This window comes from Clostridium sp. DL1XJH146 (assembly GCF_054819755.1).
Map to the genome: position 1 here is coordinate 1 of NZ_JBTVVN010000031.1, position 45,183 is coordinate 45,183.

Here is a 45,183-nt window from a genome sequence, read left to right on the forward strand (position 1 = left end):
TGCTGATATAGCTCAATTGGTAGAGCAACTGACTTGTAATCAGTAGGTTCTGGGTTCAATTCCTAGTATCAGCACCAATAATTTTGATATTATTTTAAATAGAGACTGCTTTTGGCAGTCTCTATTTTTTTTGTTTATCCATATTTAATTTAATTCTTAGATCATCTCCATAAAATCTAAAAATAGTGAAATCACCTAGTAGTCTAGAAATAATTCTATCAGAATAATAAGAACTTAAATCATTTAATGAGTAATTAGTGGATATTAACATTTTTTTCTTTAGTAGAAGTTTTTTATTTATTAAATTAAATAAGTCTGTTCTAGTAAAATTATTTATATGTTCAGTCCCAAGATCATCTATTATTAATAAATCACAATTAATTATAAGGTCTTCAAGTTTTTTATTATTAGATAATCTAATTTCTTTTAAATTTTCAAATAAGTTTTGTGCTGTTTTATAAAGGACAAAGTGTCCATTACTAAGTAATTCTTTTGCAATACAGTTACTTAAAAAGGTTTTACCGGTTCCTGGTGTTCCATAGAAAAGTAAATTTTCGCTAGTTGAATCAAAACTTTCTACGTAATACATAGCTTTTTCAGAAACTTCTTTTATGTTTTTTTGAGGGCTAATACGAAACTTATCATTTGTAGAATTAGAGAAATAAGAATATTTAAAGTTATCAAAATTCTCTTTGCTAAGAATTTTTTCTAATTCTGAGTTTTTATAATAAACATGGACTAATTTTTTATTGTAACAAGAACATCTAGTTGGTCCAATAAAACCAGTATCTTTGCATTTTTCACAAGTGAAAATAGGTTTTAAATAGTCACTATCATAATTATTTGATACGAGCAATTCAAATTTTCTCATCTTAAGGTCAGTGATCTTTTCTTTAATTAAATCTAATGAAGTGCTGTTTTCTTTTTCTGTCTTTAAATTATTTAAAGCTAGCCTTATACATAATCTGTTTATTTCTCTTTCTAAATTCATTACAGAGGGTAACTTTTTTTCTATTTCCTCTTTTCTTCTTTTATGTTCGTGTTCATTTTCAGATCTTGTTTTTTCATAGATTTCTAATATTTCAGTTTGATATCCTTTAATCATTTTCATCCCATCCTAATAAGGTTTTCTCAATTTTATCTAAATCATATTGCTTTTGTTCTCTATTAATGAAAGGGTCATTATTATTATAATTATTTTTAATGTAGCTCTGTGATGCCTTGTTTTTTGCTCTTTTTCTATCTCGAATTTCTACGTCTTCAATTGTCTTAATATTTTCCTTATACCAACTAGTTAAGATAGCGTCAATATACTTAAATTCAGATTTATTTAACCGTTCGAAGCAAATATCACATGCTCTATAGATAATTTCTAAAGAAAAATTATAAACCGTTAGCCATTTATCTATCATTTTTTCTTGAGGTTTCATTACTTCATTACTATTCATTCCTAGATATTTCAAAACTTTTCTGATATTTATCCATTTGTCCTCGGTTTTTTTAATGAAAGATTGAACTTCGGCTACAGTAGATATTTTAGCATCATGCCATGAAATTGCAACTTTTTCAAAATATCTATAATCATTCTTGCCTTTTGATAAGCAATATTCTATTAAAACTAGAATCATTTCGGGAGAAAAAGAATAGTCACTTTTCCAACTTAAATACATAGATAATTCTTTGTTTGAAAGAGTTCTACCGAGCATCTGCTCTATTTCTTTAAACATATCTTGGGTAGAATTTTCATTTAATTCATGTAAGATATTTGAGTTAGAAGTAGATTCTACGCCATAAAGTTCTTTGAATTCTAAAGTATAGTTACCGTAGGAATCTTTTGCAGTAAATGAAATGATGTTTTTTTGGTTCCAGTAAGTCCAAGCTTTCATTATATCTGATTCTAATAAATTAAGTATATTTGCCATTTCAAGAGAACTAATGCCAAGTTCACCTGAGGTACAATGTCTTAATGCAAGTAAATATACTTTAACATATTCACCGGGTGCATCTGACATATATTTATCTATAAAAATATTACTTAAATAAGTATAACTATTAGTTTTATTTTTAAAAACAAAAGTATTCATACATTTTCCTTTCAAATAGTAGTTTGTAATTTATTATAACAGAAGAAATATCTTTACTCAATTAAGACAAAGAACACTTGATACAAAAATTATTTATCTTTATTTAGTTTCGTGTGTTTTAGTTCACGGTTGACAGTGTACAGTTCATTGAATAACGTAAAGGTTAATAAATATTTAAAACATAGTAATGTAATAAAAAAATGAGTTATAGGTTGACAGTAATAAGATATTAATATATACTTTGATTATCAAAATATTTGATTGACAAAATAAATAATTAATCGAAAAGAGTGTTAATATGGGAAAATCTATAAATTCAGTTTTAAATGAACTATTAATTGAAATATTTAATGATATATTGGTGATAGAAGAAAGAGCTATCAAAGAAGAACCTCTCAATGATATATCAATAACTGAGATGCATACAATAGAAGCTGTAGGGATGTACGAACCAAGAACAATGACGGTAGTAGCAAAAGATTTAGATATAACTGTGGGTACATTAACTACAGCTATAAACAATCTTGTAAGAAAAGAATATGTTTCTAGAGAAAGAGACGATAAAGATAGAAGAGTTGTTAAAATTAAATTGACTAAAAAGGGTAAACTAGCATATAGGATACATGAAAAGTTTCATTTAGATATGATCAAACATACTATTGAAGGTTTAACAGAAGAGGAAGAAGTAGTTTTAGCAGATGCGTTAAAAAAATTAAATAAATATTTTAAAACAAATTATAATTTAAAAAAATAGTTTAAAGGAATGAAGATATGTTTAATGCGAAGATAATAAGTACAGGAAGTTATGTACCTGAAAATATTATGACGAATAAAGACTTATCAAAAATAGTAGAAACAAGTGATGAATGGATAACAGATAGAACTGGAATAAAAGAGAGACGAATATCTATTAATGAAACTACGTCTATGTTAGCAATAAAAGCAGCCATTGATGCTTTGAATAATTCAAACATTAAAAGTAAAGAAATTGATTTAATTATCGTTGCTACGGCTACTCCAGATTATTTTTTCCCTTCTACTGCTTGCCTTGTTCAAAAAGAAATAGGAGCAATAAAAGCTACATGTTTTGACTTGAGTGCAGCTTGTACTGGTTTTATTTTTGCTCTTAATACAGCAACACAATTTCTAAAGACAGGTCAATTTGAAACTGCATTAATAATTGGTGCTGAAACATTATCAAAAGTAGTTGATTGGGAGGATAGAAAAACTTGTGTATTATTTGCAGATGGTGCAGGCGCAGTATTATTGAAGAGAAGTGAAAAACAAGGTATTATATCTGCATATACAGGTTCAGATGGCAATGGCTATAAAAACTTGACACTCCCAGCTATTGCACATAGAAATACTTTTTTGAAAGAAGTTGAAAAAAAAGAAAGTTATATTAGCATGAATGGTGGAGAAATATACAAATTTGCTGTAAGAATAATTGCTGAATGCATACAAAAGTTGCTAGAGAAAGAAAATATTTTAATAGATGAAATAAAATTTATTCTACCTCACCAAGCAAATTTAAAAATAATTGAGGCATCAGCTAAAAAATTAAAAATAGATAAGGATAGATTTTTCGTTAATTTAGATAATTACGGAAATACATCAGGGGCTAGTATTCCTTTAGCTTTAGATGAAATGGTGAGAAATAATTTATTAAATGATGGTGATTTAATCATTTTAGTAGGCTTTGGAGCTGGATTAACTTATGGAGCTCAATTAATAAGATGGTTTAATAATTAGTTTATAAAAAGGTTATATTTTAGAATATTATTGACATTTATAGAATAAATTTGTAGTTTTGTATAGAACAAATTTTCAATTATCAATTAGCAATTTTCAATAATTGCAAATTGAACATTGCAAATTGCAAATTGTCTTATAAACAGTAACTATTAACAGAAACATTACTATATAAATCAGTAATTATTCAAAAAAATAGCCAATAATTAAAATATATAGGAGGATTTTAAAATGACTTTTGATAGAATAAAAAATGTTATTGCAGAGCAAGTTGATATGGAGGTTGAGAAAATAGAGATTTCTTCTACTTTCGAAGGAGATTTAGGTATAGATTCTTTAGATATTTTCGAAATCGTTATGGAACTTGAGGAAGAGTTTGAAATTGAAATACCAACTGAAGATTTAGAGAATATGACAAAAGTTGAAGATTTGGTTAAGTACATAAATGATAAACTAAACTAAGGTATAATTTAATAAAAAATTGGAGACTGTTGGATATCCTTCAGTCTTGTTTTCTAGAGGAGATGGATATGAGTAAATTTGATTTATTTAAAAAAATAGGGGTAAAGTATCCGATTATTCAAGGCGGTATGGCGTGGATAGCAGATAGCTCATTAGCCTCTGCTGTATCAAATGCAGGAGGGTTAGGACTAATAGCAGCAGCAAACGCACCTGTAGAATATGTACGTGAAGAAATAAGAAAAGCGAAAGAACTTACGGATAAACCTTTTGGCGTTAATATAATGTTACTGAGTGATAATGCAGAGGAAATAGCACATTTAGTAGTGGAAGAGGGCGTAAAAGTTATAACTACTGGAGCAGGTAGTCCAGGTAAGTATATGAATATGTGGAAAGAAAACGGAATAACAGTTATTCCTGTAGTTGCATCAGTAGCACTCGCAAGAAGAATGGAAAAAATGGGTGCAGATGCAATAATAGCTGAAGGGGGAGAAGCTGGTGGGCATGTTGGAGAAATTACTACTATGACACTTCTACCGCAAGTAGTAGATGCCGTTAATATTCCAGTAATTGCAGCTGGTGGTATAGGTGATGGCAGAGGAATTGCAGCTACATTAATGCTTGGTGCAAGTGGGGTACAGGTAGGAACTAGATTTTTAGTTGCTAATGAATGTACAGTACATCAGAACTACAAAAATAAAATTTTGAAAGCAAAAGATATAGATTCAGTAGTAACTGCTAGATCAACGGGACATCCAGTAAGAGTTCTTAGAAATAAATTAAGCAGACAATTTAAAGAACTAGAAAAAGAAGGAGCAGACTTAGAAAAACTTGGAGAACTAGGAGCTGGGTCATTAAGACTTGCAGTAAAGGAAGGTAATGTAGATTTAGGGTCTGTTATGGCAGGTCAAATAGCTGGAATGATAAAGAAAGAACAGAGCTGCACTGAAATAATTGAAGAAATGTTCTGTGAAGCAAAACAAACAATTGAAACAATGAGTAAAATTAGTTGTGACATATAACTATAAAATATAAAATATTACTGTGAACTGTGAACTGTGAACTGTGAACTGTGAACTGTGAACTGTGAACTGTGAACTAAAAAACGGAGGCTTATACATGGGTAAAGTTGCTTTTATATTTCCTGGGCAAGGAGCTCAATACGTTGGTATGGGCAAGGAATTATATGATAATAATAATAAAGCGAAAGAAATATTTGATTTAGCAGATAAAGAATTAGGATTCTCTATAAGTGATATTTGTTTTAATGTAGAAAAGGAAGAATTAAATAAAACAGAAAACACACAACCAGCTATATTAGCTACAAGTATTGCAGCCCTTAAGGCTTTAGAAGAGAGTGGTATAAGAGCAGATGTAGTAGCAGGTTTAAGCCTTGGAGAATATACAGCACTTGTATATTCAAATGTATTAAAATTTGAAGATGCAATTGTTCTAGTCAAAAAAAGAGGTAGATATATGCAAGAGGCAGTTCCACACGGAATTGGTGGAATGGCTGCAGTGTTAGGCTTAGATGAAGAACAAATAAAAGTAGCCTGCGAATTTGGATCTCAAAAAGGAATAGTTCAGCCAGCAAATTTCAATTGTCCAGGACAAATAGTTATTGCAGGAGAAAATGAAGCTTTAAAATTAGCCTCAGAAAAATGTGAAGAGCTAGGAGCAAAAAAAGTAATTCAACTTTTAGTAAGTGGGCCATTTCATACAAAAATGTTAAAAGAAGCTGCAGATAAATTATTTGTAGAACTACAAAAGATAGAGTTGAATAGTTTAAATACACCGGTCATTACAAATTTAACTGGTGATTATATAAATGATGAAAATGAAATAAAAGATATACTAAGAAATCAAGTTATGAGCCCCGTGCAATGGGAAAGAACAATTAATACTATGATGGATGATGGAGTAGACACATTTATTGAAATAGGCCCAGGAAAAGCTTTAAGAGGATTTGTTAAAAAGATAAATAGAAAAGTAAAGTTATTAAATGTTGAAGATCTTTCTTCATTAAACAAAACAATAGAATTTTTCAACAATAAAACCAATTAAAGAACTTAAGAATAGTTTTCTTTGTATAAACAATATATAGGTAATATGTTTTTTAGGTATATACTTTGATTGTCGAAGTTTTTGACAAACAAAGTATATTATATAATAGAGAAAAAATATGTTTATAAGTTTCTAAAAGTGTAATGATAAATATATGGGTTTTTATTTTAGGCTTTGTTTTAAAGAATTGTTGATTTATAACGTATAGTTTGAATCAATAGTTTTTATTTATAAAATATTAGCAATTTGCAATTTGCAATTTGCAATTAAGGATGATTTTGCTACGCAAAATCGACTATCAAAATTAAAGATTCTCTGAGGAACGAAGAGAATTATCCTCAATTGTGCATTGTGCATTGTACATTGTGCATTGATCTTATAGGAGGTCTAGTATTGAAAAATAAAACAGCAATTATAACAGGTGCAAGTAGAGGTATTGGTAGAGCCATTGCTCTAAAACTTGCGGAGAAGGAAGCTAATATAGTAGTTAATTATAGAAGTAGCAAAGAAGAAGCAGAAAATCTTTGTGATGAATTGAAGAAGTTTGGAGTTGAAGTATTATTAGTAAAAGCTGACGTTAGTAACTTTGATGAAGCAGAATTTCTTATAAAAGAAGCTAAGGACAAATTTGGTTCTATAGATATTTTAGTCAATAATGCAGGTATTACAAAAGACGGACTATTTATGAGAATGAAAGAAAAAGATTTTGATGACGTTATAAACGTTAATTTAAAAGGGGCATATAATTGCTTAAGACATGTAGTTCCTATAATGATGAAACAAAAAAGCGGCAGAATTATAAATATATCATCTGTTGTAGGTGTTTTAGGAAATGCTGGCCAAGTAAATTATGCAGCCTCTAAAGCTGGAGTTATTGGTATGACAAAATCTCTTGCAAAGGAAATTGGTTCAAGAGGAATTACAGTAAATGCAGTGGCACCAGGATTTATAGATACGGATATGACAAAGAAATTATCAGATAAAGTAAAAGATACAATAAAACAAAATATAGCGTTAAAGAAATTAGGTACTACAGATAATGTAGCGGATACAGTATATTTTCTAGCTTCTTCAATGGGAGAATATATAACTGGGCAAGTAATAAGTGTAGATGGTGGTATGGTATTTTAAAGGAGGATATTATGGGAAATAGAGTAGTGATTACAGGAATGGGAGCTATTACTCCTATAGGAAATGATGTGGAGACAGCTTGGAATAATATAAAGAATGGTATATGTGGTGTAAATGAGATAAAAGCTTTTGATGCTACTGATTTTAAAGCTAAATTAGCAGCAGAAGTTAAGGGTTTTGATCCGTCAAAATGTATGGATAAAAAAGAAGCTAAGAGAATGGATAGATTTAGCCAATTTGGTATAGTTGCAGCAGATGAAGCTGTGAAGGATGCTGGAATTGATATTCATAATATAGATAGTGAAAGGTTTGGAGTTATTGTAGGTTCAGGAATTGGTGGAATATCTACCATAGAAGAACAACATAAAAAATTAGAAGAAAAAGGTCCAAGAAGAGTATCACCATTTTTAATTCCTATGATAATTGGAAATATGGCAGCGGGTAATATAGCTATAAGATTTAATGCAAAAGGAATCTGCACTAGTATTACTACAGCTTGTGCAACGGGTACTCATTCTATAGGTGAAGCTTTTCATAAGGTAAGAAATGGTGAAGCGGATGCAATAATTGCAGGTGGAGCAGAAGCGTCAATAACACCACTTTCTGTTGCAGGATTTTGTTCTTTGACGGCCCTTAGTGGAAGTACAGATCCAAGTAGAGCATCTATACCTTTTGATAAGGAAAGGGATGGATTTGTAATGGGAGAGGGAGCTGGGATTGTTATAGTAGAGTCTCTCCAGCACGCAAAGCAAAGAGGCGCGAAAATATATGCAGAGATAGTTGGATATGGAGCTACTTGCGATGCATATCACATGACTTCACCTTCACCAGGTGGAGAAGGTGGAGCTAGAGCAATACAAATGGCAATGAAAGATGCAAAAATAAAAGAAGAAGATATTTCTTATATAAATGCCCATGGAACAAGCACGCCATATAATGATAAATTTGAAACTGCAGCTATAAAAACTGTATTTGGTGAAAAAGCGTATGATATACCAGTTAGTTCAACAAAATCTATGACTGGTCATTTGCTTGGCGCAGCAGGAGCTGTAGAAGCAATAATTTGTGCAAAAGGACTTGAAGAAGGGTTTATACCTGCTACAGTGGGATATAAAGAAAAAGATGAAGAGTGCGATTTGGATTATGTTCCTAATATAGGAAGGAAGGTTGATATTGAATATGCCTTATCAAATTCACTTGGATTTGGTGGTCACAATGCAACGATAATTCTAAAGAAATGGAATGAGGTATAGATTATGGATTTTGATAATATAAAAGAATTAATTAAAACACTTAGCGAATCTAGTTTGACAACACTTGAGATAGAAGAAGATGGATTTAAGATAAAATTGAAAAAAGAAAAAGAAAAAGTGATTGTCAATGAAGGAGTTAGGGCAAAAGAGCCAAGTACATTAAGTGCTGAAGATACAGTTACAGTATATGATATGCACAAAAACGATAAAGAAAACAATCAGGTTCAACAATCAAAGGTTGAAGATAAATGTATAACAATTAACTCTCCTATAGTAGGTACTTTTTATGAAGCATCTTCTCCAACAACTGAAGCTTTCGTTAAAAAAGGAAGTAAAGTTAAAAAAGGGGATACTATTTGTATAGTTGAAGCTATGAAGTTAATGAACGATATAGAGGCTGAATTTGATATGGAAATATTAGAAGTGCTTGTTGAAAATGAAGGAATGGTAGAGTACAATCAGCCATTATTCAAAGTTGCTAAACTTTAATATAGAGGAGAAATGAATATGTCATTAGATATTAAACAAATCCAAGAAATAATACCTCATAGGTATCCCTTTTTACTAATAGATAAAGTTGAAGAAATAGAAGAAGGTAAAAAAGCAACAGCTTATAAAAATGTTACTATGAATGAATACTTCTTTCAGGGACATTTTCCACAAGAGCCTGTAATGCCTGGTGTTTTAATAGTAGAAGCTTTAGCCCAAACAGGTGCTGTAGCAATTCTTAGTTTAGAAAAAAACAAAGGTAAAATAGCATATTTTGGTGGAATAAATAAAGCTAGATTTAAAAAGAAGGTTGTACCTGGAGATGTACTAAGATTAGAAGTAGAAATAATAAGAATAAAAGGCCCAGCAGGCATAGGTAAAGCAATAGCATGGGTAGATGATAAAAAGGCAGTAGAAGCAGAATTAACATTTTTTATTGGAGAATAAGAGACTAATAGAGCTTGAGAGTGGGTGAATAACTTGTTTAAGAAAATACTTATTGCAAATAGAGGCGAAATTGCTGTAAGAGTAATTAGAGCATGTAGGGAAATGGGAATTCGTACCGTTGCGGTATATTCAGAAATTGATAAAGAAGCACTTCATGTCAAGTTAGCTGATGAAGCTGTTTGTATAGGGCCAAGTAAATCAAGAGATAGTTATTTGAATATGGAGAATATAATCAGTGCTACAGTTTTAACTCGTGCTGAAGGTATTCATCCTGGTTTTGGATTTTTATCGGAAAATAGTAAATTTGCTCAAATGTGTAGAGAATGTAATATTAAGTTTATAGGACCTGATTCGAAAGTTATGGATATGATGGGCAATAAAGCAAGGGCAAGACAAATTATGATAGAAGCAGGGGTACCTGTAATACCAGGTGTTGATGGAGTAATTGAAAGTTATGAGCATGCAGTAGAGGAATGTGATAGAATCGGATATCCTATTATGGTGAAAGCTTCAGCAGGTGGTGGCGGTAGAGGTATTAGGATAGTAAGAAGAAAAGAAGATCTTCAAAATGCCTACCAAACTGCAAAAACAGAAGCTAAAGTTTCTTTTAATGATGATACAATGTACATTGAAAAATTTATAGAAAATCCAAGACATATAGAATTTCAAATATTAGCGGATGAATTTGGTAATATACTTCATTTAGGAGAAAGAGATTGTTCTATTCAAAGAAGAAATCAAAAGGTAATAGAAGAAGCACCTTCAAACTTAATTTCACAAGAATTAAGAGAGAAGATGGGTGAAGTTGCAATTAAAGCAGCTAAGGCAGTGAATTATGAAAATGCTGGGACTATTGAATTTTTAGTAGATAAAAATGGTGATTTTTATTTTATGGAAATGAATACAAGAATCCAAGTTGAGCACCCTGTAACAGAGTATATTACAGAGGTTGATTTAATAAAGCAACAACTTAAAATTGCAGCTGGAGAAAAATTAGAAATTAAACAAGAAGATATAAAAATAAATGGGCATGCAATAGAATGTAGAATAAATGCAGAGAATCCTGAAAAAGGATTTAGACCATCACCAGGTAAGGTAGAAATTTATCATGTTCCAGGAGGTAATGGGGTCAGAATAGATAGTGCCTTATATAATGGATATACTATTCCACCTACATACGATTCTATGGTAGCAAAATTAATAGTACATGGAAAAAATAGAAATGAAGCTATAGTTAAAATGAAAAGAGCTTTAGAAGAGTTTGCTATAGATGGAATAGATACGAATATAGAATTTTTATTTGATATATTGTGTAATGAGAAATATTTAAAAGGTGATTTTGATACATCTTTTATAGAGAAAGAGTTTAACTTTTAGTTGTAAGTTAAATTGATTAGAAGAGGTTGGTGATAAAAATGTTTAGATTAAAAAGGGTATTTAAAAAACCACAGTATATCACCTTGCAGCAAGATGAAATGAAAAATGAGGAAATAAAAGAAGAAATAATAGAAATAGAAGATGAAAAAGACAAACCGAGTGTTCCAAATGGATTATGGGTGAAATGTAAGGTCTGTGGTGAAACAATATATAAAGAGGACCTTAATCAAAATAATAGAATATGTAGTAATTGTGGTAAACACTATAGATTATCTTCAAAAGAAAGAATAGAACTTGTAATAGATAAAGATACTTTTATAGAAACAAATGAAAATATAGCTAGTGTTAATCCTTTAGAGTTTGATGGCTATTCACAGAAAGTAGATTCTTATAAAGAAAAAACAGGAATGAGTGAAGCTGTAGTTACAGGTGTTGGTAAAATACAAGGACTTGAGACTGTAATAGCTGTTATGGATAGCAATTTTATGATGGGTAGTATGGGTTCTGTAGTAGGAGAAAAAGTTACTAGAGCAGTTGAACTTGCAACAGAAAAAAATCTTCCTATTGTAATTTTCACAGCATCAGGTGGTGCGAGAATGCAAGAGGGTATTTTATCTCTAATGCAGATGGCGAAAACTTCGGCTGCAATTGCAAAGCATAATGAGTCAGGCAATTTGTATATTACTGTATTAACAGATCCAACAACTGGAGGAGTAACAGCATCTTTTGCTATGCTTGGTGATATTATATTGTCTGAACCAGGAACATTAATAGGATTTGCTGGTAAGAGAGTAATTGAACAAACGATAAAGCAAAAATTACCTAAAGGGTTTCAGACAGCAGAATTTTTATTAGAACATGGTTTTATTGATAAAATAGTTGATAGAAAACAATTAAAAGAAACTTTAGCTAAAATTATTGATATTCATCAAAGCTGTATTGTAAGGTAGGAGGTATATTTATGCTTGATTGTGAAAAAGAGATTATAGATTTAGAAAAGAAAATAATAGAGCTGAAAGAATTTTCTCTTTTAAAAGAAGTTGATTTAACATTAGAAATTGAAAAATTAGAAAACAAATTAGATAGTTTAAAAGAAAATGTATATGATAAGCTAACTGCTATGGATAAATTAACTTTGTCTAGAATGATTGAAAGACCAACAGCTTTAGAGTTTATTGAAGAAATTTTTGATGATTTTATTGAATTGCATGGAGATAGACAATTTAGAGATGATTTATGTATTGTAGGAGGAATAGGTAAATTAAATGGGATTCCTGTAACAATTATAGGGCAACAAAAAGGTAGAAATACAAAAGAAAATGTAAAGAGAAACTTTGGTATGCCAAATCCAGAAGGATATAGGAAAGCCTTGAGGTTAATGAAACAAGCAGAAAAATTCAAGAGACCTGTTATCTGTTTTATCGATACTCCGGGAGCATATCCAGGACTTGGTGCCGAAGAAAGAGGTCAAGGAGAGGCAATTGCAAGAAATTTGATGGAAATATCAGTATTGAAAACTCCCGTTATATCAATTGTAATTGGAGAAGGTGGCAGTGGAGGAGCTCTTGCTATATCAATTGCAGATCAAATATGGATGTTGGAACATGCTGTTTACTCAATATTATCTCCAGAAGGTTTTGCTAGCATACTTTGGAAAGATGCTTCAAGGGCAAAAGAGGCTGCAAAAATAATGAAAATAACCGCACAAGATTTAAAGGAATTAAAGGTTATTGATAAAGTAGTTAAAGAACCACTAGGGGGAGCACATAAAGATTTAAAATTAATGGCAAATAGCATAAAGAATGAATTATTAAAAGTACCCTTCGCAGATATGTTAGACAATATTGATGAAGTAATAGATCAGAGATATTTAAAGTATAGAAAAATAGGTGAATTTTTAGAATAAAAGCTTCCAGCAGGAGGCTTTTTTTGTTATTCTATATTAAATATTGTAGAATGGTTATATGTCTTAATGTGCAGTTTGCAATTAGCAATTAGCAATTAGCAATTTGCAATTAGCAATTTGCAATTAGCAATTTGCAATTTGCAATTAAAGATGATTTTGCTATGCAAAATCTTTGAATTAATTTAATAACTAAAGATTCTCGACGACAGGAGAGAATCATCCATAATTGTGCATTGCACTTAAAAAAAAGGGGTCATATAATGAAATATAGAATTTTAGAAATGCTTAAAAATAGTGAACAGGGGTTTTTAAGTGGACAAAAAATCAGTGAAGAATTAGGAATTTCCAGAGCGGCCATTTGGAAACATATGAATACTTTAAAAGAAGAGGGATATACAATAGAATCTGTATCTAGAAAAGGCTATAAAATTATATCTTCACCAGATATACTAACTTTATCTGAGGTACATAATAAAGTTAAAACAGAATATATAGGTAAAGAAATAATTCATTATGATAGTATAGCATCTACAAATACAGAAGCAAAAAAAATTGCCTATGAAACAAAAGAAGGTACTATTATTGTAGCTGAAGAACAAATAGCAGGAAAGGGTAGGATGGGTAGGAGCTGGGTATCTACAAAAGGTAAAGGTATATGGATGTCGATTATATTGAAACCTGAGATATCACCTACTAAGGTACCACAGATAACACAGATAGCAGCTGCGGCAGTTGCTAAAGCATTAGAAGAGTTAGATATTGAAGTAGGAATAAAATGGCCAAATGACATAATTATTAATGGTAAAAAAATATGCGGAATACTTACTGAGATGAGTGCAGAGATTAATATGGTAAATTATGCTGTGCTGGGTATTGGAATGAATGTAAATAATAAAGAGAATGATTTCCCAGGAGAATTAAAGAGTAAAGCTAGTTCTTTGTTTATTGAAGAAAAAAAAGAATATTCTAGAAAAGACATATTTGTAGGAATTATAAATTATTTTGAATTCTTTTATGAAGAGTATGTTAAAAAAGGTAATATGCAAGAAGTATTAGAAATATGTAGAACTAAATCTTGTGTAATAGGAAGAGAAATTAGAATGATTGAAAAAGGAAAAGAAATTATAGCAAAAGCAGTAGAGTTGAATGATAATGGAGAATTAGTGGTTACATTAAAAAATGGAAATAATAGGTCGATTATGTCCGGGGAAATTTCAATAAGATCAAAGGATGGATATATATAAAACAGCTTACATATGTAAGCTGTTTTATGCTATTTAAATAGTTTTAGTTTTTGTAGTACAAGTTATAACACTTTTAACTTCTCCGTTATTATTGAATATAGGGAATAGTATCCAATTACAAACAATTATTTTCTTATTTTTTGTATAGTTTTTAGAAGTATATTCTATTGGTTTACCAGAAAAAATTGAATTTACTATTTTCATTGATTTAATAAGTTCAGATTTAAGAATCATATTTTTCATTAGATTTTTATCTAGCGCTTCATCTTCGGACCATCCGAAAATATTCTCTGCTCCTTTATTCCACATTAAAATCTTAAAGCTTTTACTCCACTGTATTATTGCTTGTGGGCTATTGTAAATTATTTCTTTGTACGATAACTCATCATTTAGACAACAAGTATCTTTAATACTTGGGATATTATTAAGTATCGACAAGAAACTAGAATGAAAAGAATACTTGTTATTAATAATTTTTTCGAAGTCATCATGAGGAAGTGGTTTGCTGACTAAATAGCCTTGTATCATATCACAATTGTTATTTCTCAAAAATTCAAATTGATGTGATGTCTCCACTCCTTCAGCTACTACAGATAAACCCATACTTTGTGCCATGGCAATAATTGTAGTTACAATTATTGTGTTATCTAAATCTTCATTGATATCTGATATAAATGACATATCAATCTTTAAAGTTTTAAGTGGTAGTTTCTTAAGTTGACTTAAGGAAGAATAGCCAGTTCCAAAATCATCCATAGAAAAAGAAATTCCTAAAGCTTCGATTTCTTTAAGAGTGCTAATTGTACCTAGTTCATTGTTAATTGCTAAACTTTCTGTTATTTCAAAATCTATATATCGTGTATCTATGTTAGTTTCTTGTATTATATTTTTAAGCATTGGAACAAAATCTTTTTGTTCAAGTTGTTTTGTTGATAAGTTAACTGAAATTTTAGGTGGTGTAATCCCAGCAGCTAACCAACTTTTAACTTGCCAGAAAGCTGTTTTTATAACCCATTCTCCAATTGTTAAAATTAAATTTGATTTCTCTGCAATTGGGATAAATACAGAGGGAGAGATAAATCCTTTTTCAGGATGTATCCAACGTAGTAAAGCTTCAGCTTTAATAGTTTTTTCTGTTTTAGTATCAATTATTGGTTGGTAGTATAATTGTAAAGAATCATTTTCTAGGGCTAAGCTTAAGTCATTTTCTAAGTGAACCTGATTTAATAATTGTTTTTCTACATTTTTATCATAAAATACAATAGAATTATTTTCTTTTAGCTTAGACATTTTCATTGCAATACTAGATTGTTTTATTAATTCTTCAATATTATCAGAATTATTAGGATATATACTTAGCCCTACATTAGTAGAAATATTAATTTTAAAATTATCAATTTCATAGGGATTAATCATTTGATTAATAAGATTTTTAGATCTAGAACTAATATTCATAGTACCTGCAGGATCAGTAAGTTGTATGATAAAATCATTTTTACTATATTGAACTATCGTATCATTTTTGTTTAAAAGTTTAGAAATTCTTTGCGATATAGTAACAGATAACTTATTTGTAAAGTCAGCACCCATAAATTCGGTCGTTTGTTCAATGTTCTTAATCGAAATAAAAAGAATACCTATAATTAAATCATTATTTTCTTCAATAAGTTTGTTTACTTTTTCTACTAAATAGTTTTTATTATACAGCCCAGTATGTAAATCAAAATAAGCTAGTTTTTTGATTTTTTCTTCAGCTACCTTATAATCAGTAACATCAATATTTATTCCGCCAATTAATGTTTCATTATTATGATTAGGGACTGAGAATTTTAATATTTTGAAGGTTCTTTTCTCACCACAATAATTTGTAAAGGATTGTTCATAAGAAATTTGACCTTTTTCTACGGCTTTTTTATCGTAAAGAAATATTGAGGATGCTTCATCAGGAATAATACAATCTTTAACATTTTTATTTGTCAAATCGCACTGACCATAGAAATCAGATATATATTTATTTGCGAAAATATAAGTACCTTTTATATTCTTAATATATATGCAAGCTTCTATATTATCAGAAAAAAGTTTGAATTTCTCTTCGGATTCAGAGAGAGCTATTTTTGATTTTATTGTGTCTGTGATATCGATAATCATAGAAAAAAGTAACTTTCCTTCATTGATAGTAATTGGTGCAGACATAACTTGAACGGTTTTAACAGTACCGTCTGAAATATTATGTTTAAAAATAAAATAATTTTTTTCTTCAGCAATAGCTTTTTTCATTTCCTTATTTATTTCTTCTTTAGTCATAGTATTAATATCATTCATCGTTAATGAACATATTTTATCAAGGGAATATTTATAAAATTTAAGAGCCCCAGCGTTAGCATCAACTATTTGTTTTGTTTCAGGGTCGATTAATAATAGAATTAAATGACTATTGTTATATAAACTATTGTAAAATGAATCTGTATTAAGGAGTACATTATGTGTAGTTACTAGTTTTGAAATAACATTATTAATAACAAAGTATAATACTATAGTTGTTATTAATAAATATAAAAAGCCTTTATAAGTTTGAATTTTTGTAATCGTGGCTGGATTGTTTGTAAGGAAAGTTATTACTCTATCTGAAGTAAAAATCCATAGAGAGCTAAAAAGTAAATATAAAGTTAGAATTTTTGTTATGATTGAATATTTATTAAAATTATTTTTATTCATAAGTTGTCTCCAATTAAAAATTTTTATAAAAATATTATACCATTATAATAGATGTTTTTGTTTTAAAATGTCAAAAAACATAAAATAGGTATAAACAAATAGTATGATTAAAACATATATTGATATAAACAGTTATTAAAAGGAGCTTTTGTAACATGGGTAAAAATCAATATAATTATACAATAAAGAGCGACTATAATCGGAGTAAAGCTAAAAAGTATGCAGAAAAACATGCTATAAAACCAAATCTAATAGATTATCCATATTTTAAGGAGGATGACTGTACTAATTTCGTATCGCAAGTGTTAGCGGCTGGAGGAATTAAATATACTGGATATAGATGGGATAAGTTAGAGTGCTGGTTTTGCAGGACAAAAAATGAAAAAGATCTAAAAAATATTTCGCTTACATGGAGAGGTGCTAGATATTTTAGAAGGTATTGGGGAAATGAAGAAGGACTAGGAAATGATAGAGCTTCAAAGTATTTGTCTTTAAGTGTAGATGAAGTAATGAAAAATTACGATGCTATTGTAAAGATGATGGATATAGGTGATGTTATTCAATATGGAGATCGTACAAATAATAATATACCATATCATTCGCAGATAATTCATTCTAAAGGATATAATAAAGAATATAAGAAGGACGATCTATACGTAGCACAACATTCAAAAAATAGAATGTTTGTGTCTTTTATAAAATATATAAATGATTTTAAAGATATAAAAATTGGTAGAGTATATTTATACAAAATATTATAATATTAATGGGGAAGTATTTGCATACGGTCAGAGTTAAGAATAAGATACGTTAGTTTCTTTTTATAAAATAGGATATTATTTAGAGAAGATATACTATCGTATCTTTACTGCTAGTATAAATATTGTTATTTAAGTTTTGATTAATTATAATAGATTTTATTAATGAAGTACAAAAGGGGAATAAGATTATGTTAGCCCAAAATATAATTAAGATATCGGTTAGAAATTTAGTGCAGTTTGTTTTAAAGTCTGGAGATTTAGTATCAACATTTAAAGGCAGTTCTAGAAATGTAGATGCAATAAGAGCTCATCAAAAGATACAGAAGGGGTATGGGGATAATTATTCATCAGAAGTGACTTTATCTATATTAATTAAACAACAAGATTTTATGATTGAAGTTAAAGGAAGAGCAGATGGAGTATTCAATGATGGAGAAAATGTATTGATCGATGAAATTAAGACTACAATGGTACCATTAGAATTTATAGATGAAAATTACAATGGAGTTCACTGGGCACAAGCTAAATGTTATGCTTATTTCTATTGTGTTGAAAATGAAGTAGAAAATATAGAAGTTCAATTGACATATTACAATTTGGATAATAAAAATATAAAAAGAATAAAAAGAGGCTTTACAAAAGAAGAATTAGGAAATTTCTTTAATAACTTATTAAGTAGCTATATCAAATGGGCTGATACACTAGATATGTGGATAAAAAAACGAAATAATTCTATTAAAGAATTAAAATTTCCTTATGGTGAATATAGAGAAGGACAAAGAAAATTAGCAGTTTATACATATAAAACAATTAAAGATAATAAAAAATTATTTGCACAAGCACCTACTGGTATTGGAAAAACCATTGCAACTATATTCCCAGCTTTAAAGGCAGTGGGAGAAGATTTAGGAGAAAAAATATTTTATTTGACTGCGAAAACAATTACTAGAACTACTGCGGAAAACACATATTTACAATTACGAGAAGCTGGATTATCATTTAAAACGTTGACACTTACAGCTAAGGAAAAGATATGTTTTAATGATGAAGTAAATTGTAATCCTGACAAATGTCCATATGCAAGAGGGCATTTTGATAGGGTGAATGAAGCTATTTTTGATATATTTAATGAAGATAATATGACTCGTGATGTTGTTGAAAAGTATGCTAGAAAATATAATATATGTCCTTTTGAATTCTCTTTAGATTTAGTATTTTGGGTTGATGGTATTATTTGTGATTATAATTATGTTTTTGATCCAAGAGCTTCTTTAAAAAGATTTTTTGATGATACAAAAAGGAATAGTATATTACTAATAGATGAGGCACATAATTTAGTTGATAGAGGTAGAGAAATGTTTTCAGCCGATTTAGTTAAAAAGGATATTTTAGAATTAAAAAAGGAAAGCAGAAATCAAATACCAGAATTATTTAAGATTTTAAATAAGCTTAATACTTATTTTATTGAATTGAGGAAGAAGTGTGAAAAAAATAATGGTTATTTTATGTTAGAAAAAAGACCAGAAGAAATATTACCACATTTAATAAAATATATAAATAAAGCGGAAAAGTGGATGTTAGAAAATAAGAATGAAAAAAGTGATTGTAAAGATAAAATTTTAGATTTTTATTTTAAAGCATTATTTTTTATAAAAATAGGTGAAATATTTGATGAATCCTATAGAGTATACGCTGAAAAAATTGATAAAAATGATGTGATATTGAAACTATATTGCGTAAATCCATCGAAATTTTTAAAAGAAAGTATTGATAATAATTTAGCTACCATAATTTTCTCTGCTACATTAAGTCCAATGGATTATTATTTTGAGGTTCTAGGAGGAGAACAAGATGATAATAAACTAAGATTAAAAAGTTCTTTTAAAAGAGAAAATTTACTCTTATTAATTGATGATAAAATTTCTACAAAATATAGAAATAGAGAAGAAACAGCTGAATTTGTGATAGAAAAAATAAAAGGACTTATTTCATCTAAAAAGGGTAACTACTTAGTATTTTTTCCTTCCTATAAATATCTAAGAATGATTCTTGAGAGAATAGATGATAACACTATTAATTTTAATATAATAAGCCAAGAAATAGGTATGGATGAAACTCAAAAGGAAGAATTTCTAGAAAATTTTAATGAGATTAGAGATAAGAGCTTAGTAGCATTTGCAGTTATGGGAGGAATGTTCGGTGAAGGCATTGATTTGGTAGGTGAAAAATTGTCTGGAGCTATTATTATAGGAGTTGGACTTCCACAGATTTGTTTTCAGAGAGATATAATTAGAGATTATTTTAATGAGAAAAAGGGTTGTGGCTTTGAATATTCTTATATATATCCAGGTATGAATAAGGTTATGCAGGCAGTAGGAAGAATAATAAGGACAGAAAAAGATAAAGGAGTAGCGTTGCTTATAGATACTAGGTTTACATCTAGTAGATATTTAAAACTATTTCCTTACGAATGGCAGCATTTGAAAAGGATACAGAATACAAATGAAATGAGTAATTATTTAGAAGAATTTTGGAAATAAAAATTGTTTTATAAAATTATTTTAAAACATTGACATAAGAACGGAAGTTCGGTATAATACGATTAGAACATAAGTTCGAGATATTAGTGACGTACTTAACGCTGGCATAAAATCTATATTTAAATAATAATAATAATAAATGGGATAGAATTGCAATGCACAATGCACAATGCACAATGCACAATGCACAATGCACAATGAACTGTGAACTGTGAACTGTGAACTGTGAACTGTGAACTGTGAACTGTGAACTGTGAACTGTAATGTAAATAGGAGATGTTAATATGGATAGAAATTTAATTGTCAGGGTTATTTATTCATTAAATGAAGAGAATAGTAATGTAATTTTAAATAAAGCACATATTATAAACTTTAATAATGAACAGACACCGAGATATTCTATAGGTGGTGGATATTTTAATAAATATGGTGGTTCTTTTACTTTTAAAGCAAGAGATATGGAAGAAGCAAAATACATTGCTAATAACAATTTATTTATTAAAAATAAGCCTTTTAAGTATGAAATGATTATAATGGATGAAAGAACATTGATAGCTTAATTAGCCCAGCATATTAGTTTTATATATAAGATATACCCACAAATTAAGTAGTAAAAAATAGAGAGCATTGCCTTAGAGGCGGTGCTTTTTGTTATACTAGAAATAGTTTTAGTACAATACATAATATATAATACATAATGCACAATGCACAATGCACAATGCACAATGCACAATGCACAATGCACAATGCACAATGCACAATGCACAATGCACAATTTAGGATGATTTTCTTCCCGGTGGTCAGAAAATCTATAATTAATAGAAATAGAAATAGAAATAGAAATAGAAATAGAAACATAAAAAATAAAACAATAAAATATAGTGTATAATAAAAATGTATATTGTTATAAATTTGAAAAATAATATTAAAGACTTATTTTTGAAAGAAGGGTGAAAATGAAAGCAGAAATAATTGCAGTTGGAACAGAAATACTTCTCGGAAATATTGTGAATACAAATGCACAGTTTATATCAGAGAAATTAGCAGATTTAGGCTTTGAAGTTTATCATCAATCAGTAATAGGTGATAATACGGAAAGATTAAAAATTGAGTTAAAAGAGGCTTTTAGTAGAGCTGATCTAGTTATTACAACAGGAGGCCTTGGACCTACAAAGGATGACTTGACAAAAGAAACAGCTTTTGAGTACTTTAATAAGAAATCTAAAGTACATAAAGAATCTTTAGATAAAATCGAAGGGTTTTTTAAAAAAATCAATAGACAGATGGTAGATAGTAATAAAAAACAAGCATATTTTCCAGAGGATGCAACAATACTTTGTAATGATGTAGGAACAGCTCCTGGATGTATTATAGAGGAACAGGGAAAAATAATAGTTTTATTACCGGGTCCACCAAGAGAGATGAAACCAATGTTTGAAAATTACGCTCTTCCATATTTATCAAAGTTTAGTGATGGTGTACTTACATCAAAAATATTAAGGGTTATGGGTATTGGAGAAAGTACAGCAGAAGAAATGATAAAGGATATTATTGAAGGTCAATCAAACCCTACAGTTGCACCTTATGCCAAAGATGGAGAAATGATATTTAGAATAACTGCAAAGGCTAATTCTGAGGAAGATGGATATAAGTTAATAGAGCCTTTAGAAGAAGAAATTAAAAAAAGGCTTGGAGTAGCAGTATATGCTGAAGGTGAGACTACTTTGGAAAATGTATTAGGACAAATGTTAGTGGATAGAAATATTACTATTGCTACTGCTGAATCTTGTACAGGTGGATTACTTGCAGGAACAATAATAAATTATCCAGGTATTTCGAAAGTATTTAAAGAAGGAGCAATAACTTATACTAATGAAGCAAAGCAAGCACGATTAGGAGTATTAAAAGAAACATTAGATGAATATGGAGCTGTGAGTAAACAAACAGCAGAAGAAATGGCAAAAGGTATAGCAGAAAAGGCCAATACAGATATAGGAATTTCAACAACAGGAATAGCAGGGCCAGGCGGTGGAACTAAAGATAAAGAAGTGGGACTTGTTTATGTTGGGTTATATATAAAAGGTAAAGTAATGTCAAAAGAATTTCACTTAACGGGCAGTAGAGAAAGAGTTAGAAATACTACTGTAAAAAGAGCTATTGAATGGGTTAGGAGAGAGATTGTTTAAGAGATAAAATACTAATGCACAATGCACAATTAAGGATGATTTTGCTGTGCAAAATCTTTAAATTAATTAAATGCTTCTAGAAACAAGGAAGATAATTATCCACGAATTTTAGAGTTTTGGACAAATAGGAAAAATATTTTCTATTCAATAAAAAAATACCATAGATAATATCTTGGTATTTTTTTATTGAGTTTGAGTATATTGAAGAAGATTTCCTTGTTAATGAAATCATATTATCAAGGTATATTAAAATTTCTTTTAATAATTTACACCTACGACCATTATTAACAAGATAAATGTAGCTAATTTTGTTAATTTAATTTTGATATCGTAGTTTCTTAAGTTACTAGATAATTTTTTGTTAAACAATAATATTTTCACCTCTAAATAATTCATTTATTAATACCATTTTACTATTTTTAAATAAAAATTTGTTACAAAGGTGTAACAAATTTTAGGGCATTAACTTTTCGAAATTTATTTTACCGGATCCTTGTATTTCTTTGGGTATATTAAGTAATTCACAGGATAGTTTAATAAGGGCTAAAATATCGCTGTGATTTAAATTTTCGTTGTTTTCTAGTAATAAAGAAACAATACCAGCTCCGAAAGCTGCTGCTATGGATGTGCCAGTATAGGAGGTATACATTTCTTCTAAGGGACGAGGATATAATTTTCTGCCGTTCCTTTCTGAAATATAAGTTGTATCTGAATTAAGAGAGCATATGTCTACACAGGCTGCTGAAAAATCAGGTTTATCACTCTTAGTAGAACTAGGTGAAGTGAATTTGTAGCCTTTAATTTCTCCTGTGGTATCTAATCCTCCTACAGTTATAACTTCCTTTAATGCAGAGATTCCTTTTAAAGTATTTACTGAAATTTCACCATTACCACTATTGCCACTAGGAACTACAACAATCATATTTTTACTAATCATTTTGTTAAATAATTTTTGAAAAAGAGACAATATAAATTTATTATAATTTGTTATTTCAAAGGGAAGGCATAATATTCTAATATTATGTTTTTCACTAACTTCTAAAATATGTTGTATAGCTAATAAAATATCTGAGCAATAACCTCTACCTAATTGGTTAAAAGCTTTTACCATATAGATATTACTATTTTCTGCAATTCCCTTATAAAATCCTTTTGATGAATAACCACTTGAACAAATTATACCGGAAATAAAAGTTCCATGACCATTATCGTCATATGGATATTTTAAATTATTTACGATATCATAAAAGCCATTAATTTTATTTGTAGGTGACTTAAGGTCGTAGTGAGGAAAAACTCCAGAATCTATAATACCTATACAGACACCTTTACCTGTTAATTTGTAATTTTTATTAAGATGAATTCTATTTGAACTTAAAACATTTTTACCACAAAGAAAAGCAAATGTATCTAAGGCAATATAGTCTATATCTGGATATTCCGATAATTTTTGTAATAGAGATTTGTTTACAATAGTAGAAATGCAGTTAACTGAATCAATCAATCTGAAGAAAGAAACACTATTGTGAGATAAATTCTTTTTTATTTTTTCTCCATTAGTTTTATAGTGAATGATTACTCTTAATTTATCTGAAAATCCGTCATTAAGGGCATTATACAATTCTTGATCTAATTTTTTCTTAAATGAAAACATATTACCCTCCAAAAAAATTCTATATATATATAATATAATAAATAAAGGGTATTAATGTTAATAAAAATATAGAAACATTAAAAAGACTTATCTTTTCCATTTAAACATAAGAATACCAGCTATCATTAGAAAAACTCCAATAAATTCATTTGTATTAAACTTAATTTTATCAGAACCAAATAAACCTAAAGCGTCAATAATTCCTGCAGATATAAGTTGAGCTATTAATATAGCCGATATTGAATAAGAAGGGCCTAAATTTTCGATGCCCAGCATAACAGTAAAAATAATTAAAACACCTAGAGGTGCACCAAGAAGATAAAGTTTATTTGCGTTACCTAAATTTTTAAAGTTACCATTTCCTACAAAATACAATATAGCTAGGGTTATTACAAAACCTATTCCTTGTACTAACACATTTGTTTCCCATAATCCTATTTTTTCACTTAATCTAGTGTTAAAAACACCTTGTAAGCTCATACTAATACCTGCAATAATCGATGAAATTAATCCTATCATATAATCAACCTCCATTAATAGTTTAACCGTATGTGTGGAAAACTATTAATGGAGGTTGATATTATTTATGTACAATTTTAATTGGTGTTAAATGTTATTCTTTGAAATTAACAGGTTGTTTTCAAGATAAGCTTGTTCTATCTCGTCTTTATTAAGTCCTAAAGAATTACCTACAGATAAGAAATTTTCAAACATAGTTACATAATTATCTTTAGTTGGACACACAATAAAATCATTTATATCAATATATAAATTAAGAAATTGTGTTGTTAAATCTGCTGTTAAGCTGGTTATCTCTAAGTCAATATTAGTATAATTTTTGTCAAGTCCAATACTTAAAATATAATGAATTGCTTCAACAAAATCAGTTAATACTTCACTTTGCTTAGAAGAAGGGTTGTCAGACCAAAAATTAAAACAAATTGTACTATTAGCTAGTTCACTTATTTTAACCTGTAATCTTAGGATTTTTTCAGGCAGTAGAGAATCTTTCGGTAAAGGCCATTTTTTGTTTAACCTGTCATCAATACCCTTTTGCAATATAAAAAGGTTTTGTAGATCCATATAATTTTAGCCGCCTTTCTTTGTAATATCTTTATATATTATTTTATAATATTTTAAAAAATAATAAAAGATAAACAAACGTTTACAAATAAAAAAAATAAAAAAAAAGAATAAATTCACATATTAGTGAATTTATTGCCTTATTATTAATAAACGTATAATAATTTAGTTAAAAAATTAATAAATCAGTAACTGCGAAGATTAAAAGTTTGTATTACTACTTGTTTTTTATTATTTGAGATTCTCCTCAATTCTAATCTGTTTATTCTAGCGAAAGCTAAGAATTCTTCCCACTTGGTATTGTAATTTAATAATTTATTAGGTTTGTTATATAATTCTTTTCTAATATTGTAGTTAGAAGTTGCTAAAGAGATATTAGGTGTTTCATTTTCTTTATATACATTAAAACCGTTACTACATAAAACCTGGTCTAATTTTCTAGATATTTTCTTTATATATCCTGAATCATTTACAATAATACTAACTACTTTAGAATTATTGTTAAGGCAAAAATCTTTGCTAATTTGTATTTTGAATTTTTTATACGGTGAGATTGTTTCTTCTAATATTTTTGTTAATTTTTCCACATCGGGATTTGATAATGATTTTACAGGAAGACAAAAGTTATTTTTAATCTTATAAACCTTGTACTTTTTACACAAATCTCTTTGCACTGTATTTAAGAATTCGTTTGATTGTTCGTCAAATAATGCTACTAGTTGATATTTCATTAGTGTCCTCCATAAAAAACTTAATGATAGTTAATATAAGTAACATTATATCATAAATATTACTTTTGTTGAACTATAGAGTTAATAAGACGATTTATAGTAGTAATATTTTATTTATAATAGTGTGAGGAGTGAAATGTTAAGTGTGGTTTTGATACGCAAAATCAATTATTTAATTAAACAATGAATGATGAATAAGGAAATCATTCATCGTTTAACACATTACACTATAATTAAAGTAAAAACTCTATTTTATAAATAAAAATATAAATATAACAATATTCTAAAACATAACCTTATAATTAAGTATAAAAACACAATTTTTGAGAAACATACTATTGTATATAAAATTATTATTTTTTAGGAGGAATTATATGGAACACAATAATAGTATACATTGTACTGTAAGGGAGTGTAAAAATCATTGTAAATCAGAGGATTATTGTAATCTTCAGGAAATTAGTGTAGTTAAACATGGAGCAATGGCTAATAGTGTAGAAAGCACTGACTGTGCATCATTTGAAAAAGAATAATCATTTCATGAAATTTCAAGCCTGCTTTAAGCAGGTTTTTTTTGTTTATACATATTTTTTTGAAATTGTAATATAAATTTAAAGATTTAATGGGAAAAACATATATAATTTAAGTAGTTTACCCTTAACAAGTTATCATATTGTGGTATAATTATTGATGTGATAATATGGCCAGAAACTAATAATTAATGTAAGGATGGTTTAATCTATGGAAAAATTGGTTATTGAAGGTGGGCATTGTTTAAATGGAACTGTAGATATAAGTGGTGCGAAAAATGCAGCTGTTGCTATTTTACCAGCAGCGGTAATGGCTAGTACTGGAGTATGTCGTATAGAAAATGTTCCAGAAATTAGCGATGTTCATTGCTTAGAAAAAATAATTGCGGATTTGAATGCAGATATAAAAAGAGAAAATGGAACAGTAATAATAGATAGTACTACTATTGATACTTTTAAGGCTTGCTCAGAAGAAGTAAGAGAAATGAGGGCTTCATATTATCTTATTGGGGCGCTACTTGGTAGATTCAAAAAAGCAAAAGTAGAGCTTCCAGGGGGATGTCCTATAGGAGTTAGACCTATAGACCAGCACATAAAAGGATTTGAAGCATTAGGAGCAACGGTGAAAATAGAGCATGGTGCTGTTTTAGCAGAAGCGGATAGATTAATAGGTGCTAATATTTATCTTGATGTAGTTAGTGTAGGTGCGACTATCAATGTAATGCTTGCAGCTACTATGGCAGAAGGTAGAACTTTGATAGAAAATGCTGCTAAAGAGCCGCATGTTGTAGATGTAGCTAATTTTTTAAATTCAATGGGTGCTAAGATTAAAGGTGCAGGGACAGATGTTATTAAAATAGATGGAGTAAAGGAATTAAAAGGTTGTGACTATTCTGTGATTCCAGATCAAATAGAGGCTGGTACATATATGATTGCAACAGCTGCTTGTGGAGGAAAGGTTACAATAAAAAATGTAATTCCTAAACATTTAGAATCTATATCTGCCAAATTAATAGAAATGGGTGTTGATATAGAAGAAAATGGAGATGAAGTAACAGTTAAGCGAGATGGAATTCTTAAAGGTGTGAATATTAAAACGCTTCCATATCCAGGATTTCCTACAGACCTTCAACAACCTATGTCAGTACTTCTTTCTGTATGTGAAGGTGTAAGTATAGTTAATGAAAGTATTTGGGAAAGCAGATTTAAACATGTGGATGAGTTAAAAAAATTAGGAGCTAATGTTAAGGTTGAAAATAGTCTTGCAGTAATTGAAGGAGTTTCTCAATTGTATAGTGCCCAAGTTAAAGCTACAGATTTAAGAGCTGGTGCTGCAATGATAGTAGCAGGATTAATAGCAGAAGGAAAAACAAGTGTTACAGATATAAGACATATTGATAGAGGTTACCCTAATATAGAAAATAAATTTAATGAATTGGGTGCAAAGATTATAAGAGAGAAAATATAGATAGAATGGAGCTTTTATATGTTATTTTGTCCTTTATATAGTGGTAGCAGTGGCAACAGCATTTTTGTATCTTCAAAAGAGAGTAGCGTTTTAATTGATGCGGGGTTGCCTGGAAAAAGAATAGAAGAAGCTCTTAAACAAATAGATAAAGATCCTTCTAAGGTGGACGCAATATTTGTGACACATGAGCATAGTGACCATATTAAAGGAGTAGGAGTTTTATCAAGAAAGTATGATATACCTATATATGCAAATGAGTCAACGTGGAGAGAAATTTATAGTAAAATAGGTAAAATTAAAGAGAATAATATAATGATTATGGATAAAGCTTCTGTAGAAATCAAGGATATGTTAGTTTCTAAATATAATATTTCACATGATGCAGTTGAGCCAGTAGGGTATTGTATCGAAAGTGAACATAAAAAAGCTTGTGTAGCTACAGATTTAGGTTATTTTTCAGAGGAAGTAAGAGACGCAATCACAGATTCGGATATTATTCTTCTTGAAAGTAATCATGATATAGAAATGCTTAAAGTAGGGCCTTATCCGTATCATTTAAAAAGAAGAATTTTAAGTAGTGTAGGACATTTATCAAACGAAGATTGTGGGAAAGCTATTGTTGATATTATTAATTCTAATTGCAATAAAATATTTTTAGGACATTTAAGTAGAACAAACAATTATCCGGATTTAGCCTATCAGACAGTAATAAATGTTTTAAGAGAGAATAATATTAAGTTGGACAAGGATGTTTTTATTGAACTTGCAAACAGAGATAAGCCAAGCACATGTATTGAGCTATAAGAAAGAGGGATGGGTATGATGAAGAAAAGGATTCTTTCTTTAGGAGTATTAATAATATGTAATTCTATTATATTTACTGGATGTAATAAAGATAACAGCATGGTATTAAATGGTAATACTAGGTTGGCTCAAATGGCAGAAGATGGCCAGAGTATAAAACTACAATTATATTTTGATGCATCAAAGGATGAAGATAATGTAGAGATTTCTAGTGAAGATAGAACCTTAATTACAGATGAATTTATGGGTGAGGTAATTATGTTAGAGCTTATAAAGGGGCCTTCTGGTGAAAGCAGTTTAAAACCTATATTTCCAAAAGAAACGAATTTATTAAGCTTTTCTATTAATGAAAATATTGCATATGTAAATTTAAGTGAAGCTGCACAATATTCTATGACAAAAGCTAAAGAAGAGGTAGTATTAAAGAGTTTAGCAGCATCTTTAGTACAGCTGGAATCTGTTGAGAGTATCAAATTATTAATAGCTAATAATAATATTGAAACTATAGGTGGAAACTTTGATACTTCTAAACCTTTTACAGCAGAAACCTTAGTATTATTAAATAAAAGCGAGTAAAAATATTATAAAATTTAAGAGTATATCTAACTTGAAATGAAAATTAAGATAGATTACAATGATATTTAACAAAAAGAAAAAATTGAGGAGAGTACATATGAGTTTATATAAAGATTGGACAGAAATGGTTGTAGATTATGTTAAAACTAAAGGTGAAGTAGCCTTTTGGCAAGAATATGAAGGTATAGAGACATCAATTTATTCTAAAGTCCTTGCAGAACCTAATGCTATAGTAGAAGGAAAAATAAGAGATTTAGCCCAAAAATATAGCACAGATATTAAGTTCTTTATGGGATTTTTAGATGGAATAACTGATAGTATAAAAGAACCATTAGATCTTGAAAACCTAGAAGAAGAAACAGTTGTAGTATTAGATATCAACTATGAACAACTATATTTTAATATGGTAGATGCAAAAGCAGAGTATCTTTACAATTTACCACAATGGGATGGTATTTTATCTGTAGAGAAAAGAAAAGAAATAACCAAAGAGTGGAGATCTTCTAAAACTGTTGTCAAAGAAGAAAAAATCGGAAGAAATGATCCGTGTCCTTGTGGAAGCGGAAAAAAATATAAAAAATGTTGTGGAAAAAACGCATAGTTACTTGAATAAATAAGTTCCTTCATAAGTTGTGAGGGAACTCTTTTTTTATAGTGTGGATTTCAAATGTTAAAATATTTATGTGCAATGTGCAATGTGCAATGTGCAATGTGCAATGTGCAATGTGCAATGTGCAATTGTGGATGATTCTCTCCCTTATCGTCGAGAATCTTTTATTTTAATAAATAATTAAAAACTTTGCGTAGCAAAATCATCTTTAATTGCTAATTGCTAATTGAACATTGCAAATTGCTAATTGCACAAGAAGGGTGTTGCTTTTTTTATTAACATAAATTAGAATTGAATTGTGGATAAAATATTAAATAGAGGTGATTACTGTGGATAACAATGCTAAATTTGTTTTAGAAAAAAGAGTGGAAAGAACTATTGAAAGCCTGCAAAAGAATAATATGGATGGATATTTTGTTAAAAATAATGAAGATCTTTTAAACAAGATAAAAGAGTTAATGAATGATGGTGATACTGTTGCAGTCGGTGGTTCAATGACATTGTTTGAAACCGGTGTAATTGATTTCATTAGAAATGGTAATTATAATTTTTTAGATAGATATGAGCAAGGCTTATCAAAAGAAGGTATGATGGATGTTTTTAAAAAGAGTTTTCTATCAGACGTATATATTTCAAGCACAAATGCTATTACTGAAGATGGAGAGTTATATAATGTAGATGGAAATGGTAACCGTGTAGCGGCTATGATATTTGGACCAGATAAAGTTATAGTTGTTGCTGGCGTTAATAAAATAGTAAAAGATGTTGAAGCTGCTATAGAGAGAAATAGAGAAACTGCGGCTCCTGCAAATGCAGCTAGATTAAACAGAAAAACTCCATGTGCTAAAGTAGGATATTGTATGGATTGCTCAAGTCCTGAAAGGATATGTAATGCTTATACTCTAATAAGAAAGCAGGGTATGAGAGGAAGAATACATGTAATATTTGTGGATAGTGAATTAGGATACTAGATAAAACCAATGCACAATTAAGTTCAAAGGATCAAGTTCAAGAGATTAAAGTCAAAAGATTAAAGTCAAAAGATTAAGATCAAATGAAGTAAAAACAAATCATAAAAAGTCAATCGAAGAAAAATAATAGATAAATAAAAAATAATAGTTAAAAAAGATATTTTGCGTCGGGGGGAGGCAAAATATCTTTTTTATTTTAGGCTATGTTTTAAAATAATGTTGATATTTATATTATTGTTTTGAGATAAAATTTTACTTTAATAATAATGTTAAGAGTGAAATGTGGGGTGTGAAGTTAATGATGGTTCTTAGGTATATAATCATTTCACTCTTAACTCATCACATTTGATTTTTTAGTAAAACAACAACGCTTAAAAACAAAACTTTAATTTACTTTGATATATTATACTATAGAAAAAGGTATTATCTTATAATAGTAGATAATGTATGATGTTAATATATAATATGATTAAACCCTAAAAATAAGTTTTTTACTATTTAAGATTAATACATTAATATAAATAAAGTATAGAATTTAAGAAAAGAGGAATATATGAATATTACAATTATTTGCGTAGGAAAATTAAAGGAAAAGTATTTGAAGGCGGCCATTGATGAATATAGTAAAAGACTCAGTAGATATTGCAAGTTAGATATAATAGAAGTGAGTGATGAAAAGACACCTGATGGGGCTTCTTTGAAGGATGAAGAAATAATTAAAGGCAAAGAAGGAGACAAAATATTAAAACATATTAAAGATAATGCTTTTGTTATTGCCATGGATCTTAATGGTAAGAATCTTACTTCAGAAGAATTTGCAGAATTTATAAAAGATGCTGGGGTAATGGGTAAAAGTAACCTAGTTTTTATTATAGGTGGTTCACTTGGGTTATCAAAAAAAGTTCTTCAGAGATCAAATTATAAGTTATGTTTTTCTAAAATGACATTTCCGCATCAATTGTTTAGAGTAATGTTACTAGAACAAGTTTATAGAGGCTTTAGAATAATCAATGGTGAACCGTACCATAAATGAGTGAAATTTTTACTAAATTTAATAGTTGAGAATAGTAGTTTTCTAATTGTATCTGAAGCTACTATTTTTTATGTTTAAATTTAATCCATATATTTTTTGTCCAATGATTAACCTTGAAGAATATATCTAGAGAAATTTATTGCCAATTGACTCATAATACTAGTTTTATATTTATATAATTTACTGTAATAGTATTTATATATAGAGATACAAATCATAGGAAAACTTAATCTATGCATGTACAAAATTTTAGATCTTAATGGGTTATGGATTTGTATAAATTAGTAAATGTGTATATAAATTTAGTAGATATGTAGGTAAGTAAATAAGAAGGTAAGGGGGAGGGTATTATGTTAGAAGGCAAATGTCCAGTGACAGGAAGGACAAGGCAAGCAGTAGCCGGTGGGGGAACAACTAATGAGTATTGGTGGCCAAATCAGCTTAAGCTCAATGTTCTTCGCCAAAATTCAGAACTAAGCAATCCTATGTCTAAAGGTTTTAACTATGCTGAAGAATTTAAAAAATTAGATTATTATAGATTAAAGGATGATTTATATAAGCTGATGACAGATTCTAAGGAATGGTGGCCAGCGGATTATGGTCATTATGGATCATTTTTTATTCGTATGGCTTGGCATAGTGCTGGAACTTATAGAGTTTACGATGGCAGAGGGGGTGGAGGACAAGGATTGCAACGTTTTCCACCACTAAGTAGCTGGCCAGATAATATAAATTTAGATAAAGCACGTCGTTTACTTTGGCCAATTAAAAAGAAATATGGAGATAAAATATCTTGGGCTGACCTTATGATATTGACAGGTAATTGTGCATTAGAATCTATGGGATTAAAGACTATTGGCTTTGGCGGTGGTAGAGTGGATGTTTGGGAGCCACAGGAGGATATTTACTGGGGTAGTGAAAAAGAATGGCTTGGAGATGAGCGTGATAAAGATGGTAAAGAACTTGAAAATCCACTTGCTGCTACACAAATGGGCTTAATTTATGTAAATCCCGAGGGACCAAATGGAAACCCTGACCCTAAGGCATCGGTTAATGATGTAAGGGAAACATTCTCTCGTATGGCAATGAATGATGAGGAAACTGTTGCTCTTGTAGCAGGTGGACATACTTTTGGTAAATGTCATGGTGCTGCATCACCTTCATATGTTGGACCGGCACCAGAAGCTGCACCTATTCAGCAGCAAGGGCTGGGGTGGAAAAATAGCTACAAAACTGGTAAGGGGCCTGATACAATAAGTAGTGGTATTGAAGGTGCATGGAAAGCAGAGCCTACAAAGTGGACAATGGGGTACTTAAAAACATTATTTAAATATGAGTGGGAATTAGTTAAAAGTCCTGCAGGAGCATATCAATGGTTAGCTATCAATGTAGAGGAAGAGGATATGGTAGTTGATGCTTACGATCCATTAATAAAGCATAGACCTATGATGACTACAGCAGATTTATCACTTATTTATGATCCTATTTACCAATCAATAGCAATAAATTATCTTAAAAATCCAGAAAAATTTGCTGAGGATTTTGCTAAAGCTTGGTTTAAATTAACCCATAGAGATATGGGACCAATATCAAGATATCTAGGACCAGAAGTTCCAAAGGAAATCTTTATTTGGCAAGACCCAGTACCAAAAGTTGACTATAGATTGATTAATAAAAAGAATATTTCAGAGCTTAAGAATAATATTTTAGCTTCAGGATTGTCAATATCAGAGCTTGTTACAACAGCTTGGAAATCAGCATCAACATTTCGTGGATCAGATAAGCGTGGAGGGGCAAATGGGGCAAGAATACGCTTAAAACCACAAAATAAATGGGAAATAAATGAGCCAGAGAAGCTAAGCAAGGTCTTAAATACTTTAGAAAGAATTCAAAAGAGTTTTAATAGTTCACATTCAAAAGGGAAGAAGGTTTCTTTAGCTGATATTATTGTATTAGGTGGGTGTGCAGGTATCGAAAAAGCTGCAAAAAATGCTGGGTATAACATTACGGTTCCTTTTACTCCAGGACGAACTGATGCAACCCAAGAGGAAACAGACATACAATCATTTAGTTTTCTTGAACCTAAGGCAGATGGATTTAGAAATTATTTAAAAGATAAATATGCAGTAACATCAGAAGAACTGTTAATTGATAGAGCACAATTATTAACCTTGACTATTCCAGAAATGACAGTATTGATTGGTGGTATGAGGGTGTTAAACACTAATTATAATGGGACAAAGGATGGGGTATTTACAAAGAGGGAAGAATGCCTAACAAATGATTTTTTTGTAAATCTTCTTGATATTGATACCCAGTGGAAGCTATTACCTCAGTGTAAGGATAAATTTATAGGCTTTGATAGAAAAACAGGGGATAGTAAGTGGACAGCAACAAGAGTTGATCTTATATTTGGATCAAATTCGCAACTTCGAGCAGTTGGCGAGGTATATGCATCTAATGGCAATGAGAAAAAGTTCATACAAGATTTTGTAGCTGCATGGAATAAAGTAATGAATGCAGACCGTTTTGATGTTGCGCAAGAATATTAAATAAACAAGCTGATTTCAAATTTTGAAGTCAGTTTTTATTTGTTATAATTAAATTTATTAATATGCAATATTTTCCCCGTCTCATGAATGTTTATATTGAAGGGAGGTTGTTTAATGGAAATGGTACGAACTGAAACTGAAATAATAAAGATAATAGAACAGTATTCAGATACAATTTATAAAATAGCACTTTCTTATACACGTTGCAAGGCAACGGCAGAAGATATTTTACAGGAAACTTTATTAAAATATATTCAGTGCCAGAAAGTATTTGAAGATTCAGAACATATAAAAGCTTGGCTGATTAGAGTAGCTATAAATGAATGTAAAAAGTTTCACCGTTTATTTTGGAATTCAAAACGAATTCCATTAGAGGATATTTATTCTTTTGAAGTTTCTGAAAGGCATGAGATATTTTATGCCGTTATGGATTTGCCCCCAAAATATAGGATTGTAATTCATTTGTTTTATTATGAAGAATATTCGGTAAAAGAAATAAGCAAAATTTTAAATCAAAAAGAAAATACAGTTTTATCAAAATTACATAGGGCAAGAAAAATGCTAAAAGTAGATATGGAGGATGAATTTCTATATGAAAGAATATAAGAGAGCAATGCAGGAAATACATATAAATACTGACGACGTAAGGCTAAAATTTGAAAATAGAATTCAGAGAAAAACTAAAAGGGAAAAAATATTTGAGATTATAGAGTTTAAAAAACCTATTTATGTATATGGAATTTTATTAACACTAATAATAGGGCTAATTTCCATAAACTTATCAACTGATGCAAATGTTTCGAACTTTACGATTACAGCATATGCATCTGAATTAAATGAAAAGTTAACTTTATCAAATGAGCCTATTACACTTTCTGCATTTAATCAGTTCAATAATCTAAATATTACAAATGATGAGACAGGTATAATAACTTTTGACCTGAATTTAAAATGTGAAGGTGAGAGTATAAAAAGTATAACATATCGATTAGCTGACAAAAATATTACAAGAGACAATAGAAATATGGCTGTTGCTTGGTTCGCTGAAAATGATTCATATAATATTAATTCCACTGAACAATATATTAATGATAAAAGTGTATATGAATCATATAAGTATGATAATAAATATTTTGTTACAAAAATGATTGGTAGTGTATATTCTGTTGAATATATAGATCAAAATGATAAAAATTATGCTCTCGCAATAAATCTTAATAAGGATCATAAAGGAGAATATAATGCAGAAAAATTTACAATCACTGTGCTTATAACATTAGATAATGGGACAGTGGTAGAAAAGCATATTTTTGTAAAACCTATAATTGCAGATATGCCTGTAATTGAAATTACACTAATAAACTAAATCAAGCTATAAGCTTGATTTAGTTTATTTTATATTATTAACCTTTTTTAAAAGTTCCTCAAGTTTTTCAACAGACACAATTTGCTCGTTACATTTTGCACTATCTAAACATATATAAAAACCTATGGATTTGTAGGCATCTGGTCCTGCATTAGATGTTTTACATATAGGGGATACAAAGGCTACTTCATTTCCAGGTCCTATATGATTACAAAGGACACATATATTATTGTTACTAGGTTTAGAATTTTGAATTTTACATGCCATACCAACAAATTTATCCTCTAGATTATAGACAATAAATAATTTTTTAATAGAAGGATCAATCCAACCTAAATAAACAATTTTTGAATCCTGTGCACTCTTAGGTGGTAATTTAAGTTTCTTTTCTTTTTTAAACAATTTAATAATTTGGTCGTTTGTGATATTTGGCATTCCGTATACATATTCATCTAAGGTATTTAAATAGTTATCTATATGTAAGGAGTCAGTTATTTTACTGATATCGAGTAACTTTTTTTGCTCTATAGATAAATTTTCAAAAATATTTAGTATTTTTTCTTGAGTATATGCTTTAGTTGTTTCAATAACCTTAATGTCTATGCAATTTCTAAAAGCATTATTTAATTCAAATAAACATTTTTCTATAGAATTATATTGATGTTTTTTTATGAAAACTTTCATAATAATCAGCACCTCTTTTCTAGATAATAAAAAAACTAAAAAGTTTTTGCATGTTTAAATTATAACATAATTTATCATAACTGGAATAAGCATATATAATCAATAAAGCAAGTATAGGTTAGTATGAAATAAGTATTCAACTATTATCATAGAGAAAAATTATATATAGAAATAGTGTTATAGAAAAAGGTTATAATCATTTACAGTATAGTATTCATCATAGTATACTATCATAGGAAATATAAGGGGGATAGTATATTATGAAAAAAAGAATTATATCAATTCTGGCAATTATAATGGTAGTAATTAGCTTGACAGCTTGTTCAAGCAAAAATAATAATGTAGATACAAATAACGAACAGACAAACAATACATCACAAGAAGGATATGTTGCAATTACTACAGAAAAAGTTCAAGAAGTAATGAATGATGAATCTTGGGTTATTGTAGATACACGTCTAACTGATGCTTTTAATGGTTGGAAGTTAGATGGAGTTAGTAGAGGTGGAAGAATTCAAGGGGCTGTAGATTTTTCAGCAAATTGGCTTAAAGTTGAAGTGGATGATAAAGATGCTATTTTAAATGAAGCGCTTCAAACTAAAGGAATAACAGAAGACAAAAATATTATTTTATATGATGCAAATGGACAAGATGCTCAGGATGTAGCTACATATTTACAAGAAAAAGGATTCAATAATATATATAGATACGATGTAAATCAGTGGGCAGATGATGAAAGTCTACCAATGGAGAAATATGAGAATTATGAGTTTATTGTGCCAGCATCAATTACTAAAGACGTTATTGATGGAAAAGAAGCTGAAAGTTTTGAGGATGCTAAAAATATTAAAATTGTAGAAGCTAGTTGGGGTGAGGAAAAAACTTCTTACGCTAATGGTCATATTCCTACAGCTTTTCATATAAATACAGATGCAGTTGAACCACCACCAGCTTGGATGTTAGCTGATGATGAAACTCTTGCTAAATTTGCTCTTGATAATGGATTTACGAAAGATGATACTGTAATAGTTACAGGAGAAGAGCAGATGGCTGCTTATAGGGTGGCTACAGTACTGAAATATATAGGTGTTGCTGATGTTAGAGTTTTAAATGGAGGAACAACGGCTTGGACTATGGCTGGATATGAATTAGAAACTGAGAGTAATAAACCAGAGGCAGTTACTGATTTTGGAGGAACAATACCAGGAAACCCAGATGTTATTGATACTATAGAGGAAGCAAAGGCAGGACTTGAAACACCAGATAAATATACTTTAGTAGATAATCGTACTTGGGAAGAACATATAGGAGAAACTAGTGGATATTCATATCATGATATAAAAGGAAGAATTCCAGGATCTATATTTGGGTATGCAGGAAAAACTGATTCTTATTCTATGGATTACTATAGAAATATTGATAAGACTATGAGAAATGCAAGCGAGTTTATTGCTCTTTGGGAAGAACAAGGCATTGATATAAATAAGCATTTAGCATTTATGTGTGGTAGTGGTTGGAGAGCAGCTGAAATATATACATATGCTAATGTAGCAGGTATGACTGATACAAGTCTTTACAGTGATGGATGGATTGGATGGAGTAATGATTCTAGTAATCCGACAGAAACAGGGGACCCTACTAAGTAGATGAAAGAGTATTTAAGAAAAAATATAGTTAACTTAGCAATATTAATATTTCAATTTATTACAGTTATAGTGATTATAGTTCTTGAATATTTATCAGGCTATAAAGGTGGTCTTATGCATCATCTATATTATAGGAAGATAGAGTATTTATCTAAAATATATACTGCTAATGGAATGATCGTTCATCTGATAATAATAGTATTATTGTTATTATTAATATTGTATATAGCTAAAAATAAATGGGAGAACATAAATAAAGTAAATATTATAAAGTATATTTTATGTAGTATTCTTTTGACTATTGCTTTTTATCTTCCATATCTCGAAAATTTAAATACTTATGCTTATATATTGATGTTTTTAGAGATTTCAATTGCAATAGAAACAGTACAAATGGTCATTAATGGATATAAACAAATATAAACAAATATAAGTTAGTATAAGTGGAAATTAAAATAAAAAAAGATTGTGTAGATAAAAAATCTGTGTATATTCACAGATTTTTTTGTTTTTAGATTTATAGAATAGTTTATTAAGTAAATAGGGGCTTTGGGGTAGTAAATTACTTTTTTCAAGTGTATAATATCTTAAAATAGAAAGAGTTAATTACATATGAATAGGTTTATTTATTAGCAAGAAAATTAATCTAATGAGGTGAAAAAATGAAAAATAAATTTGCAATTGTATATAAAAATGAATTGGTTAAATTTGAACATTCTTTGCCAAGTAAATTATATATTGGAGATGTGCAGAAGAATATTTTTCATTGTCATAAAGAAGTTGAGCTAATATATTGTTTGCAAGGTGGCTTACAATTAGAAACTGAACGAGGAAATTTTTTGTTAGATACAAAGGATATTATTTTGTTAAATCCAAATACGGTGCATAAATTTGTAAAAACGCATGAAAATAATATATTGATTACATTACAAATATCACTTGAAAAATATAAGAAATATATACCCGACATTAATAGTATTGCTTTTTATTGTAATTCAATTGACGATGACAGGCATAAGTATGATGAATTGATTGAACTTCTAAAACAATATATAGTGGTGCTTGATGATAATGAGAAAAGCTATTTATTAAAATTAAAAATTGTCATAGATAAAATAGTTGACCTTCTCTATAACAATTTTCAATACAAAAAATTAGATAAAGACAAGCTTAAAGATTCAAATAGAAATTTAGTAAGAATAAATGAGATCTTTGATTATGTACATATGAATTATAAAGAGGGTATAAAACTAGAACAAATTGCTGACGAATTGCATTTAAGTTCCTATTATCTTATGCATTTCTTCAAGAAAAAAACAGGGGTAACTATTTTAGAATATATTACAACTATTAGATTACAAAATGCATATGAGGATCTAGTTGGAACAAATAAAACAATTCTTGATATTGCAATAGATAATGGATTTGCATCTTCTAAAGCTTTTACAAAGAGCTTTAAAGAAACATATAGTATGACACCATTTAAGTATAGAAAAGCAGTAGAAGAAAAAGTTATGATAAAAGGAAACTATGATAAAAATATAGTAGAAGATAGTAATATGGACATTCATAGTATACGAAAAATGATTAGTAAAATATAAAAAGTAAATTTTTAGAAAATTAAAAAAACAGTATTTGACCTTAATTTAAACATTATACAAGGCGAAATAATTATTAGTTTGATTATATAATAATTGTATCGAATTGATTAATAGTAATGTAAAAATTAAGGCTTTTTATTTGAAAAAATTTAAATATGGAAAGGTGAAAAATATGAAATTACTTGATGATGTTTTAGTTTTAGATTTTAGTCAATATTTAGCAGGACCTTGGGCAGCTGTTAAACTTGCAGATTTAGGGGCTCGTGTTATTAAAGTTGAAAGAACAAAAGGTGGAGACAACAGTAGAAGACTTACTTTGTCAGATTTAGTTATCGATGGTGATAGTACAGTATTCCATTCTATGAATAGAAATAAAGAAAGTTATACAGCAGATTTAAAAAATAAAGATGATTTAGAAAAAGTTAAGAAATTAATTGCCAAAGCAGATGTAATGATAGAAAACTTTAGACCTGGAATAATGGATAGAATTGGTCTTAGCTATGAAACAGTTAAAGAAATAAATCCTGGAATAATATATGCATCAATAACAGGATATGGTACAGAAGGACCTTTAAGAGGAAAACCAGGTCAAGATTTAGTTGTACAAGCACTATCAGGTATTCCATGGCTTAGTGGGAATGATGGTGAAGCACCAGTACCAGTAGGACTTGCATTAGTAGACGAACTAACAAGCTGCAACACTGTTCAAGCTGTTTTAGCTGCATTAATAAAGCGTAGTAAAACAGGGGAAGGTGCACTACTACAAATGAGTTTATTAGAATCTGCTATCGATTTCCAATTTGAAGCAGTTACAACTTATTTAAATGACGGAAACAGAATACAAGAAAGAAGTGCTGTGAGTAATGCACATAACTATTTAGCAGCACCATATGGAATATATGCTACTAAAGATAGCTATATAGCCTTATCAATGGGTTCAATAACAACATTAGGTGAATTATTAGAGTGTCCAAAATTGATGGAATATACAGATTCAACTAAATGGTTTGAGAAGAGAGATGAAATCAAACAAGTGTTAGTTGACCATTTACCTAGTAAAACAACAGCAGAGTGGTTAAGTGTACTTGAGCCTGCTGATTATTGGTGTGCAAAGGTAAATACAATGAAAGAAGTATTAGAAGATGAAGAATTACAGTATGCAGATATGGTACAAGAAATAAAACGTAAAAATGGTACTACAGTAAAAACTACTAGATTCCCAGTAAGAGTAAACGGGGAAAAATTATTCTCTTATAAAGGGGCACCAGTTTTAGGCGAAGATACTGATGATATTAATAAAGAGTTTAATCTTATATAGCATAGGTTTTAATAATTAGCTATGATTTCATCGTTTGTAATAATAAATAATAAAAAAAATCGAGATAATTTTATTTTGGAGGATTATATGATTAAATTTAAAGGAATGACATGGTCACATGATAGAGGAGTAAAACCATTATTAGCGGCTTCTAGCATGTTTAATGAGAAAAATAAAGATGTAGAAATAGAGTGGGATGCAAGATCCCTTTCTGATTTTGAACTTTATCCACTTGAAAAACTTGCTACAGAATATGATTTTATTATGATAGACCATCCACATATAGGGAGTGCCTATGCACAAAATTTGTTACTTCCACTAGACGAGCTTCTTGATGAAGAGTATTTAAAAAATCAAGAAGAAAATAGTGTTGGACTAAGCTATAAAAGTTATAATTGGGAAAATCACCAATGGGCTATTCCAGCAGACTCTGCAGCTCAAGTATGTGCATACAGAAAAGATTTACTTCAAGAACTGGATATTAACGTACCAAGCTCTTGGGAAGAAGTATATGATTTAGCAAATAAATTACCAGAAGATAAGAAAATGTGTATTCCTTTTGTTCCAGTACATGCATATTCAAGTTTTTTCACAGTATGCTCTCAATTGAATGATAAAATATTTTGGAGTGATGAGTCGGATTTAGATTTAGAAGTTGGAGAGAAAGCATTAATAATTTTACAAAATATTTTGAATAAATCAAGTACTGAATCTTATGATTTTGATCCTATAAATGTGTTAGATAAAATGGGTTCAGAAGATGAAATAGTTTATGTACCACTTATTTATGGATATTCAAACTATTCTAGAGAAGGATATTTAAACAATGTTGTTAATGTCGGAAATATTCCATCTTCTAACGGTATACCAAAAGGAAGTATGATTGGTGGAGTTGGTTTATCTATTTCTTCTAAATGTAAATATCCAGATATCGCAGCAAAGTTTGTTGAAATGGTAGTCAGTGAAGAATTTCAGAAAACAACTTTTTTTGAAAATGCAGGACAACCAGGACATCGTGCTGCATGGATAGATGAAAAAGTAAATTCTCAATCAAATGATTTTTTTGCAGCTACACTTGAAACGTTAGATTGTGGTTCTATGAGACCAAGATTCAATGGATACATTGATTTCCAAGCCAAAGCAGGTAGTATGATACGTAATTTTGTAAAAGAAAATAGAAAAGATTATAAAGAGTTTGTAGAAGAACTTAATGAACTAATAAAAGTATGTAGAAATAACTCTGGACTTTAGTAAAAGAGTGAAGCGTGAAGAGTGAAATGTGAAGTGTGAAGAGTGAAATGTTAAGTGTGAAGTGAAGGATGATTTTGCTACGCAAAATCTACAATTAAATTAAAGATTTTCTGACCAAAGGGAAGAAAATCATCTATAATTGTGCATTGTGCATTGTGCATTTGTATTTTGAATTGTGCATTGTGCATTGTGCATTGTGCATTTGTATTTTGTATTTTGAATTTTGAATTGTGCATTGAATTAACAGGAGGGTTTATAGAATGGATGGAGAAATTTTATTAGAAAAAAAAGGGTATGTAGGTACTATAGTTATTAATAGACCTAAAAAAATGAATTCAATTACTAAAGATATGGCAGAGAGTTTAACAGAAATATGTAGTGAAGTAAATAGTGATAATGATATTAGAGTTGTTGTTCTTAAGGGTGAAGGAGAAAGAAGCTTTTCAACTGGTAGCGATATAACATTACTTAAACAATATGGAACTCCTTATGAACTTAGAAATAGAATGGATTACTGCGTAGCTATTCGTTCAATTAGAAAACCTGTTGTGTCTATGATTAAAGGGTATGCCCTTGGTGGAGGTTTTGAGCTTGCTTTAGCTACAGATATAAGAATTGCAGCAAAATCAGCTAAATTTGCAGTATCTGAAGTAAAAAATGGATGGATTCCAGGAAGTGGATTAATACAGGTATTAGCAAGAAATATTGGGTACAATAAAGCAGCAGAACTTATTTTTACTGCTAAAATGATTGATGCAGATGAAGCAGCAGAATTAGGATTTATAAATAAAGTTCTTGAAAATGATGAAATAGATCAGTATGTTGAAAATATGGTACAAGGTATGACAAAGTTATCACCTATTGCAAGCCAACTTGCAAAACAAGATTTAGTTTCAACGCAAAATCTATCTCTTGAGATGGGACTACAGTATGAAAATGATTTATTTGCTTTTAGTATGACAACAGAAGATAGTAAGGAAGGAATGGCTGCATTTAAAGAAAAGAGAGAACCTGATTTTAAAGGTAGATAGCATAAGTATCCTATTTATATAAAATAAGGAGGCAAGCTAGATGTATGGATTTAAGGATAAAATATTAAGGATTAATTTAACAGAATATAAAATAAGCATAGAATATCCAGGGGAAGAATTTTTCAAGAGATATTTAGGTGGTAAAAATATAGCTGGTTATTACCTTAATAAAGAATTATCAGGAAATGTTGAACCTTTAGGACCTGATAATAAGATAGTTATAGCTACGAGTGTTCTAACAGGGGCACCTATTGCAGGGACTTCAAGATATACAATAGCAGCTAAATCTCCTATGACAGGATGCTTTTGTGATGCACAATCAGGGGGCTTATTTGGTCCAGAGTTAAAATTTGCAGGATTTGATGGAATTGTAATAGAAGGAAGAGCGGACAAACCGTGCTATATAATGTTAAAAGATGGGGATGTACAAATAAAAGATGCTACCCACCTTTGGGGTAAGGATACTTTATATGTAGAATCACAGATTAGATTAGAAAATGAGGATACAAAAATTAAGGTTTTACAGATAGGAACAGCGGGAGAAAAACTAGTAAAATTTGCAGCTCTTACTAATCAATTTAAGCAATGGAATGGACGAGGTGGTTTAGGGGCTGTATTTGGATCAAAAAATTTAAGGGCAGTAGCTATAAGAGGTACGGGAAATCTTGATATTAAATATGAAGCTGAACTTATGGAGTTTGTTAAAAGCTTTGCTATGAACTTTACAGGATATAGAGATTTTCAGTACTATGATAAGTGTGGTAAGTGTCAATATGGAACTTTAGAAGCACTTGGAACTAATTGTGGAATAAAAGATACATTAGCTATTACTAAAGCCGATGAGTTATGTAGTAAATATGGACTTGATACTGTTTCTACAGGAGTAACTATAGCTTTTGCTATGGAGTGTTTTGAAAAAGGGTTAATTACTTTAGAAGATACAGAGGGACTTGAACTTAATTTTGGTAATGTAAACTCTTACTTTAAGATTATTGAACAAATAGGTGAGAGAAAAGGCTTTGGCGATGTGTTAGCTGAAGGAACTTATAGAGCAGCTATTAAAATAGGTAATGGAGCAGAAAAATTGGCAATGGTTTCTAAAAAGCTTGAATTTGTAGACAATGAACTAATGAAAAAAATGAATCCTGGTTTGGGATGTGCAATATCTTCTAATTGCACAGATCATATAGCTATTGAATATGAGCATATTTTCATAGCGGAACCTATAGAAGACGGTGAGTATATTGGAGAGTCTAGAAGATATCCACTATACAAATTTGGAATAAGAAAACCTATTGATGATTTGTTATCGAATAATGATAAGTTAAGGTTTTTTGTTATTCTTGAAAAAATATGGGGTATCTATAATGCTCTTGATATTATCAATTTTATGGGAGATCCAGCAAAAATAATTTTATCTATAGAACAAATACTTAAAAATGTTAATCTTGTTACAGGATGGGATATTAGTTCATTTGAGCTCATGAAGGTAGGAGAAAAAGGCTGTATAATGGGCAAGTTATTTAATGCAAAAGCTGGCATTACAAGTGAAGGTGATACTTTGCCTGATATAATGTTTGAACCATGTAAAAATGGGGATCTTGAAGGTAACTGTATAGATAGAGAAAATTTTGAAAAAGCTAAAAAGACTTACTATGAGATGATGGGTATGGATAAAAAAGGTAAACCTTTGTACGGTAAATTAGTTGAGTTGGACCTAGCAGAATTGTGGGAAGAATAAATAAAAGAGAATATTTAATTAAGTCATAAATTTATAAACAAAATCAGGGGCTGTCTCAGAATAAATTCTGAGATACCCCTTTTTTATTATATTTTTCTTTCGTAACATACTAAAATTTATGA

Annotated in this window: 42 protein-coding genes and 1 tRNA gene; 35 read left to right on the top strand and 8 right to left on the bottom strand. The window is 29.5% G+C overall.

Annotated features, from left to right (window positions below; translation table 11 throughout):
- The first annotated feature begins 1 nt into the window (after position 1).
- Positions 2 to 77, top strand: a tRNA-Thr gene (locus ACVHXK_RS13785).
- Between the two features lie 44 nt (positions 78 to 121).
- On the opposite strand, the gene ACVHXK_RS13790 is transcribed toward ACVHXK_RS13785, so the two are convergent.
- Complete coding sequence (locus ACVHXK_RS13790; protein ID WP_461206988.1) at positions 122 to 1,105, bottom strand: ATP-binding protein; 984 nt, start codon at positions 1,103 to 1,105, stop codon at positions 122 to 124.
- Positions 1,098 to 2,084 carry a DnaD domain protein gene (locus tag ACVHXK_RS13795; protein ID WP_461206989.1) on the bottom strand — a complete coding sequence of 329 codons (987 nt, stop codon included), beginning with the start codon at positions 2,082 to 2,084 and terminating at the stop codon, positions 1,098 to 1,100. The genes ACVHXK_RS13790 and ACVHXK_RS13795 overlap by 8 nt, the downstream gene beginning before the upstream one ends.
- Positions 2,085 to 2,382: 298 nt before the next feature.
- Here ACVHXK_RS13795 and ACVHXK_RS13800 point away from each other — a divergent pair, with 298 nt between their 5' ends.
- The 13 genes from ACVHXK_RS13800 (at position 2,383) to ACVHXK_RS13860 (ending at position 14,206) form a co-directional block, all read left to right on the top strand.
- Positions 2,383 to 2,838, top strand: coding sequence for a MarR family winged helix-turn-helix transcriptional regulator (locus ACVHXK_RS13800; protein WP_461206990.1), 456 nt, complete (start codon positions 2,383 to 2,385; stop codon positions 2,836 to 2,838).
- Between the two features lie 17 nt (positions 2,839 to 2,855).
- Positions 2,856 to 3,836: a beta-ketoacyl-ACP synthase III gene (locus tag ACVHXK_RS13805; RefSeq protein WP_461206991.1), complete on the top strand. Its 981-nt coding sequence runs from the start codon at positions 2,856 to 2,858 to the stop codon at positions 3,834 to 3,836.
- A 231-nt stretch (positions 3,837 to 4,067) separates the two neighbouring features.
- Positions 4,068 to 4,298 carry an acyl carrier protein gene (gene acpP / locus ACVHXK_RS13810; protein ID WP_461206992.1) on the top strand — a complete coding sequence of 77 codons (231 nt, stop codon included), beginning with the start codon at positions 4,068 to 4,070 and terminating at the stop codon, positions 4,296 to 4,298.
- 68 nt (positions 4,299 to 4,366) lie between these two features.
- A complete protein-coding gene (gene fabK / locus ACVHXK_RS13815; RefSeq protein ID WP_461206993.1) occupies positions 4,367 to 5,317 on the top strand; it encodes an enoyl-[acyl-carrier-protein] reductase FabK in 951 nt (316 codons plus the stop codon).
- A 97-nt stretch (positions 5,318 to 5,414) separates the two neighbouring features.
- Positions 5,415 to 6,359 carry an ACP S-malonyltransferase gene (gene fabD, locus ACVHXK_RS13820; RefSeq protein WP_461206994.1) on the top strand — a complete coding sequence of 315 codons (945 nt, stop codon included), beginning with the start codon at positions 5,415 to 5,417 and terminating at the stop codon, positions 6,357 to 6,359.
- Positions 6,360 to 6,752: 393 nt separating this feature from the next.
- Positions 6,753 to 7,490, top strand: a complete 738-nt coding sequence (gene fabG / locus ACVHXK_RS13825; protein WP_461206995.1) for a 3-oxoacyl-[acyl-carrier-protein] reductase — start codon at positions 6,753 to 6,755, stop codon at positions 7,488 to 7,490.
- An 11-nt stretch (positions 7,491 to 7,501) separates the two neighbouring features.
- Positions 7,502 to 8,743: a beta-ketoacyl-ACP synthase II gene (fabF, locus tag ACVHXK_RS13830; protein WP_461206996.1), complete on the top strand. Its 1,242-nt coding sequence runs from the start codon at positions 7,502 to 7,504 to the stop codon at positions 8,741 to 8,743.
- A 3-nt stretch (positions 8,744 to 8,746) separates the two neighbouring features.
- Entirely contained in the window at positions 8,747 to 9,232 is a 486-nt protein-coding gene (gene accB, locus ACVHXK_RS13835) for an acetyl-CoA carboxylase biotin carboxyl carrier protein (RefSeq protein ID WP_461206997.1), read from the top strand.
- A gap of 18 nt (positions 9,233 to 9,250) precedes the next feature.
- Positions 9,251 to 9,679 (top strand): 3-hydroxyacyl-ACP dehydratase FabZ, encoded by a 429-nt coding sequence (gene fabZ / locus ACVHXK_RS13840; protein ID WP_461206998.1) that lies wholly within the window; start codon positions 9,251 to 9,253, stop codon positions 9,677 to 9,679.
- 33 nt (positions 9,680 to 9,712) lie between these two features.
- Positions 9,713 to 11,056: an acetyl-CoA carboxylase biotin carboxylase subunit gene (locus tag ACVHXK_RS13845; RefSeq protein ID WP_461206999.1), complete on the top strand. Its 1,344-nt coding sequence runs from the start codon at positions 9,713 to 9,715 to the stop codon at positions 11,054 to 11,056.
- Positions 11,057 to 11,094: 38 nt separating this feature from the next.
- On the top strand, positions 11,095 to 12,006 hold the full coding sequence (accD, locus tag ACVHXK_RS13850; protein ID WP_461207000.1) for an acetyl-CoA carboxylase, carboxyltransferase subunit beta: 912 nt from the start codon (positions 11,095 to 11,097) through the stop codon (positions 12,004 to 12,006).
- Positions 12,007 to 12,017: 11 nt separating this feature from the next.
- On the top strand, positions 12,018 to 12,962 hold the full coding sequence (locus tag ACVHXK_RS13855) for an acetyl-CoA carboxylase carboxyltransferase subunit alpha (protein WP_461207001.1): 945 nt from the start codon (positions 12,018 to 12,020) through the stop codon (positions 12,960 to 12,962).
- A gap of 260 nt (positions 12,963 to 13,222) precedes the next feature.
- Positions 13,223 to 14,206, top strand: a complete 984-nt coding sequence (locus ACVHXK_RS13860) for a biotin--[acetyl-CoA-carboxylase] ligase (RefSeq protein WP_461207002.1) — start codon at positions 13,223 to 13,225, stop codon at positions 14,204 to 14,206.
- Between the two features lie 33 nt (positions 14,207 to 14,239).
- On the opposite strand, the gene ACVHXK_RS13865 is transcribed toward ACVHXK_RS13860, so the two are convergent.
- Entirely contained in the window at positions 14,240 to 16,924 is a 2,685-nt protein-coding gene (locus ACVHXK_RS13865; protein WP_461207003.1) for an EAL domain-containing protein, read from the bottom strand.
- A gap of 155 nt (positions 16,925 to 17,079) precedes the next feature.
- On the opposite strand from ACVHXK_RS13865, the gene ACVHXK_RS13870 reads away from it, so the two are divergent.
- The 4 genes from ACVHXK_RS13870 (at position 17,080) to ACVHXK_RS13885 (ending at position 22,411) form a co-directional block, all read left to right on the top strand.
- Positions 17,080 to 17,685: an amidase domain-containing protein gene (locus tag ACVHXK_RS13870; protein WP_461207004.1), complete on the top strand. Its 606-nt coding sequence runs from the start codon at positions 17,080 to 17,082 to the stop codon at positions 17,683 to 17,685.
- Between the two features lie 188 nt (positions 17,686 to 17,873).
- Positions 17,874 to 20,225, top strand: a complete 2,352-nt coding sequence (locus ACVHXK_RS13875; RefSeq protein ID WP_461207005.1) for an ATP-dependent DNA helicase — start codon at positions 17,874 to 17,876, stop codon at positions 20,223 to 20,225.
- Between the two features lie 284 nt (positions 20,226 to 20,509).
- Positions 20,510 to 20,785 (top strand): hypothetical protein, encoded by a 276-nt coding sequence (locus ACVHXK_RS13880; protein ID WP_461207006.1) that lies wholly within the window; start codon positions 20,510 to 20,512, stop codon positions 20,783 to 20,785.
- A 396-nt stretch (positions 20,786 to 21,181) separates the two neighbouring features.
- On the top strand, positions 21,182 to 22,411 hold the full coding sequence (locus ACVHXK_RS13885; protein WP_461207007.1) for a competence/damage-inducible protein A: 1,230 nt from the start codon (positions 21,182 to 21,184) through the stop codon (positions 22,409 to 22,411).
- Between the two features lie 454 nt (positions 22,412 to 22,865).
- On the opposite strand, the gene ACVHXK_RS13890 is transcribed toward ACVHXK_RS13885, so the two are convergent.
- From ACVHXK_RS13890 to ACVHXK_RS13905, 4 genes are all read right to left on the bottom strand, one after another.
- Entirely contained in the window at positions 22,866 to 24,065 is a 1,200-nt protein-coding gene (locus tag ACVHXK_RS13890) for a S8 family serine peptidase (protein WP_461207008.1), read from the bottom strand.
- A gap of 87 nt (positions 24,066 to 24,152) precedes the next feature.
- Positions 24,153 to 24,584 (bottom strand): DMT family transporter, encoded by a 432-nt coding sequence (locus tag ACVHXK_RS13895; protein WP_461207009.1) that lies wholly within the window; start codon positions 24,582 to 24,584, stop codon positions 24,153 to 24,155.
- Between the two features lie 87 nt (positions 24,585 to 24,671).
- The gene (locus ACVHXK_RS13900) at positions 24,672 to 25,148 is read right to left on the bottom strand and encodes a dUTP diphosphatase (RefSeq protein ID WP_461207010.1); all 477 of its coding nucleotides are present in this window, start codon (positions 25,146 to 25,148) and stop codon (positions 24,672 to 24,674) included.
- A gap of 185 nt (positions 25,149 to 25,333) precedes the next feature.
- A complete protein-coding gene (locus tag ACVHXK_RS13905; protein WP_461207011.1) occupies positions 25,334 to 25,879 on the bottom strand; it encodes a hypothetical protein in 546 nt (181 codons plus the stop codon).
- Positions 25,880 to 26,253: 374 nt separating this feature from the next.
- Here ACVHXK_RS13905 and ACVHXK_RS13910 point away from each other — a divergent pair, with 374 nt between their 5' ends.
- The 10 genes from ACVHXK_RS13910 (at position 26,254) to ACVHXK_RS13955 (ending at position 35,789) form a co-directional block, all read left to right on the top strand.
- On the top strand, positions 26,254 to 26,412 hold the full coding sequence (locus tag ACVHXK_RS13910) for a DUF1540 domain-containing protein (RefSeq protein WP_461207012.1): 159 nt from the start codon (positions 26,254 to 26,256) through the stop codon (positions 26,410 to 26,412).
- Positions 26,413 to 26,620: 208 nt separating this feature from the next.
- Positions 26,621 to 27,877, top strand: a complete 1,257-nt coding sequence (locus tag ACVHXK_RS13915) for a UDP-N-acetylglucosamine 1-carboxyvinyltransferase (RefSeq protein ID WP_461207013.1) — start codon at positions 26,621 to 26,623, stop codon at positions 27,875 to 27,877.
- 18 nt (positions 27,878 to 27,895) lie between these two features.
- Positions 27,896 to 28,681 carry an MBL fold metallo-hydrolase gene (locus ACVHXK_RS13920; protein WP_461207014.1) on the top strand — a complete coding sequence of 262 codons (786 nt, stop codon included), beginning with the start codon at positions 27,896 to 27,898 and terminating at the stop codon, positions 28,679 to 28,681.
- Positions 28,682 to 28,696: 15 nt separating this feature from the next.
- Positions 28,697 to 29,257, top strand: a complete 561-nt coding sequence (locus ACVHXK_RS13925) for a GerMN domain-containing protein (RefSeq protein WP_461207015.1) — start codon at positions 28,697 to 28,699, stop codon at positions 29,255 to 29,257.
- Positions 29,258 to 29,354: 97 nt separating this feature from the next.
- Positions 29,355 to 29,858 (top strand): SEC-C metal-binding domain-containing protein, encoded by a 504-nt coding sequence (locus tag ACVHXK_RS13930; RefSeq protein WP_461207016.1) that lies wholly within the window; start codon positions 29,355 to 29,357, stop codon positions 29,856 to 29,858.
- A gap of 338 nt (positions 29,859 to 30,196) precedes the next feature.
- On the top strand, positions 30,197 to 30,838 hold the full coding sequence (locus ACVHXK_RS13935) for a lactate utilization protein (RefSeq protein WP_461207017.1): 642 nt from the start codon (positions 30,197 to 30,199) through the stop codon (positions 30,836 to 30,838).
- A 553-nt stretch (positions 30,839 to 31,391) separates the two neighbouring features.
- On the top strand, positions 31,392 to 31,871 hold the full coding sequence (rlmH, locus tag ACVHXK_RS13940) for a 23S rRNA (pseudouridine(1915)-N(3))-methyltransferase RlmH (RefSeq protein WP_461207018.1): 480 nt from the start codon (positions 31,392 to 31,394) through the stop codon (positions 31,869 to 31,871).
- 350 nt (positions 31,872 to 32,221) lie between these two features.
- On the top strand, positions 32,222 to 34,423 hold the full coding sequence (gene katG, locus ACVHXK_RS13945; RefSeq protein WP_461207019.1) for a catalase/peroxidase HPI: 2,202 nt from the start codon (positions 32,222 to 32,224) through the stop codon (positions 34,421 to 34,423).
- 114 nt (positions 34,424 to 34,537) lie between these two features.
- Positions 34,538 to 35,029, top strand: coding sequence for a sigma-70 family RNA polymerase sigma factor (locus tag ACVHXK_RS13950; protein WP_461207020.1), 492 nt, complete (start codon positions 34,538 to 34,540; stop codon positions 35,027 to 35,029).
- The gene (locus ACVHXK_RS13955) at positions 35,016 to 35,789 is read left to right on the top strand and encodes a hypothetical protein (protein WP_461207021.1); all 774 of its coding nucleotides are present in this window, start codon (positions 35,016 to 35,018) and stop codon (positions 35,787 to 35,789) included. Before ACVHXK_RS13950 ends, ACVHXK_RS13955 begins: the two co-directional genes overlap by 14 nt.
- A 24-nt stretch (positions 35,790 to 35,813) precedes the next feature.
- On the opposite strand, the gene ACVHXK_RS13960 is transcribed toward ACVHXK_RS13955, so the two are convergent.
- On the bottom strand, positions 35,814 to 36,473 hold the full coding sequence (locus ACVHXK_RS13960) for a FusB/FusC family EF-G-binding protein (RefSeq protein WP_461207022.1): 660 nt from the start codon (positions 36,471 to 36,473) through the stop codon (positions 35,814 to 35,816).
- Positions 36,474 to 36,733: 260 nt separating this feature from the next.
- Here ACVHXK_RS13960 and ACVHXK_RS13965 point away from each other — a divergent pair, with 260 nt between their 5' ends.
- From ACVHXK_RS13965 to ACVHXK_RS13995, 7 genes are all read left to right on the top strand, one after another.
- Positions 36,734 to 38,119, top strand: coding sequence for a sulfurtransferase (locus ACVHXK_RS13965; RefSeq protein ID WP_461207023.1), 1,386 nt, complete (start codon positions 36,734 to 36,736; stop codon positions 38,117 to 38,119).
- Positions 38,120 to 38,542: a hypothetical protein gene (locus ACVHXK_RS13970; protein WP_461207024.1), complete on the top strand. Its 423-nt coding sequence runs from the start codon at positions 38,120 to 38,122 to the stop codon at positions 38,540 to 38,542.
- A 239-nt stretch (positions 38,543 to 38,781) separates the two neighbouring features.
- Positions 38,782 to 39,720, top strand: coding sequence for an AraC family transcriptional regulator (locus ACVHXK_RS13975; protein WP_461207025.1), 939 nt, complete (start codon positions 38,782 to 38,784; stop codon positions 39,718 to 39,720).
- 172 nt (positions 39,721 to 39,892) lie between these two features.
- Positions 39,893 to 41,038, top strand: coding sequence for a CaiB/BaiF CoA transferase family protein (locus tag ACVHXK_RS13980; protein WP_461207026.1), 1,146 nt, complete (start codon positions 39,893 to 39,895; stop codon positions 41,036 to 41,038).
- 87 nt (positions 41,039 to 41,125) lie between these two features.
- Positions 41,126 to 42,289, top strand: coding sequence for an ABC transporter substrate-binding protein (locus ACVHXK_RS13985; protein ID WP_461207027.1), 1,164 nt, complete (start codon positions 41,126 to 41,128; stop codon positions 42,287 to 42,289).
- A 260-nt stretch (positions 42,290 to 42,549) separates the two neighbouring features.
- Positions 42,550 to 43,320, top strand: a complete 771-nt coding sequence (locus ACVHXK_RS13990) for an enoyl-CoA hydratase/isomerase family protein (protein ID WP_461207028.1) — start codon at positions 42,550 to 42,552, stop codon at positions 43,318 to 43,320.
- Between the two features lie 40 nt (positions 43,321 to 43,360).
- Complete coding sequence (locus ACVHXK_RS13995) at positions 43,361 to 45,061, top strand: aldehyde ferredoxin oxidoreductase family protein (RefSeq protein ID WP_461207029.1); 1,701 nt, start codon at positions 43,361 to 43,363, stop codon at positions 45,059 to 45,061.
- Positions 45,062 to 45,183 lie beyond the last annotated feature (122 nt).

Coding starts and splice junctions, on each gene's coding strand:
- ACVHXK_RS13790 (WP_461206988.1), bottom strand. CDS start 1,105: ATGATTAAAGGATATCAAACTGAAATATTAGAAATCTATGAAAAAACA.
- ACVHXK_RS13795 (WP_461206989.1), bottom strand. CDS start 2,084: ATGAATACTTTTGTTTTTAAAAATAAAACTAATAGTTATACTTATTTA.
- ACVHXK_RS13800 (WP_461206990.1), top strand. CDS start 2,383: ATGGGAAAATCTATAAATTCAGTTTTAAATGAACTATTAATTGAAATA.
- ACVHXK_RS13805 (WP_461206991.1), top strand. CDS start 2,856: ATGTTTAATGCGAAGATAATAAGTACAGGAAGTTATGTACCTGAAAAT.
- acpP (WP_461206992.1), top strand. CDS start 4,068: ATGACTTTTGATAGAATAAAAAATGTTATTGCAGAGCAAGTTGATATG.
- fabK (WP_461206993.1), top strand. CDS start 4,367: ATGAGTAAATTTGATTTATTTAAAAAAATAGGGGTAAAGTATCCGATT.
- fabD (WP_461206994.1), top strand. CDS start 5,415: ATGGGTAAAGTTGCTTTTATATTTCCTGGGCAAGGAGCTCAATACGTT.
- fabF (WP_461206996.1), top strand. CDS start 7,502: ATGGGAAATAGAGTAGTGATTACAGGAATGGGAGCTATTACTCCTATA.
- accB (WP_461206997.1), top strand. CDS start 8,747: ATGGATTTTGATAATATAAAAGAATTAATTAAAACACTTAGCGAATCT.
- fabZ (WP_461206998.1), top strand. CDS start 9,251: ATGTCATTAGATATTAAACAAATCCAAGAAATAATACCTCATAGGTAT.
- accD (WP_461207000.1), top strand. CDS start 11,095: ATGTTTAGATTAAAAAGGGTATTTAAAAAACCACAGTATATCACCTTG.
- ACVHXK_RS13855 (WP_461207001.1), top strand. CDS start 12,018: ATGCTTGATTGTGAAAAAGAGATTATAGATTTAGAAAAGAAAATAATA.
- ACVHXK_RS13860 (WP_461207002.1), top strand. CDS start 13,223: ATGAAATATAGAATTTTAGAAATGCTTAAAAATAGTGAACAGGGGTTT.
- ACVHXK_RS13865 (WP_461207003.1), bottom strand. CDS start 16,924: ATGAATAAAAATAATTTTAATAAATATTCAATCATAACAAAAATTCTA.
- ACVHXK_RS13870 (WP_461207004.1), top strand. CDS start 17,080: ATGGGTAAAAATCAATATAATTATACAATAAAGAGCGACTATAATCGG.
- ACVHXK_RS13875 (WP_461207005.1), top strand. CDS start 17,874: ATGTTAGCCCAAAATATAATTAAGATATCGGTTAGAAATTTAGTGCAG.
- ACVHXK_RS13880 (WP_461207006.1), top strand. CDS start 20,510: ATGGATAGAAATTTAATTGTCAGGGTTATTTATTCATTAAATGAAGAG.
- ACVHXK_RS13885 (WP_461207007.1), top strand. CDS start 21,182: ATGAAAGCAGAAATAATTGCAGTTGGAACAGAAATACTTCTCGGAAAT.
- ACVHXK_RS13890 (WP_461207008.1), bottom strand. CDS start 24,065: ATGTTTTCATTTAAGAAAAAATTAGATCAAGAATTGTATAATGCCCTT.
- ACVHXK_RS13895 (WP_461207009.1), bottom strand. CDS start 24,584: ATGATAGGATTAATTTCATCGATTATTGCAGGTATTAGTATGAGCTTA.
- ACVHXK_RS13900 (WP_461207010.1), bottom strand. CDS start 25,148: ATGGATCTACAAAACCTTTTTATATTGCAAAAGGGTATTGATGACAGG.
- ACVHXK_RS13905 (WP_461207011.1), bottom strand. CDS start 25,879: ATGAAATATCAACTAGTAGCATTATTTGACGAACAATCAAACGAATTC.
- ACVHXK_RS13910 (WP_461207012.1), top strand. CDS start 26,254: ATGGAACACAATAATAGTATACATTGTACTGTAAGGGAGTGTAAAAAT.
- ACVHXK_RS13915 (WP_461207013.1), top strand. CDS start 26,621: ATGGAAAAATTGGTTATTGAAGGTGGGCATTGTTTAAATGGAACTGTA.
- ACVHXK_RS13920 (WP_461207014.1), top strand. CDS start 27,896: ATGTTATTTTGTCCTTTATATAGTGGTAGCAGTGGCAACAGCATTTTT.
- ACVHXK_RS13925 (WP_461207015.1), top strand. CDS start 28,697: ATGATGAAGAAAAGGATTCTTTCTTTAGGAGTATTAATAATATGTAAT.
- ACVHXK_RS13930 (WP_461207016.1), top strand. CDS start 29,355: ATGAGTTTATATAAAGATTGGACAGAAATGGTTGTAGATTATGTTAAA.
- rlmH (WP_461207018.1), top strand. CDS start 31,392: ATGAATATTACAATTATTTGCGTAGGAAAATTAAAGGAAAAGTATTTG.
- katG (WP_461207019.1), top strand. CDS start 32,222: ATGTTAGAAGGCAAATGTCCAGTGACAGGAAGGACAAGGCAAGCAGTA.
- ACVHXK_RS13950 (WP_461207020.1), top strand. CDS start 34,538: ATGGAAATGGTACGAACTGAAACTGAAATAATAAAGATAATAGAACAG.
- ACVHXK_RS13955 (WP_461207021.1), top strand. CDS start 35,016: ATGAAAGAATATAAGAGAGCAATGCAGGAAATACATATAAATACTGAC.
- ACVHXK_RS13960 (WP_461207022.1), bottom strand. CDS start 36,473: ATGAAAGTTTTCATAAAAAAACATCAATATAATTCTATAGAAAAATGT.
- ACVHXK_RS13965 (WP_461207023.1), top strand. CDS start 36,734: ATGAAAAAAAGAATTATATCAATTCTGGCAATTATAATGGTAGTAATT.
- ACVHXK_RS13970 (WP_461207024.1), top strand. CDS start 38,120: ATGAAAGAGTATTTAAGAAAAAATATAGTTAACTTAGCAATATTAATA.
- ACVHXK_RS13975 (WP_461207025.1), top strand. CDS start 38,782: ATGAAAAATAAATTTGCAATTGTATATAAAAATGAATTGGTTAAATTT.
- ACVHXK_RS13980 (WP_461207026.1), top strand. CDS start 39,893: ATGAAATTACTTGATGATGTTTTAGTTTTAGATTTTAGTCAATATTTA.
- ACVHXK_RS13985 (WP_461207027.1), top strand. CDS start 41,126: ATGATTAAATTTAAAGGAATGACATGGTCACATGATAGAGGAGTAAAA.
- ACVHXK_RS13990 (WP_461207028.1), top strand. CDS start 42,550: ATGGATGGAGAAATTTTATTAGAAAAAAAAGGGTATGTAGGTACTATA.
- ACVHXK_RS13995 (WP_461207029.1), top strand. CDS start 43,361: ATGTATGGATTTAAGGATAAAATATTAAGGATTAATTTAACAGAATAT.